Raw genomic sequence first — 55318 nt, 5'->3', positions numbered from 1 at the left:
CACCGCCCCGCCTACAACCGACGCTCCAAGAACCCCCACCACGCCTGGTGGCTGACCCTGACCGACGAACCCTTCCCCCGGTTCTCGCTGGTCCGCACCCCACGCGACGGCGCCTTGGGCCCGTTCCGCACGCGCCAGGCCGCCGAGTCGGTCGCCGACGCCCTCCTCGACGCCGTGCCGCTGCGCTCCTGCACCATCAAGATCCCGGCGACGAACCAACGAGCCTCGCCCTGCGCCCTGGCCGAACTGGACCGCTGCCAGGCCCCCTGCGCCGGCAAGCAGACCGTCGACGAGTACTCCCCCGCCGTCATCGCCGTGCAGGACCTCGTGGTGGGCCGCAACGCGGACCCGCTCCGCACCCTCGTCACCCAGCTCACCGGCCTGGCCTCAGCCGAACGCTTCGAGGAGGCCGCCCGCCGCCGCGACCGCCTGGCGGGCCTGGTCCGTTCCCTCGACCGAGCCCAGCGACTCGCCGCCCTGGCCGCCCTCCCCCAACTGGTGGCCGCCAGACCTGACCGCGAGGGCGGCTGGGAGTTCTCCGTCGTCCGCTACGGCCGCCTCGCCTCCGCGGGGGTGGCGCGCCGGGGCACCCGCCCGATGCCGGTGGTCGACGCCCTCGTCGCCTCCGCCGAGACCGTCGTCCCGACACCCGGCCCGCTCCGGGGAGCCCCGCCGGAAGAAGCCGGCGTCGTCCTGCGCTGGCTCGACCAGCCCGGCACCCGCCTCGTCTACGCGGACGAACCGTGGTCGTCGCCCGCCGGAGCCGCCGCGGCCTGGGTGCCCTGGGCCGAACAAGCCGCCGGTGCCCGCCCCCTGCACGACCGCTGGAACTGAGCTCTGGCAGGCCGCTGCCGTCCTCACGCCCGCGATCAGGCGGTAGGGCAGACTACGGGTGCTCGAGCCACCCAGACCCCGAGGAGGACGCCGTGGTCACCGCCATCGTGCTGATCCAGGCCGCCGCCGAACGCATTCCCGAGGCGGCGCAGGAGATCGCCGACATCGACGGAGTCACGGAGGTGTACTCGTGCGCCGGCGACGTCGACCTGATCGCGCTGGTGCGCGTCAGCAAGCACGAGGACCTCGCCGCGCTCGTCCCCGGCAAGATCAGCAAGGTGCCCGGTGTGCTGAACACCGACACGCACATCGCGTTCCGCAGCTACTCGAAGCGCGACGACGAGGCCGCGTTCGCCATCGGCCTGGACGACCAGTAAGGCCCCAGACGCAAACGAAAGGCCCCCGTGAAGTTCACGGGGGCCTTTCGCGTCACAGCTGAAGGTCAGGCCTTCGGGTCGGAAGGCTTGCCCGCGAGCTCAGCCGACTTCTCCTCGGACGCGTCCGAAGCGGAGTCCAGCGCGTTCGTGTGCTTCGCGTTCTCCAGGGCCACGGTCTCCTCGACCGGGTCCGGCGACCACGTGCTGCCGGCGACCGGGTGACCGGCCGAGCCGAGCTTGTTCATCTTCTTCGGCACCGACGCGCCCTGGTAGGCGAGCGGGATCGGGTGGCCGTGGTCGTCCACCGGGCCGAGCGGCTGGTGGATCTCGATGAACTCGCCGTGCGGCAGGCGCTTGATGATGCCCGTCTCGACGCCGTGCTCCAGCACCTCGCGGTCACCGCGCTGCAGACCGATGCACACGCGGTACGAGATGAAGTACGCGATCGGCGGCAGGACCAGCATGCCGATGCGGCCCATCCACGTCGTCAGGTTCAACGAGATGTCGAACTTGTACGCGAAGATGTCGTTGCCGCCCATGAGCAGCAGGACCATGAAGTACGTGATCGCCATCCAGCCGAGCGAGGTGCGGACCGGAACGTCGCGCGGGCGCTGCAGCAGGTTGTGGTGCGCGTAGTCCTTGGTCATCTTGCGCTCGATCCACGGGTAGACCGCCGCGATGCCGGTCAGCAGCGGCAGACCGAGGATGAACGGCAGGAACGGCGCCGGGATCGTGTAGTTGCCCAGGTAGAACTCCCACGCGGGCCAGATGCGGACCAGGCCGTCGGTCCAGCCCATGTACCAGTCGGGCTGCGAGCCGGCGGAGACCTGCGCGGGGTTGTACGGGCCGAAGTTCCAGATCGGGTTGATCTGGAAGACGCCACCCATGATCGCGATGACACCGACGACGATGGCGAAGAAGCCACCGCCCTTGGCCGCGAACACCGGCATGATGCGGACGCCGACGACGTTGGTCTCCTTGCGGCCCACGCCCGGGAACTGCGTGTGCTTCTGGTACCAGACGAGCGCGAGGTGCGCCGCGATCAGACCCAGGATGATCGCCGGGATGATCAGGATGTGCGCGGTGTAGAGCATCGGGATGATGTCCGTGCCGGGGAACTCCCCGCCGAACATCAGCCAGTTCAGCCAGGTGCCGATGACCGGGAACGAGATCAGCAGCGCCGCCATGACGCGGAGGCCGGTGCCCGAGAGCAGGTCGTCCGGCAGCGAGTAGCCGAGGAAGCCCTCGATCGCGCCGAGCATGAACAGCACGATGCCGATGACCCAGTTGATCTCACGCGGCTTGCGGAACGCGCCGGTGAAGAAGATCCGGAACATGTGCACGACGATCGCGGCCATGAACAGCAGCGCCGCCCAGTGGTGCACCTGGCGGACGAACAGGCCACCGCGCGTCTCGAACGAGATGTCGAGCGTGGACGCGAACGCCCGCGACATCTCGATGCCGCGCAGGTTCTCGAACGCGCCGTTGTAGGTGACCTCGGTCATCGACGGGTCGAAGAACAACGCCAGGTACGTACCCGACAGCAGCAGCACGATGAAGCTGTACAGCGCGATCTCACCGAGCAGGAACGACCAGTGGGTCGGGAAGACCTTGTTGATCTGCTTCCGCAGCCCGGAGGCCGGGTGGTACCGCTCGTCGGCAGCGTTGGCCGCCGCCCCTGCGACGCGCGCGGCCGCGTTGGCCGGCTTCGTCGGCGTGGTGATGGCACTCATGACTTACGCTCCCAGAACGCCGGTCCCACAGCCTCGATGAAGTCACTGCGGGCTACCAAGTATCCCTCTTCGTCCACAGTGATCGGAAGCTGTGGAAGAGGACGGGTCGCCGGGCCGAAGCGCGGCTTCGCGTATTCGAAGACGTCGAACTGCGACTGGTGGCACGGGCACAGCAGCAGACCGGTCTGCTGCTCGAAGAGCGACGTCGGGCAACCCAGGTGCGTGCAGATCTTCGAGTACGCGTACAGGTCACCGTAGTTGAAGTCCTCCTGGCCCGCGCGCTTGGTGATCGCCTGGTTCGGGCGCATGCGGATGAGCATGACCGGGGCGTCGGCGCGCTTGAGGGCCGCGACCAGGGCGTGCTCGTCGTCGCGCTCGGACTCGCGGAACGGGAAGACCGTCTCGAAACCGCCCGGCTCGACGTCCTCGGGACGCACGAGCGAGACCTCGTGGAAGTTGCCGGTGTGGCGACGGAGGTAGACCTTCTCGCCCTTTTCGGCCTTCCAGCCGGTGTGCCACAGCGAGTTCTTGGTCTCGCTGTCCGAGTGCGGGTTCTTGATGAGCGCGCCCAGCGGAACGGCCGCCACGCCCAGGCCCAGCACGCCGGCGCCGAGGCCCGCGGTGCGCTTGATCAGGCTGCGGCGCGCGATGCCGCTGCGGTCGCCCGCGTCGGCGAGCTCCGCGACCAGGGTGGCGCGGTCGACGGCCGACGACGGGCCGTCGTGACGCTGCTGCACCGCGAGCTCCTCGGGGAGGAACTTCTTGGTGTAGAGCAGCGCTCCAACGCCGAGGCCGACGACCGACAGGCCCAGGAACAGGCCGATCAGCGGGTTGTACAGCAGGTGCCAGACGTGGCCGTCGGTGTGCGGGGCCTCGTACTGCCACGGCCAGAACAGGAACACGCCGAGGAAGGCCAGGCCGGACAGCGCGGAGATCAGGAACCACAGCGCGACGGAGCGCTGGGCGCGACGCTCGGCGCGCGTGCCCGGGACCGGGAACTTCTCCTCGTAGTGGACGAGCTCGACGCCGTCCATCTTCGTGCCGAGCCTGACGAGCTCGTCCCGGCTCATCTCCGCGAGTTCTGCCTCGCTGGGCAGCTCGATCGGCTTGTCGCCGCTCATGCCTTGGCTCCGATCCAGAGGGTCACGCCGATGAGCGCGGCGATACCCACGATGAACGCGATCAATCCCTCGGACACCGGCCCGAGCCCACCGAGGGGGGCACCACCGGAGTTGTTGTTGCCGTCGGTGACCGACTTGACGTACGCGATGATGTCTTTCTTCTCTTCCGGCGTGAGCTGGCGCTCGCCGAACTTCGGCATGTTCTGCGGGCCGGTCAGCATCGCCGTGTAGATCTGGTCCTCGGTCACGCCGTCGAGCTCGGGCGCGAACTTGCCGGAGGACAGCGCGCCACCACGACCCGTGAAGTTGTGGCAGCTGGCGCAGTTGAGGCGGAAGAGCTCGCCACCGCGCGCCGGGTTGTCGCCGCGCAGGGCCTCACCGGACTCGGACGGCTTCTTCGGGCCCTCGCCGCCGTTCTCGGTGATGTAGGCCATCAGCGCGTTGATCTCCTCGGGGGAGAGCTTCGCGGGCTTGCGGATGGCCTGCGCCTCCTGGCGTGCCATGGGCATGCGGCCGGAGGAAGTCTGGAAGTAGACCGCGGCGTCGCCGACGCCGATCAGGCTCGGCCCGCGGTCCTTCACACCTTCGAGAGACGTGCCGTGGCAGCTCAGGCAGGTGTTGAGGTAGATCTGCTCGCCCTGGCGGACCAGGGCGTCCTGCTGCTGCGCCTGGGCGGTCTGCGCCTGGGGCGCGAAGGCGGCGAACAGCATGCCGGCGCTCAGCAGGGCGAAGCCCAGTGCGAGCAGTCCGGCCACCCGGCGGCGCAGCTTGGTGCGGGCGCCGCGGGGGCGTTTCGTCGTGGTGGTCATGGTGTGCGGCAACCCTTGCTGTCAGTTCGGGAGCTCGTGGCTTGGCTGCGTGCTGACTAGGTCAGGGCACGATGTAGATGATGGCGAACAGGCCGATCCACACGACGTCGACGAAGTGCCAGTAGTACGACACGACGATGGCGGAGGTGGCCTGAGCCGGCGTGAACTTGCTGAGCTTCGTCCGGATCAACAGGTAGACGAACGCGATCAGACCGCCGATGACGTGCAAGCCGTGGAAGCCGGTCGTCAGGTAGAAGACCGTGCCGTAAGCCGAGGACGGGATCGTGGTGCCGTGCTCGACCAGCTCGATGTACTCGCCTGCCTGGCCGCCTACGAAGATCGCGCCCATGATCAGCGTCACGATGTACCAGCGACGCAGACCGAAGACATCACCCCGCTCCGCCGCGAAGACGCCCCACTGACACGTGAAGGACGACGCGACCAGGATGATCGTGAAGACCGACGCGTACGGGACGTTCAGGTGCGTGGGGGGCGGGGGCCAAGGTCCCTCGTTCTGGGCCTTCACCGTGAAGAACATGGCGAAGAGGCCAGCGAAGAACATGAGCTCGCTGGACAGCCAGACGATCGTGCCGACGCTGACCATGTTCGGGCGGTTCAGCGAGTGCACGCGCTGGCCGATTGAAGGCGCTGCCGTGGTCACGCGCAGCATTATTGCTTGCGGAATTTCCGTCCGCCCATCGGGTCCTGCGCGGATCATGGGCAGGACGGGTCACACAGCGGGTGATCGCTAGGAGATCAACGAATGAGCTTGCTGGGCCGATTGCGGGACAGGCTGCGGCGACAGGAGGAGCCGTCGCTGTCGGTCGACGATCCCGGGCTCGTCGTGGTGGTCGAGGCGTTCGACCACGCGGAGGCCGATTCGGCCGTTCTGGCCCGGTCACCGGGGTGGCGCGCCGACGCCCCGGCCGTCCTCCGCCACCACCTGCGCATCCCCGCTGACCAGGTAGAACGCGCGCGAGAGCTGCTGACTCCGGACGGCTGGACGCTCGTCGCCGGTGATATATCGCATATCAGCAGGGTGCAGAAGCTGGACGCCCTGCACTGCGCCCAGGAGCGCTCGCGGATGGCCTCACTGGCCCAGCGGCTCGGGGGCGAGGCGCTGGGGTGGGACGCCCTGCAACCCGCCCCGGAACCGGCCCGATAGCATCGTGGCGACCTTGGTCACTTTCTTCACAGGACCGCAGTCGGCAGTCGCAGCGGAGGATCCAGATGAGCACGCAGACCACGAAGATCCTGGTGTTCAGCCACCGGCCCGAGGTGCGTGAGACGATCATCACTGCGGTCGGCCGTCGTCCCGCGCCGGACCTCGCGCGCGTCGACTACGTCGAGGCCGGGACGATCGCGGACGTCCTCTACGAGGCGGACAACGGCACGGTCGACCTGCTGATCCTCGATGGCGAGGCGCAGCCGACCGGGGGCATGGGCCTGTCCCGCCAGCTCAAGGACGAGATCACGAACTGCCCGCCGATCGTGGTGGCCGTGCGCCGCAAGGACGACCGGTGGCTCGCGACCTGGTCGCAGGCGGACGCGGTGCTGGTGCACCCGCTCGACCCGCTGGCCGCCGCCGAGACCGTGGCCGAGGTGCTGCGGGGCTCGGCATTGCCCGTCGTCAAGGGCTGATCCGCGATGAGCCAGCGCACCTGGCCCTCGTTGCTCAACCGCCTGCTCGACGGCGTCGACCTCACCGCCGACGACACCGCCTGGGGAATGGACCAGGTGATGTCGGGTGAGGCGACGGCGGCGCAGATCGCGGCGTTCATCGTCGCGTTGCGCGCCAAGGGCGAGACGCCGGAGGAGGTCGACGGCCTCGCCACGATGATGCTCAACCACGCGAACCGGTTCACGGTGGACGTGCGGGCGACCGACATCGTGGGCACCGGTGGCGATCATTCCGGTTCGGTCAACATTTCGACGATGGCCGCGATCATCACGGCCGCCGCGGGCGTGCCCGTGGTCAAGCACGGCAACCGGGCGGCGTCGTCGCAGTGCGGCACGGCGGACGTCCTGGAGGCGCTGGGCGTCGCCATCGACCTGCCGGCCGAGGGCGTGCGGGAGACCGTGCGCGAGCTCGGCATCGGGTTCTGCTTCGCGCCGGTGTTCCACCCCGGCTTCCGGCACGCGGGCCCGGTGCGGCGCGAGATCGGCATCCCGACGTCGTTCAACCTGCTCGGCCCGCTGACGAACCCGGCCCAGCCCACGGTCGGCCTGATCGGCTGCGCGCGGGCGGCGGCGGCACCGCTGATCGCCGGGGTGTTCGCGCGGCGCCGCAACACCGCGCTGGTGGTGCGGGGCGACGACGGCCTCGACGAGATCACCACGACCACGACGACGTCCGCCTGGCTCGCCCAGGACGGCGTGGTGCGCACGGAGACGATCGACCCGGTGGTGCTGGGCGTGAAGCCCGCGCGTGAGGAGGACCTGAAGGGCGGCGACGCGTCCGTCAACGCCCAGGTGGTCCGCGACCTCGTGGCCGGCAGGACCGGGTCGGTGCGGGACGCGGTGCTCGTGAACGCGGCCGGTGCCATCGCGGCGCACTCCGGGTTCTCCGAGGACCTGCACGCGGACCTGACGGCCTCGCTGAGCCGCGCGGCCGACGCCATCGACTCGGGCAAGGCGTCGGCGCTGCTGACCCGCTGGGTGGAGCTCTCGACGTCCCTGAAGGGTCGCTGAAGACTCCGCTGGCGTACTGCGTGGGTTTTACCGGTGTTTCGCTCGGGTTTCGGTCACGCGTCGTCGCCGGCGCGTGACCGTTCTCGCACGGCCGCCGCATCGGTGTAGTCCGAGCGAGTGATGGGCCCGAGATGCGCGCCACGTGGTAACGCCGTGGCAATGGCCACCTGGAATGCTGGAGTCATGGCCCTCCTCTACCCGGTGATGAAGCACGTCGTCGCGCGCACAGCCCGTCTTGTCTACCGCCCGGTGGTGGACGGTCTGGAGAACATCCCCACCGACGGCCCCGTCATCCTGGCGGCCAACCACCTCAGCTTCATCGACAGCGTCGTGATCCCGATGGTCGTGCCGCGCCGCGTGTCGTTCCTCGCGAAGGCCGAGTACTTCACGGGCACCGGTGTGAAGGGCTCGCTGTCGCGCTGGTTCTTCTCGTCACTCGGCCACGTGCCGGTGCACCGCGGCAAGGGCCGGGACGCCCGCGCGGCCCTCGACACGGCCGCCGAGATCCTCGCTCGCGGCGACGCGTTCGCCATCTACCCCGAGGGCACCCGCTCGCTCGACGGCATGCTGCACCGCGGCCGCACGGGCGTGGCCCGCATGGCGCTGGAGTCCGGTGCGCCGGTCATCCCGGTCGGCATCATCGGCACGGACAAGGTGCAGCCCGTCGGCAGCAGGTTCCCCAAGATCGTCCCGGTGACGATCCGCTTCGGCGAGCCGCTCGACTTCAGCCGCTACGACGGCATGCAGGAGTCGCTTCCGGTGCTGCGCAGCGTCACCGACGAGATCATCTACCGCATCCTGGACCTGAGCGGCCAGGAGTACGTCGACGCCTACCAGAAGACCCCGGTGCCGGCGGCGGCGTGATCCGCTCCCCCAGGGCTTGAAACGAAAGGCCCTCCTCGCCATGACGGCGGGGAGGGCCTTTCGCTTGTGGTCACGTCTGGGGGTCGCGCCGAACGTTGCCGCGCCCTGCCCGGGGCAATATCCAATACGCGATATATCGGCCGATTCGCCTCGGAGGCGCGAAGCGATATCCAATATGCGATGTATCACATGCTGGATATCGGGCGCGGAGACGACAGCGGAAACGACGAAGGCCCCCTCCGCGTGCGGAGAGGGCCTCGGCCGAGCGATATCTGATATCCGGTATATCGGATATCAGTCGTGGTTGGGTCCGGTGTGGTACTCGAACACCAGGCCACCGACCATGATCAGCACCATGACGATGGCGATCACGAGCAGCCACACGTGCCAGAACGCCACCGCGACACCGGTGGTCGCCGCCGCCGCGGCGAGGCCGACCGGCCAGTAGGAGCCGGGGCTGAAGAAGCCCAGCTCACCGGCGCCGTCCGACACCTCGGCGTCGGGGTTGTCCTCCGGCCGCACCTCGATGCGGCGGGCGACGAACCGGAAGTAGGTGCCGGTGATCAGGGCCAGGCCACCGGTCAGCGCGAGCGCCACCGTGCCGGTGGGCTCGACGTGACCCGTCGCGAGGTGCGTCCAGTAGCCGTAGACGATGGCCATCAGGAACGAGAAGGCCATGACCAGGTCGAATACGCGAGCTTCGATCTTCATCGCGGGGCGTCCCTACTTCTGGCCCGCGCCGGAGGCCTCGCGGGCCGTCCGGTCGGTGTTGAACGGGGTGGTCGTCGTGGCCAGCGGGGAGCACCACTTGTCGCAGTTCACCTGAGACAGGGCCTCGGCCGTGGTGTACGGCTTGCCCGTCTTCTCGTTGACCTGCTTGCGCAGCTCCATGTACTTGTCGAAGTCGGCCGACTCGAGAGCGCGGACCTCGAAGTTCATCACCGCGTGGTACGAGCCGCAGAGCTCCGCACAACGTCCGACGAACGCACCGGGACGGTCGATCTGGTCGATCTGGAAGACGTTGTCCTGGTTGTTCTTCTCCGGCTGCGGGAAGACGTCCCGCTTGAAGTGGAACTCCGGTACGAAGAACGAGTGGATGACGTCGGTCGAGCGCAGCGTGAACTGGATGCGCTTGCCGGCCGGCAGCACCATGATCGGGACCTCACCCGAGGTACCGACCGTGCTGACGGTCTTGCCCTCCTCGGTCTTGTGGTCCGGGTACTGGAACTCCCAGTTCCACTGGAACGCGATCACGTCGACGTTCACGTCGGGCTTGCCCGACTTGTCGGTGACGTAGTTCTGCGTGATGGCGGTGAAGTAGAACAGCACCGCCACGATCACCGTCGGCACGACGATGAGCACGATCTCCAGCGGGAGGTTGTACGCCGTCTGACGCGGCAGCTCCTCCGACTTCTTGCGGTGGAACACGATCGACCACAGGATCAGGCCCCACACGATGACGCCGACGACGAGCGCGGCGATCACGGACCACGTCCAGAGCTCGCGCATCTTCTCGGCCTGCGGCGTGACGGCCTGCGGCCATCCGAAGCGCAGCACCTCGTCCGTGGAGCAACCGGTGGCCCCGATACCGACCAGGCCTACCAGCCCGGCGGTCTTCACCAGCCGGGATGCCCTGGTGCCCTCCTTCAGGCCCACTGCTCGCCCGCCTCCTCGTTCACAAACATCTGGCCATGCCAACGGATCAAGCGGGAGCGTAGCCCAGCGGGGCAGCGCTCACCCCTCGGGGGCACCGCCGCTGCGGTGCAGTTTCGGTCACACAGAGCGCCTTCGGCATACTGAGGACTTCCCCGTGGTCTTCCCCTTCGTGTTTCTTGAGAGGTGCGAGAGCCTTGTGCGGCCTGGCAGGACTTGTTTGCCCTAGCGAGAACGAGGCCGAGAACGCGCGCCCGGCGGTGGCGGCGGCACTGCGCTGCATGCGGCACCGCGGGCCGGACGAGAGCGGCACCAGGCGGGTCGACGAGGTCGTGTTCGGCTTCAACCGGCTCGCGATCATCGACATCGAGCACTCCCACCAGCCGTTGACCTGGGGTCCGGCGGAGTCGCCGAGCCGGTACACGATCAACTTCAACGGCGAGATCTACAACTACCTGGAGCTGCGGGCCGAGCTCACGGAGAAGCACGGCGCGGTCTTCCACACCGACGGCGACACCGAGACGATCGTCGCCGCCTACCACTACTACGGGCCCGCGGCGATCACGAAGCTGCGCGGCATGTTCGCCTTCATCATCTGGGACTCCGAGCGCGAGCTGCTGTTCGGCGGCCGCGACCCGTTCGGCATCAAGCCGCTGTACTGGGCGCAGGGCCAGAGCGGTGTGGCGTTCTCCAGCGAGAAGAAGATCATCCTGGAGATCGCATCCTCGATCGGCATCGCGCCGAAGATGAACGTCAAGGGCCTCCAGCACTACCTGACCCTGCAGTACGTGCCGGAGCCCGCGTCGCTGCACGACTCGATCCACCGCGTCGAGTCGGGGCACTCGTTCACGCTGGTCCCGGGCGAGTCGCCGCGGTTCGAGCGGTACTTCCCGGCGGAGTTCAAGGTCCGCACGGTCCGCAGCGAGGCCGAGGCGAACGCCCTGTACGACGAGATCACCGCCGCACTGCGCGACTCGGTCGCCAAGCACATGCGCGCGGACGTGACGGTCGGGTCGTTCCTGTCCGGCGGCATCGACTCGACGGTGGTCGCGGCGCTCGCCAAGGAGCACAACCCGGACCTGATCACGTTCACGACGGGCTTCGAGCGGCAGGGGTTCTCCGAGGTCGACGTGGCCGCGGAGTCGGCGGCGCTGATCGGCGTGAAGCACGTGGTCCGCACCGTCAGCGCGCAGGAGATGATGGACGCGCTGCCGCTGATCACCTGGTACCTCGACGACCCGGTGGCGGACCCGGCGCTCGTGCCGTTGTGGTTCATCGCCCGCGAGGCACGTCAGCACGTGAAGGTCGTGCTGTCCGGTGAGGGCGCGGACGAGCTGTTCGGCGGGTACACGATCTACCGCGAGCCGTTGTCGCTGGCGGGCTTCGAGAAGGTGCCGGGCGCGCTGCGCAAGGCGATGGGCAAGGTCTCGACGAAGATCCCGCACGGCGTGCGCGGCAAGGACCTGCTGCGCCGTGGCGCTCTCACTCTCGAGGAGCGCTACTACGGCAACGCGCGCATCTTCCTCGACGACCACTTGCAGCAGGTGCTGAAGACGTACGACCCGGCGGTGTCGCACATGGACGCGACCGCGAAGCCGTACCGCGAGTCGATGGGGTGGGACCCGGTGACGCGCATGCAGCACGTCGACCTGTTCACCTGGCTGCGCGGCGACATCCTGGTCAAGGCCGACAAGATGACCATGGCGAACTCGCTGGAGTTGCGTGTCCCGTTCCTCGACCCCGAGGTCTTCAAGATCGCGTCGCAGATCCCGAGTGAGTTGAAGATCACGAAGGACACGACGAAGTTCGCGCTCCGCAAGGCGATCCGCGACATCGTGCCGGCGCACGTGCTGAACCGCCGCAAGCTCGGCTTCCCGGTGCCGATCCGGCACTGGCTCAAGGACGAGATGCACGAGTGGGCCGTCGACATCGTGCGTTCGTCGCAGACCGACCAGTACCTCGACAAGAACGCGGTGCTGCGCCTGATCGAGGAGCACCGGTCCGGTGTGCTCGACCACAGCCGCCGCATCTGGGCGTTGCTGGTGTTCATGATCTGGCACGGGATCTTCGTCGAGGCCCGCATCCAGCCGGTGGTGCCGGAACCGCACTACCCGGTCAAGCTCTAGCCGGTGGGGCCCCTCTGCGGAGGGGCCCTTTCCGTTATCGGCGGCCTTGTGCGCTGCAGATCGCGTACGAGCTGATGACGGTCTCGGGGGACGCCAGGAGTTCGAGGTAGCGGTCGAACTCGTCGTCGGTGAGCGGGAGCTTCGCGCGCACGAGGCGGGCCGTGGCGGCGAGCAGACGGCAGCCGGCCGACCCGCCTTCCCACTCCTGCACCTCGCGGAAGCCGCTGACGTCGTTCAGGCCGACGTCGAGCAACGCCCTCTCGACGCGCGCGCCCCACGCCAGTTCGGCGCCCGCCTGGTCGAGCAGCGTCAGCAGGGCGTTCTTCACTCGCATGATCAGCTTCGCGTCGTCGGGGGCCGCCTTGAGGACGTCGAGCGGGAGGCAGTCGAACTCTTCGAGCACGAGCCAGCCGCCGGGGCGCAGCGAGTCGCGCAGCTTGCGGAGCACGAGCTCGCGGGCGGGGAGGTAGAAGAGCACCAGGCGGGCGTGGACCAGGTCGAACGCGTTGCCCGGCAATATATTGGATACCACGTCGTGTTCCAGGACGGTGACGTTGTCGCGTTCCTCGAGCCGGGTGACGTCGATGTCGGTGACGGTCACGTGCCCGGACGGGGCGACGACGTCGGCGAGCCAGTTCGCGACCGATCCCCCGCCACCCCCGACCTCGAGGCAGCGCCAGCCGTCCGCGACACCGAGCTGCTCGACGCGGGCGAACGTGCCCGCGTCGAGCAGGGAGCTCAGCGCGTCGAACTTGGGATCGAGCGGTTCTTCGTCGGCGTCGCCGAACAGGTACGTCCCCATTGTCCGATCATGGCAGGACGGGAGCGATCTCCTCAGCGGCTTCCGTACCAAACGCGCCACGAATGCGGGTGAGCGCGGCCTCGCGCTCGATCACCCATTCCTGCGTGCCGACGGTCTCGAGCACCTCGACCGCGATGAACGAGCCGAGCTGAGCAGCGCGTTCGATGCTCAGGCCCGCGGTGATGCCGGCGAGGAAGCCCGCGCGGAAGCCGTCGCCGACGCCCGTCGGGTCGGTCTTCGCGACCTCGGGGACGGCCGGGACGTGCAGCGAGAAACCGTCGCGGTCGACGATCTCGACGCCCTTGGCGCCGAGCGTGGTGACGCGCTTGCCGACGCGGGCGAGGACGTCGGCCTCGGTCCAGCCGGTCTTCTGCAGCAGCAGTTCCCACTCGTAGTCGTTGCTGAAGAGGTACTCGGCGCCGTCGATGAACGCGCGCGCCTGCTCGCCGTCCATGCGGGCCAGCTGCTGCGACGGGTCGACGGCGAACTTGTAGCCGCGCTGACGGCACTCCTCGGCGTGCCGGAGCATCGCCGCGGGGTCGTCGGGGCTGATGACGACGAGCTCGAGGTTCTCGACGCGGCCCGCGATCGGCGCGAGCTCGATGTTGCGCGCCTCGGCCATCGCGCCCGCGTAGAACGAGGCGATCTGGCACATGTCGTCGTCGGTGGTGCACACGAACCGCGCGGTGTGCGCGACCTCGGACACGTACACGCCCGACGTGTCGACGCCGTGCCGTTCGAGCCACGAGCGGTAGTCGTCGAAGTCCTTGCCGACGGCGCCGACGAGCACCGGACGCACCCCGAGCACACCGAGGCCGAACGCGATGTTCGCGCCGATGCCGCCGCGCCGGACGACGAGGTCGTCGACGAGGAAGCTCAGGGACACGCGGTCGAGACGCTCCGCGACCAGCTGGTCCGCGAAACGACCCGGGAAGTGCATCAGATGGTCGGTCGCGATGCTGCCGCACACGGCTAGGGGCACGTCGGCTCCTCTTTTCTTGTTGCGCTACGTGACTACTCACCCGGACGAGTACCGCTGTGAAGACTACTGTTTGGTAGGGCTACCGCAGGTCAGGCCGCCGTCATACGGTCGGGAAGTGACGATCCCAGAGGCGACCACGATGAGTGAACTGATCGAGGACTGCGCGCAGCTCCCCTTCGCTCTCATCCACCCCGAGCACCCCCTTCCCGCCCCGCGCGCGGCCGCGCCCTGGCAGGTCGACGAGCGGTGCGCCCACCAGGTCGAGGGCCTCGCCGAGTACGGCGTCTGACCGCCGCGCCCGGCCTGCCGAGTCTTGCGGGTCCGAATCTTCCAGACCTGATCTTCTCGGTCTGACCGTTCCGGGTCTACCTACCAGTCTGCGCGGTACTGCCTGGTGGATTTCCTGGTGCACACGCGGAGAGGCCGCGTTCCCGTCGATGCGGGAACGCGGCCTCTCGCGTTGGTTCGCCTTAGTGGAACGAGTCGCCGCAGGCGCAGGACCCGCCGGCGTTCGGGTTGTCGATCGTGAAGCCCTGCTTCTCGATCGTGTCCACGAAGTCGATGACAGCGCCTTCGACGTACGGCGCGCTCATGCGGTCAACGGCGACCTTCATGCCGTTGAAGTCGACCATCGCGTCGCCGTCGAGCGCACGCTCGTCGAAGAACAGCTGGTAGCGAAGGCCGGCACAACCACCGGGCTGAACGGCGATGCGCAGGTGCATGTCGTCGCGGCCCTCCTGGTCGAGCAGCGCCTTGGCCTTGACGGCGGCCGCATCGGTCAGCGTCACGCCGTGGCTGGGCGCCTCGGAAGCGGTCGAAGCGGCATCCTGAGCGGTCGTCATGGCTCTCCTAAGAGGTCCTCTGCGGGCGGTTCACCCATCAACAACACGGGCGTTCCCCGCCTTGTTCCACTCCCCATGGTCCCACAACGACAGGCTTCGACGCCCTAGGTGTCGACTGTCACGTAGACCACGCTCAAGCCAACCGATATATCAGCTGGTCCGTCCAACCGGTTGGTCAGCGCGACCACTGCCTGGCGACGTGCTGAGCCGTGGCGACGACGCTGTCGCGCGCCTCCTCGATCGCCTTCTGCACGGAGCCGACGTGTTCGGAGACGGAGTAGGCGTCCTGGACTCCGGCCGCGCCCATCTCGCGGCGGCCGACGCTGACCTGGCCGGCGATGGCGAGGCACGGGATGCCTCGTTCGGCGGCGCCGCCCGCGACGGCGGTGATGAGCTTGCCGCGCAGGGACTGCCAGTCGAAGCTGCCTTCGCCGGTGACGACGACGTCGGCGTCGTCGAGGGCGGCGTCCAGACCGGTCAGGGTGCGGACCAGGTTGGCGCCCGACGTCACCGTCGCGCCCAGCGACAGGAGTGCGGCGCCGAGGCCGCCTGCTGCTCCGGCGCCTGATATATCGGCTACGGGCTTGAGGACGTCCATGGCGGCGAGCTTGGCTTCGAGGCGTTCGACGGCCTCCGGCGACGCGCCCTTCTGCGGGCCGAAGGTGTGGGCGGCGCCGTGCGGGCCGAGCAGTGGGTTCTCGACGTCGGATGCCGCGACCAGCGATATATCAGTCAGGTCGACGCCGGCGTCGGCGAGCGCGGCGAGCATTCCGGCGCCGCCGTCGGTCGTGCCGGAGCCGCCGAGGCCCACGTGGATGACATCGTTGTCAACCGCGGCTGCCGCGACGAGTTCGCCGACGCCTCGCGTCGTGGCCGTCTCGCAGGTCTGCGGTCGGAGGTCGGCGGGGATCAGGTGCAGGCCGCACGCTTCGGCGGACTCGATGTATGCAGTGCGTGTGCCGTTGGTGTGCACGCTCAGCCAGCGCGCTTCTACCGGCGTGCCCAGTGGGCCCGTCACGATGATATATCGGATATCGCCGTCGAGGGCGGCGTGCAGGACGTCGACGAAGCCCGGGCCTCCGTCAGCCAGGGGGCGTTGGACGACGACGTCGTCGGGCTTGGCCTCGCGCCAGCCGGTGGCGATGGCGTCGGCGGCCTCGCGGGCGGTCAGGGTGCCGCCGAAGCAGTCCGGAGCTATGAGTACGCGCACCTCGCGAAAGGTACAGAAAACCCGCTGCCCTACCCTGATGGTGTGAGGTTCTTGCGCCGCAACTCCGACGACACCGCCACCGCCGAGGCACCCGAGTCCGGGGCCGAGCTCGCTGAGCCGCTCGACAGGGGGCGCACGGCGGCCAAGGGCAAGGCGACGCCCAAGCGGCGTGAGGCGCAGGGCCGTCGCTCCGGGCCGGTGCCGCCGCCGCCCAAGACGCAGCGCGAGGCGTTCAAGCGCATGCGCGGCAACAAGGTGAGCAAGGAAGAGCGTCGTGCCGCGGCGACGGAGCGTCGTCAGCGGATGATGGCGGGCGAGGACAAGTACCTGCTGCCGCGTGACCGCGGGCCGGTGAAGGCGTACATCCGCGACCTCGTCGACTCGCGCCGCAACCTCATGGGCCTGTTCATGCCGCTCGCGATCCTGGTGTTCGTGGCGCTGCTGACGCCGTCGCTCGCGGTGCAGCGGTACGCGACGCTGGCGACGACTTTCATGCTGATCGCGATGGTCATCGAGGGCATCGTGCTCGGCCGGCTCGTCACGCGGAAGGTGCGGGCCAAGTTCCCGACCGAGCCGATCAAGGGCCTGTCGATCGGCTGGTACTCGTTCATCCGCGCGAGCCAGATCCGCAAGCTGCGCGTGCCCAAGCCGCGGGTCGGCCCTGGCGACGCGATCAAGTAGTGCGCAGAATTCCTCTCAACCTCCAACTGCCGGAGAAGCTCTGGTGGGACCACAACGCGTGGTACCGCCGGTGGCTGCTCCGGCAGTTGCCGTCCCGGGCCAGGTCGGCGCTCGACGTCGGGTGCGGCCACGGGGTGCTGGCGCGGTCGATCCGGGCGGACGAGGTCACCGCGATCGACGCCAGCGAGCGCATGATCGAGATCGCGAGCGCCACCCCGAGCCGGGTGCGGTGGGTGCGCGGTGACGTGTTCACCGCGGACCTCGGGCGGTACGACGTCGTCACAGCCGAGGCGAGCCTGCACCACCTGCCGTTGCGCGAAGGGCTGGAGCGGCTCCGGGAGTTGACGGCGCCGGGCGGCACGCTGGTCGTCGTCGGGCTCTACGTCATCGCGACCCCGGTGGACTGGGCGGTGGAGGCGGTGACGTTGCCGGCCAACGCGATCGTCGGCGTCGCGAAGGCCGCGACCGGCACGGCGGGCAAGCCGTACGACGTCGACATGCCGGTCGTGATGAGCGCGCCGGCGCTGAACGAGATCCGCGAGGCGGCGGCCGAGATCCTGCCCGGCGCGCGGATCCGCAGGCGTCTGTTCTGGCGGTATTCCATGGTGTGGCACGCTCCCGAAGTTCATTAGCAGTACGAACGAAGTCGGTTTAAGCTCCGATGTATGAAGTTCCGTCGACTCGGCCGCAGCGGCCTGTCCATCAGTGAGATCTCGTACGGCAACTGGCTCACCCACGGTTCGCAGGTGGAAGAGGAGCAGGCCCACGCCTGTGTGAAGGCGGCGCTGGAGTCGGGGATCACGACCTTCGACACAGCCGACGTCTACGCCAACACGGCGGCGGAGTCGGTGCTCGGGCGGGCGCTGCAGGGTCAGCGGCGCGAGTCGCTCGAGATCCTCACCAAGGTCTACTGGCCGACCGGTCCCGGTGGCCCCAACGACCGCGGGCTCGGCCGCAAGCACGTCATGGAGTCGGCCAACGCCTCGCTCAAGCGCCTGCAGACCGACTACGTCGACCTGTACCAGGCGCACCGGTTCGACCACAGCGTCCCGCTCGAGGAGACGATGCTGGCGTTCGCCGACCTCGTCCGCCAGGGCAAGGTCCTCTACGTCGGCGTGTCCGAGTGGACCGCCGAGCAGATCACCCGCGGTGCCGCGCTGGCCCGCGAGCTGAACGTGCCGTTCGTGTCGCACCAGCCGCAGTACTCGATGCTGTGGCGGGTCATCGAGCCGCAGGTCGTGCCGGCGTGCGAGCGCGAGGGCATCAGCCAGATCGTGTTCTCCCCCGTCGCGCAGGGCATCCTGACCGGCAAGTACCTGCCGGGCGCCGACGTGCCGGAGGGTTCGCGCCTGGCCGACGCGCGCGGGTCGCAGATGATCGCGCGCTGGATGCGGGACGACGTGCTCAACGCCGTGCAGCAGCTCAAGCCGATCGCCGCGGACGCGGGCGTCACGCTCGCGCAGCTCGCCGTCGCGTGGGTGCTGAAGAACCCGAACGTCGCGTCGGCGATCATCGGCGCGTCGCGTCCGGAGCAGGTCTTCGAGAACGTCAAGGCGATCGACGTCGAGCTCGACGACGACGTGCTCAAGCAGATCGACAACGTCCTCGAGGGCGTCATCACCGACGACCCGAGGCTCACCGCCCAGGGCTGAGCCGGAACAGGACTGGGTCAGGAACCGGGGTGCAGGCTCATCGGGCCGTACACCTCGATTTCCGACCGCAGCAGCGTGACCTGCTCGACACCGGCTTCGAGCAGGTCACGCCACTCGGCGCTGAACCACTCCTCGGCCTCCGTCTGCTCCGCGAACGTCACATCCGGGCCCGCGACCTCGCGTCCGTGTGCATCCTGATAGCGCCAGCGGAATTCCATGAGACGAAGGCTACTGACTGTTGTCATCGAGAACGCTCGTGCTCGGCGGAGCGCGTTCAGGCAAGTCCGCACACGCGGAAGGCCTGCTCACCGAACCGACGGTGACCTACGTCGCCACCGCGCGCAGATACCCGGACGACCCGGACTGGGACGCGCGCATCGCGTCGCACGTCGCGCGCCGCCCGGCCACCTGGCACACGGTCGAGGCGTCGGCGCCGGCCGACCTGCCCGCCCTGCTCACAGCCACCCAGTACGAGGACCCGCCGATCCTGGTGGACGACCTGTCGACGTGGCTCGTCGGCGTGCTCGACGACGCCGACGCGTGGGAGGGCAACGGCGCTGAAGCGATCGTCCAGAACGTCGACGCGCTGGTCCGCTCGGTCGCCACGTGCCGCACGCGACTCGTGCTCGTGACCGCGGAGGTCGGCCTCGGCGTCATTCCCTCGACGCGCTCTGGCAGGCTCTTCCGCGATCACCTCGGTGCGCTCAACGCGCGCGTCGCCGAGGTGTGCGACGAGGTCACGCTCCTCGTCGCGGGTATCCCGTTGAAGCTGAGATGAGGAGCGCCAGGTGAGCACCGAGTTCCCGCCGGTCGAACCGCCGGACGAGACAGTTCTGCGCGAGGCCGAGGCCCGGCACGCGGTGCTGACGAAGCCGATCGGCTCGCTCGGACGCCTGGAGGAGCTGGGCAACTGGATCGCGGCCTGCCAGGGCGTCGTGCCGCCGAAGCCTTTCACGCGGCCGCGCGTCGTCGTGTTCGCGGGCGACCACGGCATCACGGCGCAGGGCGTGTCGGCGTACCCGAGCGAAGTAACCGGACAGATGGTTGCCAACTTCCTCACCGGTGGCGCCGCCGTCAACGTCCTCGCGCAGGTCGCGGGCGCCACCGTGCGTGTGGTCGACATGGCCGTCGACGCCGACACCCCGGCCGCCGTCAGCCAGCACAAGGTGCGGCGCTCGTCCGGGTCGATCGACCGCGAGGACGCCCTCACCCGTGAGCAGTGCGAACTCGCCATCGCGGCGGGCCGCGCGCTCGCCGACGAGGAGGTCGACGCGGGCGCCGACGTGCTCGTCGCCGGCGACATGGGCATCGGCAACACGACGCCGTCGGCCGTGCTGATCGCGTCGCTGACCGGGTCGGAACCCGTCGCGGTCGTCGGGCGCGGCACCGGCATCGACGACCAGGCGTGGATGCGCAAGACGGCGGCGATCCGGGACGCGCTGCGCCGGGCCCGCCTGGTGATCAGCGACCCGGTGGCGTTGCTCGCCACGGCCGGTGGCGCGGACATCGCGGCGATGGCCGGGTTCCTCGCGCAGGCCGCCGTGCGCAAGACGCCGGTCGTGCTCGACGGCGTCGTCGCCGGGGCGGCCGCGGTCGTCGCCGAGGAGATGGCGCCGGGTGCGCGCGAGTGGTGGGTCGCCGGGCACGAGTCGGCCGAGCCCGCGCACGCGATCGCCCTCGGGCACCTCAACCTCAAGCCGCTGCTCGAGTTCGGCATGCGGCTCGGCGAGGGCTCGGGTGCGGTGGCGGCGCTGCCGTTGCTGATCTCGGCGGTGAAGGTGCTCGCGGAGATGGCGACGTTCGAGAGCGCCGGCATCACCAACCGCGAGGACGCCACCACCGGAGCCTCGGCTCAGGAGGACGCGGTCCCGGACAATCGAACCCTGGAGAACTCGGCTCGCGAGAACTCGGCCCAGCAGGATCCGGCTGAGTGAAGCTCGCGTTCTCCTGGCTGACGGTCCTGCCTTTGCGCGTCGACGACGTCGACCGCAAAGGTGCGGGGCGGGCCATTGCACTGACGCCCGTCGTCGGCGTCGTCATCGGCGCGTTCGTCGTCGGCGTGCTGAAACTGCTGGCGATATCCAATATATCGGCGTTGGTCGCGGGTTTCCTCGTCGTCGGCGTCGTCGCGCTGTTCACCCGAGGCATGCACCTCGACGGGCTTGCCGACGTCGCCGACGGGCTCGGGTGCTACGGGCCGCCGGAGCGTGCGCTCAAGGTCATGAAGGACGGCGGCGCGGGGCCGTTCGGGGTCGTGTCGCTGATCGTCGTGCTGGGGGCGCAGGCCGCGGCGCTCCCCCACGCTCACTGGGGCGTGGTGCTGCTCGCGTTCGCGGCGAGCCGGGCGGCGTTCGGGATCTGTTGCCTGCGTGGCGTGCCCGCCGCACGGCCTGAAGGGCTCGGTGCGCTCGTTGCGGGCACACAGCACCCTGCAACGGTCATCGGTACGTGGGTGGTGCTCGCGGGTGCGGCGGTTCCGCTCGGGTGGCGTGCGGTCGTCGCCGTCGTCGTCGCGTTCGGGCTCGTGTGGGGGCTGGTGAAGCACACCGGAAAGCGTTTCGGCGGCATCACCGGTGATGTGCTCGGTGCTGCCGCCGAAATCGCGCTTCTGGCCGTTCTGGTGATCGCTTAGGCCTTGAGGGTCGTCATCCAGCCGTGGGAGTCGGTGACGTGGCCGTGCTGGAGGCCGGTCAGGCGCTCGCGCAGCTTGGACGTCACGGAGCCGGTGCCGCCGTCGGCGATGTCGAACTCGCCACCGGCGTGCTTGACGTGGCCGACGGGCGTGATGACCGCCGCCGTGCCACAGGCGAAGACCTCGGTGAGCTCACCGGAGGCGTTGGCCTTCTCCCACTCGTCGGTCGAGATGCGGCGCTCCTCCACAGTCAGGCCGAGGTCGGAGGCCAGCTCCAGCAGCGAGCTCCGGGTGATGCCGGGCAGCAGCGTGCCGGTGAGCTCGGGCGTGACGACCTTGTCCCCGAAGACGAAGAACAGGTTCATGCCGCCCATCTCCTCGACCCAGCGGCGTTCCACCGCGTCGAGCCAGACGACCTGGTCGCAGCCCTTCTCGGCGGCCTGCGCCTGCGCCACGAGGGACGCGGCGTAGTTGCCGGCGAACTTGGCCGCGCCGGTGCCACCGGGAGCCGCGCGGACGTACTCGGTCGAGAGCCACACGCTCACCGGCTTCACGCCGCCCGCGAAGTAGGAGCCGGCCGGGGAGGCGATCAGCACGTAGAGGTACTCGGACGAGGGTCGCACGCCGAGTCCCTTCTCCGTGGAGATCATGAACGGCCGCAGGTACAGGGACTCCTCCGGCGCCGAGGGCACCCAGCGGTCGTCGACCGCGAGGATCTGCCGCACGGACTCCAGGAAGAGCTCGTCGGGAAGTTCGGGCATCGCCATCCGGCGGGCCGACGCGCGGAAGCGCTCGGCGTTCGCCTCGGGGCGGAAGGACGCGATCGAACCGTCGGGCTGCCGGTAGGCCTTGAGCCCTTCGAAGATCGCCTGGCCGTAGTGCAGCACCATTGCCGCGGGGTCCAGTGCGAGGGTGGAGTACGGGCCGACCTCGGCGTCGTGCCAGCCCTGCTCGCGGTTCCAGCGGATCGTCACCATGTGGTCGGTGAAGTGCTGCCCGAAGCCCGGCTTGGCAAGTACCTCCGCTACGCGCTCCGGGGTCGCCGGGTGCGGGTGGGGAGTCCGGGTGAAAGGCAACTCGCTCGTCATGTGAGCACGGTAACCCGCAGGTCGGGATACGGAAAATCCACTTCCCAAAACTCGGACGTCCTACTAAGTCAGACTCGATAGAGTCCCCGGCCATGACCGAGCCGGAAAGATCTTCCACGGGTTCCGACGTCCGCACCGTCTTACAGGCCACGCTGCTCGTGCTGGGCACCGGCCTGACGTTCTTCGCCGGCTGGGCGATGTGGGGCGGGGGCGGCATCGTGGCCGCCGTGTTCGCCTCCGCGACCTTCCTGTTCGTCTACTGGGCGATCATCAGGGAGAAGACCGAGATCAGCACCGGCCGGATCATCTGGCTTGCGGTGTGCGTAGGCGTGACGCTGCTCGTTTTCCTCTCAGCGCTGACGTGAGCCCGATGAGCCCGGTGCCGGCGCCCAGCCCCGCGATCGAGATCAGCATGGCGGGCACCGGCAGGCTCATGGCCAGCAGCACCGACAGGCCCAGGCCGAGGCACGCCGTGCGCATCGGCCACGTGCGGTCGTTCTGCAGCAGCACGCGCGCCGACGCGTTGGTGAAGGCGTAGTAGAACAACGTCCCGCAGGCCGCCACGCCGAACGCCGTCGCGAGCGGCATGAGGAACACGGCGAGCGCGGCGGCGGCGACCACGAGCAACGTCAGCGCGCCGGACCTGAGCCGCGTCGGCAGGTCGCCGTCCTCGGTCAGGCCGGTGAGCGTGCGATGCGCGGACGCGAGGACGAAGTGCAGCACAGCCACCCCGGCGACCGCCGCGGCGATCTGCACGAGCGGGACCAGCGCGGCCGAGTCGGCGGCGACGAGCGCGTCCCGCAACGGCGCGGGCGACAACGCGAGGCGCGCGCTGCCGAGCTGACGCAGCACTCCGGCGCCCACGGCGAGGTAGACGACGAACGACAGTCCGACGAGGACCGGAATCGCGATCTTCAGCACGGCCGGCGGGTGCGGGCGCTCACCGCGCAGGGGCGCGGTGATGCGTTCGAACCCGGCGAAGGCCGTGAACATGAGCCCGGCGACGCCGACGAGCTCGTTGACGGTGCCCGCCTCCCCCGCCGACGGCACGGGCTCGATCGCGAAGCTCGACGCGACGACCAGTGCCAGCACGCCGAGCACGACCACCGACACCAGCGCGCTCACGCCGGTGGTGAAGCGGAACCCGGCGGCACCGAGCAACGCCGTCGTGACCACGAGCGCGAGCCCGCCGACCACGGGACGGTCCGGCACGACGTACGCGCCGAACATCAACGCCACCGCCGCGGCCATCGCGAACCGGCCCACCAGGTGGGCGCTCGCTGTCATCCGTGCGGGCCACACACCGAGCTGCGCGCGCACGTATCCGTAACCGCCGCCGACGTCCGGGTAGGCGCGCGACTGGTCTGCCGTGGAGAAGGCGGAGCACAGCGCGGCGAACGCGGACAGGGCCAGCGCGGGGAGCACCCACCAGCCGGCAAGGCCTGCGGCAGGGGCGAATCCGGCGAAAACCCCCGCTCCGAGCACCGCGGGAAGACCGAGCGCGACCGTACCGGCGATCTCGCGAGGCGTGTGGGTCACCGGTACACGTTCTCAGATGCGGCATCCGGCCGTAACCACCCGGTCGACTGATGCGAGAAACGGGCGAATCGCCACACTGAGCAACTGTCAACGTCACGGATTGCGGCGAACGTGGCGGGGCTGGGCATTAGTGGGACAGTCCGACCTTTAGCATGAGTCACGATTCCGAGCCATGCCCGCAACAACCCTGGAGCAGCACGTGACAGCCCCGAAGCTGGCCCTCACCGAGGGTGACCTGAGCACCACCGCCGCGGACGCAGTCGTCGTGGGCACCCTGCAGGGTGCGGACGGCCTGGAGCTCGCGCCCGGTGCCGAAGCGGTCGCCGCCGCGTTCGACGGCGCGCTGCTCGACGTGCTCGGCACGCTGCGCGCGTCCGGCAAGGCCGACGAGCTCGTGAAGGTGCCGACGTTCGGCAAGATCGCCGCCCCGCTCGTCCTGGCCGTGGGCCTCGGCAAGAGCACCGGCGAGGAGCAGGTGCGCCGCGCGTCCGGTGTCGCCGCCCGCGCGCTGGCCGGCAAGAAGCGCGCGATCAACACCCTCGCCGCGCTGCACGTCGGTGCCGCCGCCGAGGGCACGCTGCTCGGCGCCTACGCGTTCACCGAGTACAAGTCCGACAAGGGCGAGGGCCCGGTCGCGAAGGTCGACCTGCACGCCGCCGGTTCCAAGGAGAACAAGGCCGCGCTGAAGGCCGCCGTCGCGATCGCCGAGTCCGTCGCCATCGCGCGTGACTTCATCAACACGCCGCCGAACGACCTCTACCCGGGTTCGTTCGCCGCCCGCGCGGAGAAGCTCGCCACCGCCGCCGGCCTCGACGTCGAGGTGCTCGACGAGAAGGCGCTGAAGAAGCAGGGCTTCGGCGGCATCCTGGGCGTCGGCGGCGGTTCGACCCGTCAGCCGCGTCTCGTGCGCATCTCGTACAAGGGCGCGAAGGCCGTCAAGAAGGTCGCGCTCGTCGGCAAGGGCATCACGTTCGACACCGGCGGCATCTCGATCAAGCCGGCCGCGGGCATGGACGAGATGACCTCGGACATGTCGGGCGCCGCCGCGATCGTCGCCACGATGGTGCTCGCCGCGAAGCTCAAGTACCCGCTGGAGATCATCGCGTCGATCCCGATGGCGGAGAACATGCCGTCCGGTGACGCGTACCGCCCCGGCGACGTGCTGACCATGTACGGCGGCAAGACCGTCGAGGTGCTCAACACCGACGCCGAGGGCCGGCTGATCCTGTCCGACGCCATCGTGCGCGCGTGCGAGGACGGCCCGGACTACCTGATCGAGACCGCGACGCTGACCGGCGCGCAGGTCGTGGCGCTGGGCAAGCGCACCGCGGGCGTCATGGGCTCGGAGGAGTTCCGCGACCGCGTGGCCACCATCGGCACGGCCGTCGGCGAGTCGGCGTGGCCGATGCCGCTGCCCGAGGAGCTGCGCGCGGACCTCGACTCGCGGCTCGCGGACCTCGCGAACGTGACCGGGCACCGCTGGGGCGGCATGCTCGCGGCGGGCCTGTTCCTGCGCGAGTTCGTGGCCGAGGGCGTGCAGTGGGCGCACATCGACATCGCCGGTCCGGCGTACCACACGGGTGGTCCGTACGGGTACACGGCGAAGGGCGGCACCGGTGTCCCGGTGCGGACCATCGCGGCCGTGCTGGCGGACATCGCGGCCAACGGCTGAGGCTTCTCAACGGAACGGGCGGGATCTCTGCGGAGAGCCCGCCCGTTCGGCTATTCGGGCCACGGGAGAACGGTCAGGTCCGGCCACTGCTCTCGCCACCTGGCCGTTTTGGTCTCGTAGACGTGTCTCGGTGCGAGTACCGGGTTCGGCCGGACGACGAGGCCGAACGCGTCCGACAGGCCGTGCGGCGCGTACACCCGCCATCGGCCGTCAGGCTCCGCACGGACACCGATGCAGCACGTCGTGGAGGGGAACGAGTCGATTGCGGCCTCCGTCGACCCGTACGGCGGGCACGGCACGCCGAACTTCTCCTCGTACCAGAGGTGCACGCGGGCCTCGTTGCGGATCTCCACCGCCGTGTCCCCGAAGCGGGCACGGCCTGCGCGGACGACCGCGTCCTCCGATTCCCAGGACAGGTCGGAGGCGTCGAAGTAGAACAGGTCGTAGTCCAGTATCCCCTCCGCCGCGGGCCTGCCGGTGACGACGTTCCAGACGGTCTGGAACACGCAACCCGCCGTCAGGTACCAGCCGGGCAGCCGCAGTTCCGCCGCGCCCGCGAGGACGTCCGTCAGCACCTCGTTGCGGTTCAAGGCTTCCCGCAACGCCCCGACCTGGTCGTCCATCCTTTCAGGACTCAAATCCGGTCCCCCGCTGGTCCGAAGTGGACTGTCTCGGCAGGTCTCCCCCGGAGCCCGCCGAAAAGAGGCTAGGCGCTCGGGCACGGGAAGAGGAGGATTTCCACATGGGGACGCATCAGTACGAGACCGACCTCGTGTGGACCGGCAACACCGGAAGCGGTACCGCCGGCTACAAGGCCTACGAGCGCGCGCACGAGGTCCGGGCCGAGGGCAAGGAGACGATCCTCGGCTCGTCCGACCCGTCGTTCCGGGGCGACCGGAGCCGCTACAACCCCGAGGAGCTCCTGGTCGCCTCGCTGTCGCAGTGCCACATGCTCTGGTACCTGCACCTCGCCTCGACCAACGGCGTCGTCGTGACGGACTACCGCGACCACGCCACCGGCACGATGGCCGAGCACCCGGACGGCTCGGGGCGGTTCACCGAGGTGGTGCTCAACCCCGTCGTGACGGTCGCCGACCCGGCCACGCGGGAGAAGGCGCAGGCGTTGCACGAGAAGGCGCACGCGATGTGCTTCATAGCCGCGAGTGTGAACTTTCCCGTGCGGCACGAACCAACGGTCGAAAGCGCTTGAGTCTCAAGCCGCTTGAGACCCCAGGGTGGTCGTCATGACCGAACAGCTGTACCCCATCGGGGACGTCGCGCGCCGCACCGGACTGAGTGTGAGCGCCATCAGGTTCTACGCGGACGAGAACGTCGTGCCGCCCACCAGCCACACGGACGGCGGGTATCGCCTTTACGACGTCGAGGCCGTCGCACGGCTGGAGCTCGTGCGGACGTTGCGCGATCTCGGCGCGAGTCTGGAGGACGTGCGGCGGTTGCTCGCCGACGAGACCTCGTTGCACGACCTCGCGACCACGCACCTCGTGATCGTGGAACGGCAGTTGCGCCATCTCACGGCGCGGCGGGCCGTGCTGCGGACCATCGTCGGGCAGGGCGGCGGCGCGCGGCAGGCGGCGTTGATGCACGCGCTCGTGTCGATGTCCGACGAGGACCGGGAGCGGTTGCTCGACGACTTCTGGAACGAGGTGACGGACGGGCTCACGGTGCACCCGGCGTTCGTCGACCACCTCCACCGGTTGCGGCCGGTGCTGCCGGAGGAGCCCGAGACCGAGCAGCTCCAGGCGTGGATCGAGCTCGCGGACATGGTGCGGGACACGGGTTTCCGGCGTGAGGTGCGGGAGTTCTTCCACACGAGCTTCGCGTCGCCGAAGGCGCTCACCGTGACGTCGCCGGAGATGATGGCGCGGATCGAGGCGCATCGGCTGATCGAGGTCGAGGCGGTGGAGGCGGAACGGGCCGGGGTCGCGCCGGACTCGGCGCGCGGCAAGGACATCGCCGCGCGGATGCTCGACTCGATCGCCGGCCTCACCGAGGCCGTCACCGGGACGCCCGCCGAGCCGGGCGAGCTGAAGCGCGGCATGATCGAGCCCGACCGGGTCGTCGACGAGACGGCGCGGCTGGCCGTCGCGCGGTTCGGCGCCGTGCTCGACCGGTACTTCACGCTCATGGCGACGATCAGCGGCACGCCCGCTCCCACGGACACGGGTGCGAGCGAACCGTGGGTCGCCGCCGCGATGAGCGCCCTCTAGCCGTTGCCGAGCTTGCGCTGGCGCGCCGTGTAGTCGCGCATGCGCTTCGGGTAGCCGACGATTCCGGCGTCGTAGATCGGCATCCCCAGTTTGCGTGCGAACGACCTCGCGGCGTCCGGCGAGGCGACCCTGCGGCGGGTCCACTCGCCGTCGTGAGCGACCAGCACCACAGTGGTTTCGGTCACCGTGGTCTTCGGCTCCACATAGGCCTCTACGCCGTGGCGGCTCTTCGTCCACTGCTCGAGGTGGCTGGTGTCCTGGTTGGAGGCGGTCCGCAGCACCCCTGGGCGCGGCTTCCTGCGGAAACGGTCGAACAGCCCCATCGAGCACCTCCTGCGTCTCCCTCCACCATGATGCCAGGAAAGGGTGTTATGAGTAGGTGAATGATCAGGACCGGGCGTGGTGTCCTATGCCGGATCACCGCGCTCTGGCAAGTAGTGACAAGATGGCCGCGTACCTCGCGCGCACCCGCGCGTAGTAAGTAATCCCGAGGAGATCCGAAGTGACTTCGCCGGAACTGGAGTCGGCCACCAACGCCGATCTCGTCATCCTCGGCGGTGGTTCAGGTGGCTACGCCTGCGCGTTCCGCGCGGCCGAGCTCGGCCTGTCCGTCGTCCTGGTCGAGAAGGACAAGCTGGGCGGCACCTGCCTGCATCGCGGTTGCATCCCGACCAAGGCGCTGCTGCACGCGGCCGAGGTCGCGGACAACGCCCGCGAAGGCGACCAGTTCGGCGTGAAGTCCTCCCTCGAGGGCATCGACATCGCCGGCGTCAACTCGTACAAGGACGGCGTGATCTCGCGGCTCTACAAGGGCCTGCAGGGACTCGCGAAGGCCAACAAGGTCACCCTCGTCGAGGGCGCGGGCACGTTCGTCGGCCCGAACACCGTCGAGGTGAACGGCCAGCGGTACACCGGTAAGAACGTCGTTCTCGCCACCGGTTCGTACGCCCGCAGCCTGCCCGGTCTGGAGATCGGCGGCCGGGTCATCACGAGTGACCAGGCGCTCAACCTGGACTTCATCCCCGAGAAGGTCGTCGTCCTCGGCGGCGGCGTCATCGGTGTGGAGTTCGCCAGCGTGTGGCGTTCGTTCGGCGCCGAGGTGACCATCGTCGAGGCCCTGCCCCGCCTGGTCCCGGCCGAGGACGAGTACGCGTCCAAGCAACTGGAGCGCGCGTTCCGCAAGCGCGGCATCAAGTTCAAGACCGGCGTGAAGTTCACCGGCGCCACCCAGACCGACTCGAGCGTCTCGGTCACGCTGGAGAACGGCGACGTCCTCGACGCCGACCTGCTGCTCGTCGCGGTCGGCCGCGGCCCCAACAGCGCGGGTCACGGCTACGAGGAGGCCGGCGTCAAGATCGACCGCGGCTTCGTCCTCACCGACGAGCGCCTGCGCACCAACCTCCCGAACGTCTTCGCCGTCGGCGACATCGTGCCCGGCCTGCAGCTCGCGCACCGCGGCTTCCAGCAGGGCATCTTCGTGGCCGAGGAGATCGCGGGCCAGAACCCGAAGGTGATCGACGAGGCGGGCATCCCGCGCGTCACCTACTGCAAGCCCGAGGTCGCGTCCGTCGGTCTGACCGAGGCCGCCGCCAAGGAGAAGTACGGGTCGGCCGAGACGTTCGTCTACGACCTCGCGGGCAACGGCAAGAGCCAGATCCTGAAGACCGCGGGCGGCGTGAAGCTCGTGAAGGCCCCCGACGGCCCCGTCGTCGGCATCACCATGGTCGGCGAGCGCGTCGGCGAACTCATCGGTGAGGCGCAGCTGATCTACAGCTGGGAAGCTTTCCCGGAGGACGTGGCTCCGCTGATCCACGCCCACCCGACCCAGACTGAAGCCCTGGGCGAGGCGTTCCTCGCTCTGGCCGGCAAGCCGCTGCACGTGCACGGCTGACCGTTCCCCACACAAAGTCAGCCACACGACGAGAGCACGAGGAGTCAGCGAACAATGGCCTTCTCCGTCCAGATGCCCGCACTCGGTGAGAGCGTCACCGAGGGCACGGTCACCCGGTGGTTGAAGCAGGAAGGCGACCGGGTGGAGGTGGACGAGCCGTTGCTCGAGGTGTCCACCGACAAGGTCGACACCGAGATCCCGTCTCCGGCGGCCGGTGTCCTGCAGAAGATCGTCGCGCAGGAGGACGACACCGTCGAGGTCGGCGGCGAGCTCGCGGTGATCGGTGACGGCGACGCCGCACCGGCTTCCGCGCCCGCCCCCGCCGCTCCGGCGCAGGAGGCCCCGGCCCCCGCGCAGGAAGAGGCGCCCGCCGCTCCCGCCCCGGCCGCCGAGGCTCCGGCTCCGGCCGCGCCGTCCGGTGGGTCGGCCGAGGGCACCGACGTCACGATGCCCGCGCTCGGCGAGTCCGTCACCGAGGGCACCGTCACCCGCTGGCTGAAGCAGGTCGGCGACAGCGTCGAGGTCGACGAGCCGCTGCTCGAGGTCTCGACCGACAAGGTCGACACCGAGATCCCGTCCCCGGTCGCCGGCACGCTGCTGGAGATCTCCGCGGGCGAGGACGAGACCGTCGAGGTCGGCGGCAAGCTCGCCGTCATCGGTTCGGGCAGCCCGGCTCCGGCCGCCGCTCCCGCCCCGGCCGCACCGGCGCCTGCCCCGGCTCCCGCCGCTGCTCCGGCTCCGGCTGCTCCGGCTCCGGCTGCTCCGGCTCCGGCCCCCGCCGCGCCGGCTCCGCAGGCCGCGCCCGCCGCGTCTTCTTCCGACGACGCCAACGGCACGCCGTACGTCACTCCGCTCGTGCGCAAGCTCGCGTCGGAGAACGGCATCGACCTGGGCTCGCTCAAGGGCACCGGCGTCGGTGGCCGCATCCGCAAGCAGGACGTGCTCGCCGCCGTCGAGGCCAAGAAGGCCCCGGCTCCGGCGCCCGCCGCCGCTCCGGCTGCCGCTGCCCCCGCCGCTCGCACCGCCGCCCCGGCCGCGGTCGACAACTCGGGCAAGCGCGGCACCGTGCAGAAGCTCCCGCGTCTGCGTCAGATCGTCGCGCAGCGCACCCGTGAGTCGCTGCAGCAGTCGGCCCAGCTCACCCAGGTGTTCGAGGTCGACGTGACCAAGATCGCCCGGCTGCGCAACCAGGCCAAGAAGGCGTTCGAGGCTCGTGAGGGCGCCAAGCTCACGTTCCTGCCGTTCTTCGCGAAGGCCGCCATCGAGGCCCTCAAGGCCCACCCGGTGCTCAACGCGTCGATCGACGAGGAGCGCAAGGAGGTCACCTACCACGGTGCCGAGCACCTCGGTCTGGCGATCGACACGGAGCGCGGCCTGCTCAACGCCGTGATCCACAACGCCGGTGACCTGAACCTGTCGGGCATCGCCCACAAGATCGGTGACCTGGCGGCGCGCGCCCGTTCGAACAAGCTCACGCCGGACGAGCTCGCCGGTGGCACGTTCTCGCTGACCAACCTCGGCAGCAACGGCGCCCTCTTCGACACCCCGATCATCCAGCAGCCGCAGGTCGGCATCCTGGGCGTCGGCGTCGTCAAGAAGCGCGCGGTCGTCATGACCGACGAGGACGGCAACGACACCATCGCCATCCGCTCGATGATGTACCTCGCGCTCACCTACGACCACCGCCTGGTCGACGGTGCCGACGCGGGCCGCTTCCTCACGACGGTCAAGAACCGTCTCGAGGAGGGCGCGTTCGAGGCCGACCTCGGTCTCTGAGCGCCGCGCGGTGCGTTCAGGCCCGGCCTGGACGCTCTGAGCAGCACTGATATCCGATATATCGGATATCAGCAGAGTGTGACCTGAAGGCCACCCCGGTTTGCCGGGGTGGCCTTCGGCACATCCTGGGTCCGGTATGTCTCTTGTGGCTGTGCATGCGGTGCTGGAGTGGGGAACGATCTAGGTCATGCGGGTAGTCATCGCGGGATCTTCGGGCTTGATCGGAACGAGCCTGGTGGCGTCGATGCGCGCCGCCGGGCACGAGGTGCTGCGGCTGGTGCGCCGCAAGGCCGCCGCGCCCGACGAACGCGGCTGGGACCCGTACGCCGGACGCATCGACGAAGGCACCTTCGACGGCGTCGACGCCGTCATCAACCTGTGCGGCGCGGGCATCGGCGACAAGCGGTGGGACGACGCGCGCAAGCAGGTCCTGCACGACAGCCGCGTCGTACCGGCCGAGGTGTTGTCGGCGGCGTGCGTCGACCACGGCGTGCCGGCGCTCGTGAACTCGTCGGGTGCCCACTTCTACGGCGACACCGGCTCGCGCCTCGCGGACGAGGACGCGCCCGGCGGCCACAGCTACATGGCACGCCTGACCCAGGACTGGGAGGCGGCGACGGCGGCGGCGCAGGAAGGCGGCGTGCGGGTCGTGCTGATGCGCACCGCTGTCGTCATCGCTCCGTCGGGCGGGGTGTTCGGCCGGCTGAAGCCCGTGTTCCAGTTCTTCCTGGGCGGCAAACTCGGAACGGGCGAGCAGTTCTTCCCGTGGGTGTCGCTCGACGACGTCGTGTCCGCCTACCGGTTCGTCGTCGAGCACGACGACGTCCGCGGGCCGGTGAACGTGGTGGGCCCGACACCGGCGACGAACGCCGAGTTCACCAAGGCGGCCGGCGCGGCACTCGGCCGGCCGACGCCGTGGACGGTGCCCGCGTTCGCGCTGAAGACGCTGCTCGGCGCCGAGATGGCGCAGGAGCTGCTGCTCAGCGGTCCCGGCCTGACGCCGAAGGTGCTGGAGAGCAAGGGCTTCCACTTCCTGCACCCGGCGCTGCCGTCCGCACTGACCGCGGCGGTCGCATGACTCGTGCGCTCGCGGCGGTGCTGGTGATCTCGTGGGTCCTGCTGGGACTGCCCGAGACGACCTCGCTCGACGTGTGGGTGCACGACGTGGTGCCGCGACCCGAGTGGTTGCAGGCGACGGCGTTCGCGATCGGCCTCGTGCTGGGGCCGACGATCGGGTGGGCGTTCGCGGCGGTGTTGTTCGTGCTGGCGTGGAAGCGGCGCGACCCGCGCCTGTGGAAGGCGCTCGCGTTGCACGGGATCTGCTGCGCGACGCTGCTGACGCGGTTCCTGTTCGACCGCGTCCGGCCCGTCGAGTACCACCTGCCGAGCTACCCGAGCGGGCACACGGTGGCCATCGCGTCGGTCGGGTTCACGCTGGTCGTGCTGCTGCGGCGAGGCGTGCTGTGGGCGGCGCTCGCGGTGCTCGTCGGCGGGTTCGCGAGGGTCGTGCTGGAGATGCACTGGGTCACCGACGTCATCGGCGCGGTGCTGGGTGTGACGGGCGTCGGGCTTTTGGCAGCCATGGCTTTGGGGTTGGTAACGTCGGGTCGTGAACTCGTGTCGCACCTCGACAGACCCCGTCGTCATCCGTGAGCTGGGGCTCATCGACTACATGGCGGCGTGGGACCTCCAGAAGGAGATCGCGGAGGCACGCGCCCCCGGCGCTGACAGCACTGTCGCCGCCGGTCCCGACACCCTCCTGCTGCTCGAGCACCCGCCCGTCTACACCTGCGGCCGGCGCACCCTCGACGAGGAACGCCCGCGCGGCGGCAGCACCCCGGTCATCGACGTCGACCGCGGCGGCAAGATCACCTGGCACGGACCCGGCCAACTGGTTGGTTACCCCATCGTCAAGCTGTCGGACCCGATCGACGTCGTCGACTACGTCCGCCGCGTCGAGCAGGGCCTGATCGACGTGTGCGACCAGCTCGGCGTGCACACCGGCCGCGTCGAGGGCCGCAGCGGCGTGTGGCTGCCCGCCGACGACCGCGGCCCCGAACGCAAGGTCGCCGCCATCGGCATCCGTGTGCAGCGCGGCGTGACCATGCACGGCTTCGAGATCAACTGCAACGCGAGCCTCGATGCGTTCGGCGACATCATCCCGTGCGGCATCAAGGACGCGGGCGTCGCTTCGCTCTCGCACGAGCTCGGCCGCGACGTCACCGTCGCCGAGGTCCTGCCGCTCGCCCGTGACTCTGTGCTCGCGGCGCTCGACGGAACGCTCCCCCTGACGGACCGCACTTTGGCCCGCACTGGCCCCGTCGCGCCGGGGATCACCTTCGCTAGCATTCCGTAGCCCTGCGGCGGGGAGCGGCGGAGTTCTCCTCAGGGCATTCCGGAGGAGGGTGCGTCGTGAGGTTGTCCCGACGCCAGTTGTTCGCGGCTGCCGGTGTCACGGCATTGGCGGGTGGAATCACGTCGAGTGGTTCGGTCGTGGCCGTCGCGGCCGCGCAGGACGAGAAGCCGGTGCGGACGTGGTCCGGTGAGATCCAGGTCGCCGAGTGGGAGCAGTACTACCTCGGGCTCGACGGTGGCGCGCGCCAAAAGGCGCTGAGCGCGTTGGGGATCGCCTATCGCGACGGCGTGCGCGCGGACGAGCAGTACCTGATGGTGCCGGTGGAATCGGTGCGCCGGGCCGCCTTGGAGTTCGGCGACCACGCGGCCGCCGACGTGCTGCGCGCCCGGTTCGGCCTCGACTCGCCGTCGATGCTCGGGCGCGGGTTGAAGCTGGTCCTCGGGCGGGACGGCCTGGAGCAGCGCTACCTCGACGACCCCGCGCTCCAGCTGCGATACATCGGATATCGGCGGAGGTTCGCGGGCCTCGTCCTGCCGATGCCGGCGGCGGTGCGGCGGGCGCTCGCCTGATATCCCGTATCCGATATCCGGTACGCGATATATCGCATGACGGATATCGACCACCCCACCTAGTACATCGGATATGGGATATCGGCGGGCGGGGCGAGGCCGCCGGACGCTGATATATCGGATACGGGATATCAGCAGGTCAGCAGCCCCATATATCGGATATCGGGTAGTGGATACGGGCCGCCGCCGGCGTCCACCACCCGATATATCGGATATCAGGCCAGCTGCGGGGCCACGTCCGAGGCGACGTCGGTGATGTGGTCGAGGTCGGCCAGGTCCAGGACCTGGAGGTAGACGCGCTGGATGCCCGTCGCCTCGCGCCACGCGCCGATGCGGTCGACGACCTCGGCCGGGGTGCCGGCGAGGCCGTTCTGCTTGAGTTCGTCGACCTCGCGGCCGATGGCGGCGGCGCGGCGGGCGACGTCGGCGTCGGTGCGGCCCACACACGCGACCAGGGCGACCGAGCGGGTGATGTCCGACGGAGCGCGGCCGATAGCCTCGCAGGCGGCGTCGACGCGGGCGAACTGCTCGACGGCGGCGTCGATGCCGACGAACGGCAGGTTGAACTCGGTGGCGTAGGAGGCGGCCAGTGCCGGGGTGCGCCGCGCGCCCTTGCCGCCGATCAGCAGCGGGATGCGGTCCTGCGCGGGCTTGGGCAGGGCGGGCGAGTCGGTCAGCGTGTAGTGCTTGCCCTCGAACGAGAAGGTGCCGCCGGCCGGGGTCTGCCACAGGCCGGTGATGATGGCGACCTGTTCCTCGTAGCGTTCGAACCGCTCCCCCAGCGCCGGGAACGGGATGCCGTACGCGGTGTGCTCGGCCTCGTACCAGCCGGCGCCGATGCCGAACTCCACGCGACCGCCGGACATCTGGTCGACCTGGGCGACGCTGATGGCGAGCGGTCCGGGGTGGCGGAAGGTCGCCGCGGTCATCAGCGTGCCCAGGCGGATCGTCGACGTGTCGCGGGCGAGGCCGGCGAAGGTGATCCACGGGTCGGTCGGGCCGGGCAGGCCGTCGGCCGAACCCATCTTCAGGTAGTGGTCGGAGCGGAAGAAGGCGCCGTAGCCGGCGTCCTCGGCCGTCTTCGCGACGCGGAGCAGGTCGTCGTAGCTCGCCCCTTGCTGGGGCTCGGTGAAGATGCGCAGTTCCACGACCAACAACTTAGCGAAGGCAAGTTTCAGTCGGGACGAGCTTCCGGGGAGAAGCGCGGGGCGGGGACGGCGGCGCCGTCGGCGGTGAAGACTCCGCGCGCCACCAGGTGCGGGTAGGACGCGGCCTCCTCCAAGGTCAGCACCGGGGTCACACAGGCATCCGTGGACGCGAACACCGAGGACCACTCGTCGCGGGTCCTGGTCAGGAACGCCTCGGCGAACGTCTTGCGCAGCAACGGCCACGAGTCGCGGTCCATCTGCGCGGGAAGATCATCCCGGGACAGCCCCAGACCGGCCAGCAGCAGCGCGTAGAACTGCGGTTCCAGCGAGCCGACGGCGACGGAACGGCCGTCCGCGCACTCGTACAGGGCGTAGAACGGGCAGCCGCCGTCCAGCAGGTTCGAGTCGGGCGCGTCCTCCCACACCTCCTGCGCCTTCATCGACCAGATCATCTGCGCGAGCGACGCCACACCGTCCACGATGGCCGCGTCGACGACCTGGCCGCGGCCGGTGCGCTGGCGTTCCCACAACGCCGCCAGCACGCCGAGCACCAGGTACAACGACCCGCCGCCGAAGTCGCCGACGAGGTTCAGCGGCGGCTTGCCGATCGCGTGCAGCAGACCGGTGACCGACAGGTAGTTGATGTCGTGGCCGGCGCGGTCGGCCAGCGGACCGGACTGGCCCCATCCGGTCATGCGGGCGTAGATCAGGCCGGGGTTCACCGCGAGGCAGTCGGACGGCCCGAGCCCGAGCCGTTCCAGCACGCCCGGCCGGAAGCCCTCGATCACGACGTCGGCGTCGGCGATCAGCGACAGCACCAGCGCACGGCCCTCGGACGACTTCAGGTCCGCGGACACCGAACGCCTGCCGCGCAACAGGAAGTCGCGGGAGGCGTCCGGCACCACGGACAGGCCGCCGGACGGACGTTCGACGCGGGTGACCTCCGCGCCGAGGTCCGCCAGCAGCATCGCGCCGTGCGGGCCGGGACCGATGCCGCCGAACTCGACGACCTTCAGTCCGGACAGGGGAGACATCAGGCAGAGGCCTCGAACGACAGGCGCGGGTTGAAGATCGCGCCGGACGACTCGGCCAGGCCGCGCATCGCCTTGGCGTGGTTGCCGAAGTCGGGGTGGGCCAGCGCGGCGCGCAGGGCGTCGGCGCTCTCCCACAGCGCGATGTTGATGTAGGAGGCCGGGTCGTCGAGCTGGCGCGAGAGCGTGTACTGGATCAGGCCCGGCTGCTCGCGCAGGAACGCCGCCGTCTCGTCGAAGGCCTTCTCGAACTCCTCGGGGTCACCGGTGAGCGTGAAGCGGTTCAGGAAGGTGATCATGAGAGAGCTCCTCTAAAACGGTGTCAGACCACGGAAAACTCTGCACACCGCGTCTTGAGACGTGCTCAAGGAACGCCCGCCAAGCTCAGCACCATGCGCATCATCGATCTGTCTTCCCACATTGACGCATCCGCGTACGAAGCGGACCCGGTGACGCACGAGGTGCTCACGGCCGCCCAGGGCGCGGAACACATGGCCGAGCAGCTCAAGGCGCGGCTCGGCATCGAGTTCGACGTCTCCGTGCTGCGGGACTCCGAGTTCCTCACGCTGGACCGGATCAGCCTGACCTCCCACACCGGCACGCACGTCGACGCCCCGAGCCACTACGGGTCGAAGACCACGTACGGCAACGGGATCCCGCGCCACATCGACGAGATGCCGCTGGAGTGGTTCCACAACCCCGGCGTGAAGCTCGACGTGCGCGGCCACGGCACCGGCGTCATCGGCGTGGAGGTGCTGGAGAAGGAGTTCGCCCGCATCGGTTACACGCCGAAGCCGATGGACGTCGTCATCCTCGACACCGGCGCCGCCGAGCACGCGGGCACCCAGACCTACTTCACCGACTACACCGGACTCGACGGCCCCGCCACGAACCTCCTGCTGGACCTCGGGGTCAAGGTGATCGGGACGGACGCGTTCAGCCTCGACGCGCCGTTCCCGGACATCGTCAAGCGCTACCTGCAGACCAAGGACGAGAGCGTGCTGTGGCCCGCGCACTTCGCCGGTCGCGACCGCGAGTACTGCCAGATCGAACGGCTCGCGAACCTGGACGCGTTGCCGGACTTCGGGTTCACCGTCGTCGCGTTCCCGGTCAAGATCAAGGGCGCCGGCGCGGGCTGGACCCGTGCGGTCGCCCTGTTGGACGACTGAAACCGGACAACCGTTCTTCAAGTGAGAGCTGAATCACCGTACCTACCCTCGTAGGTATGGAAAACAGCGATTCATGGCCACCAGAGAACGAAGACCACATCATCCGAGGCATCGACTAGCAGGCACTAAAGGGCCGCCCTCCAGGAGAGGGCGGCCCTTTTATATTGCGGCTAAACCAAACGGGCGCGAGCGGTCTCCACGGAGTCGTGCGCGTCCAGCAACGGCAACACCTGCGACGCACCCGACCGCACGGCCTTCGTGCGGCGCGCGAACGACGTCAGCGTCTGCCCGGGACCCGCTTCCACCAGCAGCACGTCGTACATCGCCACCAGCTCGTTCAACGCCGGTCCGAAGTAGACGGCGTCGGTCAGCTGCCGGGTCCAGAACCGCGCCGACAACGCGTCCTCGGAGGTCATCAGCTTGCCCGTGTACCCCGAGTACAACGGCATCGACGGCGCGACGGGCGAGGCACTCCACGACGCCAGCGCCTCGTCCACGGCCGGCTGCATCGCCGGGCTGTGGAACGGCGTCGACGCGGGCACCGTCACCACGATGTACTCGTCGGCCTCCAGACGGGCCCGCACCCGTGCCAGCGGCTCGTCGGACCCGGCCAGCATGGTCTGCCGCGCCGAGTTCACCGCGGCGATCGCGACATCGCCTTCCAGGTACGGCAGCAGATCCGCCTCCGAAGCGGCGACGGCCAGCATCCCACCGGACGGAATCGGCACCGCCGACAACACCCGGTCCCGCACCAGGGAAACCGCTTCCTCCAACGAGAACACCCCGGCCAGCGTGGCCGCGACGACCTCACCCGCGGAGTGCCCGATCAACGCCACGGGCTCGACACCCCACGACAACACGGTGCGCCCCAACGCGTAGTCCACCGCGAACAGCAACGGCTGCGCGCGCGACACGTGGTCGATGTCGGCGCCGGCCAGCCAGTCCTCGCAGGCCACCGACCCGACGTCCCCGAACAGCTCGAACACCTCGTCGATCACCGAGGTGAACACCGCGTCCGTGCCGTACAGGGACGCCGCCATCCGCGGGTACTGCGATCCCTGGCCCGGAAACATAAGTGCTACGTCCACAACACGCCTCCAGAAACGGCTCAAGGGCCGCGAGAGAGGAAAACACCCTCGCGGCCCTTGAGGCATGACATCACCTGTACTCGCGAACCACCATGGCGGAGTTGAAGCCGCCCTTGCCGCGGCCGAGCACCAGAGCGGCCTTGATCTTGCCGTGCCGCGCCTCGTTCATCACGAGGTCGAGCTCGTACTCCGGCACCACGTTCTCGACGTTGACGGTCGGCGGGATCGCGCTCCAGTAGATGGAGAGGATCGCCGACGCCACGTCCAGCGAGCCACCACCGGCGAAAAGCCTGCCGGTCATGGTCTTCGGGGCCGTCACCGGCACGCCGTACGGCCCGAAGATGCCCTTGATCGCCTCGGCCTCGGCCTTGTCGAGCTCCGGGATGCCCGCCGCGTCGGCGAACACCACGTCGATCTCCGAGGCGTCCATGCCGGCGTCGCGCAGGGCCAGCTCGGCCGCGCGCTTCAGGCCCGGCTCCCGCGACGGCATCCGCGAGTCGAACGTCGAGGCGTACCCGACGATCTCGCCGTAGATGCGCGTCCCCGGCCGTCCCGCCGCCGACTCCGGCGTCTCGACGACCATGATCGCGCCGCCCTCACCCGCGACGTACCCGGAGGCGTCGCGGTCGAACGGCAGGTAGGCGCGCTTCGGGTTGTTGTTGCGGGACAGGCAACCCGACGCCTGGTGGGCGACCCACGCCCACGGGCACAGCGAGGAGTCCATGCCGCCCGTCAGCGCGAGCTGCACGCCCTTGCGCAGCTGCCGGCGGGCGTGGCCGATGGAGTCGATGCCACCGGCCTGCTCGGACACCACGACCGCGCCGGGACCGCGCGTGCCGTGCCGGATGGAGATCTGGCCCGTGTTGACCGCGTAGAACCACGCGAACGACTGGTACGCCGAGACGTACTCCGGACCCTGGTGCCACAGCTTCTGCAGTTCGCGCTGACCGAACTCGTAGCCACCGGCGGTCGCCGCGGTGATCACCGCGATGTCCGTGTCGGGGATGTCGTTCGGCTGCACACCCGCACCACGCAACGCCCAGTCCGTGCCGACGAGTGTCAGCCGCGTCATGTGGTCCGTCTGCGGCAGCAGGCGACCCTGCAGGTGCCGCCCTGCCTCGAAGCCAGGCACCTCACCGGCGATCTTCGCCCAGTAGTTCGCGCTGTCGAACCGGGTGATCGGCCTGATCGCCGCCTCACCGTGCAGGGTCGCCCGCCAGTACGCGGTCGGCCCCAATCCGTTCGGCGACGCGATGCCGATTCCCGTCACCACCGCCCGAGTCACCGACCTGCCCCTTCCACCTTCTTGAGCACCATGGCGCTCTGGAATCCACCGAAACCACTGCCCACGGTCAGGACCGTGTTGACCTTCTTCTCGCGCGCGACCAGCGGCGTGTAGTCGAGGTCGCACTCGGGGTCCGGCTCGTGGAGGTTCGCCGTCGGCGGGATGAGGTCCTGCTCGAACGCCAGCAGCGAGCCGACGATCTCCAGGGACCCGATCGCGCCCAGCGAGTGCCCGATCATCGACTTGAAGCCGGAGACCGGGGTCTTGTAGGCGTGCGCACCGAGCGAGCGCTTGAAGGCGGCCGTCTCGTGCAGGTCGTTCTGCTTGGTGCCCGACCCGTGCGCGTTGATGTAGCCGACGTCCGTGGCGTCCGCCCGCGCCTGCTTCAGCGCGATGTTGATGGCGTCGGACATCTCGATGCCCTCGGGGTGCAGGCCCGTCATGTGGTAGGCGTTGCACCGCGAGGCGAAGCCGCCGATCTCACCGTAGATGTGGGCGCCGCGGGCACGGGCGTGCTCCAGCTCCTCCAGCACGATGATCGCGCACCCCTCGCCCAGCACCAGGCCGTCGCGGGTCTTGTCGAACGGCCGGCAGGCCGTTGTCGGGTCGTCGTTGCGGGTGCTCGACGCGCGGATCACGTCGAAGCAGACCACGGTGATCGGGGAGAGCGGGGCCTCGGTGCCGCCGGTGACGACGACGTCCGCGGAGCCCTCCATGATCAGCTCGGCCGCGTAACCGACCGAGTCGAGACCGGACGTGCAGCCCGTGGAGACCACGGAGACCGGTCCTTCCGCGCCGACCGTCCACGCCAGCTCCGTCGCCATCGAGGATGGCGTGAAGTAGTCGTAGAGGTGCGGGACCGCGTAGGACTGGTCGACCTCCCAGTACTTGCCCCGGTCGGAGCCGACGATGAACTCGCGCTCCAGCGAGGTCGTGCAGCCGACCGCGGTGCCGAGCGAGACACCGATGCGGCCGGGGTCGAGCTGGTCGAACTCGATGCCGGAGTCGGACATCGCCTCACGACCCGCGACCACGGCGAACTGCGCGGCCCGGTCGAGCCGGCGGATCTCCTGCGGTGTCAGGCCTTCGCGCACTGGATCGAAATCTGCTTCCCCCGCCATGCGGGAGCGGTACGGAGACGCGTCGAAGTGCGTGATGTTGCGAGTCGCCGTACGCCCTTCGGACAGCAGTTTCCAATACGCCTTCGTTCCGATGCCACCAGGTGCGACCACGCCCACCCCGGTGATGACGGCGCGACGACTCATCGGACACCTCCAATCGCCTTCTGTGCGGACACGGTCTGCTCCAATCTCGGACAGGGCACGGGAGCGATACCTGTTTCTGCCGAATGAACCGATGGTGAAACGGCCCGATCGAGGCCACCTCGAACGACGGCGTAGGACCCCTGTACGAGGCTTGCCCCCGCATCCGCGGCGAACAGCTGCTTCGCCTGCGAACCGCCTTCGTCGTGACAACCAAATCCCAGGGGCACACCGGTTTCCGCGACCGAGGAGACGATCTCGCCGATCTGGTCCGGCCACAGCTTGCCCGCTGTGTCGTGCAACAACACGGTTTCCGCCCCAGCCTCCGCGGCGGTCAGCACGACCTCCAAAGCGTGTTCGGGGTCGATCAGCCAGCCGTCGAAGAAGTCCCGCGCTTCGACGATCACTCGTCGTTCCACGCGCACGAGTTGACGCACGGCGTTCCGAACCATCGAAATGCCGTGCCCCTGGACGATTACTGCCACCGCGGGCGTTTCCGCGGCTGTCAGTGCGGCGATGTCCTCAGGACCGCCTGATGCGATGAGGGTGGACGACCGCAACCGGAGCTCGATCGCCGCCCGGTGGTAGAACGACCGGGCGGGCCTGCCTCCGTCGACGAACGCGACCCCGAGCGCGTCGAGGCGCCGCGCCGCGACCAGTCTGTCCGAAATGGACAGGCTGGTGCGGCGCAGCGAGATGTCGTAGAGCTTCATCTAGAACCCCGACAGCAGCACTCGGGAGGCCTCGATCTCGTAAGCGCAATGCCCGACTTCCGAAGGACATCCCTTGCGCTGATGCTCGACCGCGGCCTTCTCCAGGTACATGGAGACCACGTAGAGTCCGTTGCGGCTCGCAGCGCGTGCGGCGGCTGTCAGCAAGTCCGCGCCACCCAACCCCATCGCTTCACCTCATCCTCATCCGTTCTCGGCGAATTCCTTCGCGTGCCGGAGCGTCGTGAGGCTGTTGGTGCCCAGCGCGTGACGGATGAGCTCGCGAGCGCGCTCGATCGTCCCGTCGGCACCCAGCACCTCGGGGATGACCTCGGGCCGGATGACGACGGTGTGGTGCGACGTCGCCTCGATGCCGGCCTCGATGCCGTCGCCGATGTCCTTGAACGTCCACCGGCCGACGTGTGCCGCCATGATCGGCGGGGTGTGCGTCTGCTTGTAGACGATGCCGTCGTACGGGGTGCAGACCCGCACCGAGTGCGTGGTGTGGATCGACCCGTCCGGGCTGCGCGTGTCCATCTCCATGGACTGCACCCCGGTGACGGCCTCCGTGAGGTCCAGCCGTGCCACGTGCGGCAGGCGCTCCGGCCACAGGTCGGACCGGTAGAGGAACTCGTAGACGTCCTTGCGGCTCGCGTGGATCGTGATGCTGTCCGAGAACGACAGCACCAGCTTGTCGTAGTCGTCGCCGTACTCGGCCGCCCGCTTCAGGGCGGCGAGCTCGGCGTCGCTGTTGTTGTTGACCGCGTTCAGGATGAGGTCGACCGCCTCCGGCTGCGCCGCGGTGAAGTGGTGGAGCAGATCGACCCGAGTCGCCGAGTCGGCGATCGGGACGATCCGCCACTCCCCACCCATCGTCTTCACCGGTGCCGCCGAACGTTCCTGCTCGAACTTGATGTGCAGGTTCGCCGGGTCGAGCTCGCGCCGGGACGTCCACGTGCGCACGTCACCGTTGGCGAACGCGTGCAACCGCAACCGCTCCGTCGAGCCGTCCCGTTCGAACACCTCGGCCTGCACCGTGGGTCCGAAGATGTACGGCCAGGTCGTCACGTCCGCGACCAGGTCGTACACCACCTTGGCGGGAGCCCCGATCATGACCGTGTGCGTGGTGGTGTGCGTCATGTCCGTCTCCGTATCCCGAGTCGCCGGCGTCAGGCCGCGATCTGTCCGTTGACCTTGTCCAGCAACTGACGCGGCGTCTCGAGGTACGCCATCTCGTCGTCGGCGATGGAGACCCCGTGCTTGCGCTTGATCAGCGCGACCGTCTCCAGCAGGGCGAGGGAGTCGAAGCCCAGCTCGAGGAACGGGAGGTCGAGAATGTCCTGGCCGGGCTTGAACGAGTCGTCGTCGCCCGCGGCCTCGTTGAGGATCTCCTTGAGACCCTCGATGGTCAGTGCGCTCACGGCTAGCTTCCTTTCCTCCAGCGGGCGGATTCCCGCGCGCCCACGTCTGAGGTTGCCAGCGCACACCTGTAGCTCAGTGGAGAGATTCTCGAAGAAACTGTTGTCTGACAAGCAAAAACGGCCCCCGCCACAGTGTGGCGAGGGCCGCTGGAGCCAGACTTCAGGCGAGAAGTCGTTGCAGCTGACGGGTTTCCGCGCTGTCGAGGCGCGGGTCGGACGTCAGGATGGCGTGCTGCAACGTCTGCAGGCGCGACGACGGTTCGACGCCGAGCTCCTCGATCAGGGTGTTGCGCAACGCCTTGAACGCGTCGAGCGCCTGCCACTGCCGGCCGGCGCGGAACAGCGAGATCATGTACTGCGCGCACAGGTTCTCGTTCATCGGGTTCTGCACGGTCAGCACCGAGAGCTCGGAGAGCAACGCCTTGTGCTTGCCCATCCGCAGCTCGGCGTCGATGCGCGCTTCGAGCACGCCGAGCCGCGCCTCCTCCAGGCGCACGATCTCGATGCCGAGCGGCATGCCGGGCCGCACGTCGACGACCGCGGCGCCGCGCCACATGTCGAGCGCCTGGCGCAGCAGCCGGGAGGCCGACGCGAAGTCCTCGACGTCGTAGGCCTGCTGGCCGGCGCGCGAGAGGCGTTCGAACTCGTGCACGTCGACGGCGTCCTCGGGCACGTCGAGCAGGTAGCCGCCGTACCGGGTGACCAGCACCTCCTTGGCCGCGCCCTCGCCGGACGTCGCCAGGGCGTCGCCGATGAGCTTGCGCAGCTGGAGGATGTAGGTCTGCAGGGTGGTGCGGGCGCTGCGCGGCGGGCGGTCGCCCCACAGCTCCTCGATCAGCGTGGGGACGGACACGACCTGCCCGGAGTGCAGCGCGAGCAGCGCCAGGATCTGACGTGGCTTGGCCGCGGTGGGCGTCACCGAGCGACCGTTCACCTTGGCCTCGACGGGCCCCAGGACCTTGATCTGCATCGCGACCCCTCCTTCGGTTCCGAGCACGGGATTAGTCTGCTCGGCCCAACGGGCGCGCGTTAGTGCACAGGCCATCGATGTCAGGTGAGTTCTGCCCGTGCCGGGTATGAAAACTTCATACGAGGGCGCATTAGCCGGTAACTACCGATCCATTACCGCTGGTCCGCATGATTACCCACATCAAATGACACGCAAACATCGGAGATGCACATGTACCCCACCGTCACCGTGGAGCACTTGTCTTCCGTCACCACCGCCAGCGACGACTCCGACGACATGAAGATCTACCAGTTCGACCGTGAAGCCTCGATGGACTACTACATCTTCACCTACGGCAGCTGCAGCGGAGGCAACTGCATCATCGGCAGCGGCTACACGAGCTACGACGAGGTCCTCGCAGCATGAGACCCGAACTGGCCGACCCCGACGAGCGGCGGATCGGGTTCAAGCTCCACCTCCGGCCGCAGATCGTGCAGGGTGAGGCCGTGTACCTCATCGGCGAGTCCGGGGTCACCGCGATCCAGGGCACGCACGTCGAGGCGCTGGCACCACTGCTCGACGGCACCAGGGACCTCACCGCGGTGCTGCGGGACCTTCCCGCCGGTCTGTCCGCCGACCTGGTGGAACGCATGCTCACGAGGCTCGCCGCGGCGGGTCTGGTCGGCAGGCGCTGCGCTGACGGCGGTCCGGCCACGACAGAGGCATCACTCGCGTACTGGGACGCGGCCGGGCTCGACCCGGCGGACGCGGTGGCGGCGACGACGACGTCGACCGTCTCCGTCGTCGCGGTCGGCGACGCCGATCGCGACGGGCTCGTGGAAGCCTTGCGCCACAACGGACTGACGGTCACCTCGGGGAGTGGTGACCTCACGATCGTGGTGTGCGCGGACTACCTGGCCCCCGAACTGCGCGACGTCGACGCCGCGCACCGCGCCTCCGGCACGCCCTGGATGCTGGTCAAACCGGTCGGCGCGCAGGTGAGCGTCGGTCCCTTCTTCACCCCCGGCGACGGCCCCTGCTGGCGTTGCCTCGCCACCCGCCTCTCGGCGAACCGCAAGGCGGAGGCGCACGTACGGGCACGGTGCGGACAACGAGGTCCGGCACCGCGTCCCGCCATCGGACTTCCGTCGCTGCGAGCGACGGCACTGGAGATCGCGTCGGTCGAGGCCGCCAAGTGGTTCGCGGGCGTCCGCCACGGGGCGCAGCGGTCGATCTGGAACTACGACAGCCTCACCATGAGGGTCACGCAGCACGAGGTGCGGCACCGCCCGCAGTGCTCGGGCTGCGGTGACCCCGGAGTTCTCGCGCGCAGGACGTTCGAGCCGGTCGAACTCGTCAGTCGCGTGAAGACCTCCTGCGACGGCGGCGGCCACCGGTCGTCGTCGCCGCAGGAGGTGCTCGACACCTACCGGCACCTGATCGGCCCGGTCACCGGCATCGTGCGGGAGATCCACCGCAACGACCGCGGGCCTTCGTTCTTCAACTCCTACCAGTCCGGGGCGAACATCGCGGCGTCCGGCGAAGGGCTCGAAGGCCTGCGCTCGGCGTTGCGCGCGGACAGCGGGGGCAAGGGCGTGACGCCACTCGACGCCGAGGTCGGCGCGCTGTGCGAGGCCGTGGAACGGCGCAGCGGCGCGTTCGCCGGCGACGAGGCACGCGTGAGCGGCAGCTACACCTCGCTCGGCGACCAGGCGATCCACCCGGACTCCGTGCAGCTCTACCACCCGCGTCAGTTCGGGGGCCGGGACGGCTGGAACGCCGAGCACTCGGCCTTCCAGCAGGTCACCGCGCCGTTCGACGACGACCAGGTGATGGACTGGACCCCGCTCTGGTCGCTGACCGAGCAACGGCACAGGTTCCTGCCCACCGGCATGCTCTACTTCGGCGCCCCCTGTCCGCCGAGCGTCACCTCGAACTCCAACGGTTGCGCCGCCGGCAGCAGCCTGGAGGACGCGGTCCTGCAAGGGCTTCTGGAACTCGTCGAACGCGACGCGGTCGCGATCTGGTGGTACAACCGCACTTCCGCGCCGGGCATGGACCTCGACGCCTTCCACGACCCGTGGATCGACGAGCTCCGCGCCGTGCACGCGGGCCTCGGCCGCGAAGTGTGGCTGCTCGACGTCACCTCGGACCTGGGCGTGCCGGCGATGGTCGCGGTGTCCCGCCGCACCGGCGGGGCGCGCGACGACATCATGTTCGGCTGCGGCGCGCACCTCGACCCGAGGATCGCCGCCCGGCGCGCGCTCACCGAGCTGAACCAGTGCATGCCGATGGTCTGCGAACCGATGGACCTGGGCGCGTTCGACGTCGACATGCGGCGCTGGTTCGAGAACACCCGGCTCGCCGAGCACCCCTGGCTGGAGCCCGACCCCGCAGTGCCGGCACGTCCGCCGTCGCACCACGTCTACACGCACCGCCGTGACCTCGTGGACGACATCAGGGCGATCCAGGACACCCTGGAGTCACTGGGGATGGAGCTCCTGGTGCTCGACCAGACACGTCCAGACGTGGGGCTTCCCGTGGTGCGGGTGGTGGTGCCGGGACTGCGGCACTTCTGGTCGAGGTTCGCTCAAGGGCGCCTCTACGACGTGCCCGTACAACTGGGTCGGCTGGCACGACCGCGCCGGTACGAGGAGCTCAACCCGATCCCGTTGTTCATGTGATGACCATCGCCCAGAGCGGAGGCGCCGTGGTGACCACGACCACGCAGTCACACGTCCCGGCAGGCAGGCCCCTGTGGTCCCTGATGGAGGACGTGTTCGTGGACGAGGGCTCCGAGCACCTCACGGTCCACGGCAGGTGGGGCGCCATCGAGATCGCCGACACCAGTCCGCTCGTGCGCGAGGCGTTGCACAGGATGAGCCTCGGCCCCGTCGCTCTCGAGAACATCTCGGCGCTGCACGAGAACTTCGTGCGGTGGAAGGCGGGCGCCGGGCCGTGCCTCGTGTGGCGCAAGCTGAAGAACACGCTCGACCAGCTGGGTGGGTGCCTGGTGCCGTCGCTCGGCCTGAACGACGGCGCGGGTCCCATCCTCTCGCTGGTGGCCGTCACCCGTGAGGCCGTGTTCGCCCTGCCCAGCATCGGGGACGACCAGATCGTCTCCATGCGGCCCCACACCGAGATCGAACGGCTCAACGGCGACCAGGCACTCAACTGCCCGGGGCGGGCCTACCAGGTGATCCTGCACAGCGCGCCCGCGACCGAGATCGCGAAGTCGTTGCTGCACACCGAGAGCACGATCAACCAGCTCGCGGAGTCGTTGCAGGTGGACAAGACCCTGGTCGCCGACGTGGTGGCCTATCTCGCGGGAGCCGACCTAGTCGCTGTGCAGAGGTGTTGAGCCGCCGCCATGTTGCTCCGAACGAGGACCGCAAAACGCGAGATTTCCCAGGAAGCGCCCGTATCATGGCCGCGTCCCGAACCTCGCGTGGGAGCCACTGTGACGCAACGACAGGAACGCTCGTCCGTGTCCCGTCGTTTGGCGTACTTCGTCATCAGCGTGGTGTTCGCCAACTACCTCCTCGACAACTTCCTCGACGTGGTGAAGGTCAGCGTCACGCCCGCCAGGGTCGTGGGCTCCCTCGCCTGTCTGCTCGCGATCGGGTACCTCCAGCTCGGGGTGTTCAGCAGGCCGGGCGCGGAGCTGCGGTCCCGCGCGGCGTACCTGGCGCTGGGCGCGATGGCGGCCCTCGTCTACGTCCCGCTGCTGTTCTTCCCGACCGAGTGGACCGGGATGCACGGCTTCCTCGCGGGCAGCGCGCTGCTCGTGCTGCCGGGCAGGATCCGCTGGCTGGTGTACGGCGCGGTGGCGGTGAGCAACGGGCTGATCCAGGCCTGGAGCGTTCCCGACCTCTCCACCCAGGTCTACTACATGATCTCCTCGCTGGTCGCGGGACTGGTCGTGTACGGCCTGTCCCGGTTGCCGTCGCAGGTGAAGCAACTGGAGGAGGCGCGTTCCGAGCTCGCCGCGCTGGCGGTGTCGCAGGAACGGCTGCGGTTCGCGCGCGACCTGCACGACCTGCTGGGGTTCAGCCTGTCCGCCGTCACGCTGAAGGTGGAGCTGGCCCGCAAGCTGCTCGGCGCGCACACCGAACGCGCGATGCGGGAGCTGGCCGAGATCCTCGGCATCGCCCGCGAGGCCCTGACGGACGTTCGTGCGGTGGCGTCGAGCTACCGCGAACTCTCGCTGGCGGACGAGATCGAGTCGGCGCGGTCCGTGCTGGCCGCGGCCGGTGTCGCGACGACGATCGACGCGGACCACCGCGAGCTCTCGCCGCGGTCGAGGACCGTGCTCGCGACGGTGCTGCGCGAGGGCGTGACGAACCTGTTGCGGCACAGCGAGGCCACCCGGTGCACCATCACGATCTCCAGCAGGGGCGACACGGCGACGATCGACATCGTCAACGACGGCGCTCCCGCTCAGGTCGACGCCGAGCGCGGCAGCGGCCTCACCAACCTCGCCACGCGCGCCACGGCCATCGACGGCTCCCTGCTCGCCCAGGTCTCGCCCGGCGGCACCTACCGGCTGCACGCCGAGGTACCGGCCGAGCCGGTGTCCGAGGAGCAGGCGGACGGCCCGCGACCGGCCGGCCAGTCGATGGCGACCCGGTTCGCCCAGGTGCTGTTCACCACCGTGGTGATCGGCTACGGCCTCATGTCGCTGTCGCAGGTCGCCTACGACTACCCCCACATGGGGCTGACCGGGATGGCGGTCGCGCTGCTCGCCACCGCGGTCCAGCTCGGCCTGGTGCTGGGCCTCGTCAGCCGCACCCGCGTCCGCCTCGGCCTGGCGGGCAGGCTCGCGGTGCTCGCCGTGATGGCCGTCTGCGTGTACGTGCCGGTGTGGATCTACGGCAACCCGCTCATCGCGGTGCCAGGCTTCCTCGCCGGGTCCGCCGCGCTGCTGCTGCCGCGCCTGTACGGGTGGGCGGCGTTCCTCGTGATCGCCGCGGGTCAGTACTTCATGTGGACCGCGACCGGCTTCACCGGCTCCTGGGTCGTGTACGGCCTCGTCGCCGTGACGAACCACGGGCTCGTGCTGTACGGGCTGACCCGGCTGCGGGTGATGGTGAGCGAGCTGCACGAGGCCCGCGAGGAACTGGCGACGGCGGCGGTGGCCCAGGAACGGCTGCGGTTCGCGCGCGACCTGCACGACCTGCTCGGCTACAGCCTCTCCGCGATCACGCTGAAGAGCGAGCTCACGCACCGGCTGGCCACGATCGACCCCGGCCGGGCCCGCCAGGAGCTGACCGAGGTCCTGGAGATCTCCCGGCAGGCCCTCGCGGACGTGCGGTCGGTGGCGCTGAGCTACCGGGAGCTGTCGTTCGACGAGGAGACCCAGTCGGCGCAGGCGCTGCTGTCGGCGGCCGACATCGAGGTCACCGTGCAGATCGACGCGTGCGACCAGCTGCCGACCGAGGTGAAGGTGACGCTCGCGACGGTGCTGCGCGAGGGCGTCACGAACCTGCTGCGGCACAGCAAGGCCGAGCACTGCGAGATCGTGCTCTCCAGCTCGCAGCACCTGGTCACGATGGACATCGTCAACGACGGCATCCCCTCGACGGAGCGCCGGTCGCCCGACGGCAGCGGGATCGGCAACCTGACGACGCGGGTGCGGGCGCTGGGCGGCGACCTGCAGGCCGGTCTCACGCCCGAGCACACCTACCGGCTGCGCGCCGAGATCCCGCTGCCGCTCAACTGAGGTCCTGATCAGCCGGTCCGGGTGCCATCATGCCTGCCCATGACGGCCGATCTCCCGAGACCGGGGCACGCATCCGTGTCCCGGCGGCTCGCGTTCGCCGTGATCAGCGTTGTGTTCGCCGGCTACCTGCTCAACGCGTTCCTCTACGTGCTCGACGCGGGCGCGACACCGGGCCGGGTCGCCGGGTCGCTCGCCTGCCTGGTGACGATCGGGTACCTCCAGCTCGGGGTGTTCTCGCGGCCCGGCACCGACCTGGGATCGGCGGGGGCACGCCTCGCGCTGGGGGCGTTGGCGGTCCTCGCGTTCGCACCGGTGGCGTTCTTCCCGACGGCGTGGGCGGGCATGCCGGGGTTCCTCGCCGGCAGCGCGCTGCTGGTGCTGCGCGGGCGGGCGCGGTGGGTGGTGTTCGTCCTGGTCGCGGCGGCCAACCCGCTGTCGAAGACCTGGTTCGGCGCGCCCGCGGGAGTGCTCGCGTACTGGTTCGCGTCCACGCTGACCGCGGGTCTCGCCGTCTACGGGCTGTCGCGGTTGCCGACGCTGGTCGACCGGCTGGAGACCGCCCGGTCGGAGCTGGCCGACCTCGCGGTGGCGCGCGCACGGCTGGCGTTCGCCCGCGACCTGGAGGACCTGCTCGGGCAGGGCCTGACCACGATCATGCGCGAGGCCCGGGTCGTCGGCGAGTCCGGGATCGCGCGGATCATCGGCATCGCCCGCGAGGCGCTGACGGACGTGCGCGCGGTCGCGTCGAGCTACCGCGAGCCGCCCTCCCCGACGGCACCGATCCCGGCTCTGTGGCCGCGGGCGCTGCTCACGGCGGTGGTGATCGGGTACTGCGTGATGGCGACGTTGCTCGCGTCGTTCGACCTCCGCGTGATGGCGGTCTGCGCGGTGAGCGGCGCGGTGATCGCGACCCTCCTGCTCGCCGTCCTGCCCCGCCGGCCCCGCCTGGCGCTCGCCGGGATCGCCGTGTGCGTGTTCGGCCCGCAGCTCGTGACGGGGAACCCGTTCGCGGGCGGCGTCCCCGGTTTCGCCGCGGGGGCCGCCCTGCTGGTGCTGCCGCGGCGGGCCGGCTGGGCGGGGTTCGGTGCCGTCGTCGCGAGCCAGGGCGTCGTGCACGTGGTGGCCGGCAACCCGCTCACGGACGTCGTGTGGGGCATGATCGCGGCCACCAACCACGGGCTGGTGCTGTACGCGCTGTCGCGGTTGTGGTCGATGGTGACCGAGCTGCAGCAGGCCCGCGAGGAACTGGCGACGGCGGCCGTCCTCCGCGAACGGCTGCGGTTCGGGCGCGACCTGCACGACCTGCTCGGGTACAGCCTGTCCGCGATCACGCTGAAGACCGAGCTGGCCCACCGGCTGCCGCCGGACCAGGCCCGCCGGGAGCTCGCCGAGGTGCGCGACATCGCCCGGCAGGCGCTCGCCGACGTGCGGTCGGTGGCGTCGAGCTACCGCGAGCTGTCGTTCGGCGAGGAGCTCGGGTCGGCCCGCGCGCTGCTGGCGGTGGCGGGCGTCGACGTCCGGGTCGACGCGGATGAGGTGCCCGCCGAGGTGGAGGTGACGCTCGCGACCGTGCTGCGCGAGGGCGTCACGAACCTGCTGCGGCACAGCAAGGCCGAGCACTGCGAGATCGCCTTTTCCACGTCGGGGCGACTCGTGGTGCTGGAGATCGTCAACGACGGGGTGCCAGCGGTTCGGCGGGAGTCCGGTGACGGCACCGGGATCGGCAACCTCACCGCACGGGTGCGGGCGCTCGGCGGCGCACTGCACGCCGGCCTCACGCCCGGGCACACCTATCGGCTGCGCGCCGAAATCCCGTTGCCGCGTCAGAGCATCTCGATGACCGCGCAGCCCCAGCTGTAGCCGGCGCCGACGCCGAACATCACGATCCGCTGGCCGGACTTCGCCTTGCCGGACTGCACCAGGTGGTCGAAGCTCGCGAACTGGTCGCCGGCGCCGAGGTGCCCGACCGTGCGGCTCCACGCCCACGTCGTGCGCTCCGGATCGAGGTCGTACGGCCGCAGGTAGTTCACGTCCAGCCGGCGGCGCCCGAAGTGCGGCAGGATCACCCAGTCCGCGTCACCGATCTTCATGTCGGCGTCGGACAGCGCCTGCTCGACGGCGAGCGCCTGGCCCGCGTTGGCCTTGTTGATGCCGTAGGAGAGCCCGAACTCGCGGCTGAACGTGTGCTTGGCCTCCTCGAAGTCCACCGGGATGCGGTGCGAGAAGGGCGCGAGCCCGAACGGCACGTCACCGCGGTGCAGCGGTTCGAGATCGCTGTCCGCATTGATCGCCAACGAAAGCAGCTTCGCGTAACCGCCCCGAGTGGACAGCACCAGAGCCGACGCACCGTCGCCGTAGGGCGTTCCGGGGTCGGTCCTCCAGCGGTCGATTCCGGGCAGGCAGAAGCGATCTGAGGACGTCAGGAGGGCATCCCTGCCGGGACGGGCGACCAGGTAGGAGACGGCGAGGTCCATCGCGGCCAGGCCACCGTTGGACATCTGCCGGATCTCCAGCGCCAGACAGGAGTTCCTGACCGTCTCGCGCTGGATGTAGGACCCGACCGGCCACAGGTCCTGGCCCTGGTGGTAGGTGGTGGCGTGCAGGATCAGGTCGACATCGCCGGGCTCCGACTTCGCCCGTGCCAACGCGACCCTGGCCGCCTCGACCGCCATCTCGGCCGCGGACTCGTGCGGGGACACGGAGACGGACTCGACGTCCGTGCGCGCGACGAGCTTCGGCTCGCACTCCCCCGACGCGATCGCGTCCGCGACGTTCAGCGTCGAGGGCAGGCGCACCCCGCTGCCGTTGACGAAGACATCCTTGACTCGCACCGCGGTCAGACCTCCTTCAGCGCGCGTGCCACGCGCACCACGCGTTCTGCCTGGACCTGGGCCGCCTGCAACGCGATCTCGTCGACCGGCAGGTTGTCCGCGCCCAGAACGTGAGAGGTGCCGTAGGGATTCAGGTTTCCACCCGGCGGCACGATGATCCCGCCGAAGTGGCAGACCATGTTGTAGATCGACACCAGCGTCGTCTCCATGCCCCCGTGCAGGCTGCCGCCGGAGGTGAAGGCGCTGTAGACCTTGTCCGCCAGCAGGCCGCTGAACCACGCCGGCCCCAGCGTGTCGATGAACTGCTTGAGCTGCGAGGACACGTTGCCGAAGCGGGTCGGCGTGCCGAAGACGACGGCGTCGGCCCACAGCACGTCGTCGACCGCGGCGATGGGGACGTCCTTCGTCTCCTCCAGGTGCTCGGCCCACGAGGGCCGTGACCGCCAGACGGCCTCGGGAGCGAGCTCCGCGGCGCGCACCAGCCGCACCTCGGCGCCGTTCTTCTCGGCCGTCTCGGCGATCTCCGAGGCGAGCCGGTGAATCGTTCCCGTCGAGGAGTAGTAGACGACCGTCAGGTTGACGCCGCGTTCCATGACGCATCCCTTCGCGAGGTTGCTCGGTTCACCCTTGCCGGGGCGCCTTGATGTGGCGTGGAGCGCGACCTGAACGTTGGGAGATATGGTGTCGCGCGGAGGGGCGCGATGATCAGGGTTCTGCTCGCGGAGGACATGCACATGGTGCGCGGTGCTCTCATCGCGCTGCTCAACCTCGAACCGGACATCGAGGTCGTGGCCGAGGTGAGCTCGGGCGACAAGATCGTGCCGGCCGCGCGCCAGCACGGTCCGGACGTCTGCGTCATCGACATCGACCTGCCGATCCTCGACGGGCTGAGTGCCGCGACGACGATCCGCGAGACGATGCCGCAGGTCAGGACGTTGATGCTGACGTCGCTCGGCCGTCCGGGGACGCTGCGCAGGGCGTTGGCCGCCCGCGTGGACGGCTTTCTGCTCAAGGACGCGCCGCCGACGGAGCTCGCGGACGCGATCCGCCGCGTCGCCGCCGGGGAACGCGTCGTCGACAGCCAGCTGGCCCTGGCCGCGTGGGACCGCGGCGAGTGCCCGCTGACCGACCGCGAGCTGGAGGTCCTGCGGCTCGCGGCCGCCGGCGCCGACTCGCCTGACATCGCTGTCGCGCTGTCGTTGTCGGTCGGCACCGTGCGCAACTACATGACCACGATCATGACCAAGCTGAACGGGCGCAACCGGGTGGACGCCATCCGCATCGCCGAGGAAGCCGGCTGGTTGTAGCGCGGACGGCGTGCCCACTCAGGCCGCTTTCTGCTGGCTCGCCCGCAGGTCGAAGCCCGGCTGGGCGACGATCTCCGGTGTGAGCGCGTTGCCGTTCTCGAGGATCCTCCTGCCCATCAGGAAATCGATGGGGCGGTTGTACGCCTCGATCCCGATGAGCCTGCCCTGCTTGAAGCAGAACACCGAGAACTTGCCCTCGGCCGGGTCGCCGACGGTGACCGTGCGGTCGTGGCCGTTGGTGAGGCCCGCGGTCTGCAGCTTCACGTCGTACTGGTCGCTCCAGAACCACGGCAGGGCGGTGTAGGGCTCCGCGCTGCCGAGGATGGCCGCCGCGACCGTGGTGCCCTGGTCGGTGGCGTTCTGCACTGATTCCAACCGGATGAGCCCACCGGCGTGCGTGCTCGCGAAGCTCGCGCAGTCGCCGAGCGCGTGGACGCGCGGGTCGACGGTGCGCAGGTGGGCGTCCACGACGATGCCGTTGTCGACGGCGAGGCCGGCGCGCTGGGCGATCTCCGTGTTGGGGATGACGCCGATGCCCGCGACGACGAGGTCGGCGACGAGCACCGTGCCGTCCGTCAGCTCGACGAGGCCTTCCTTGACGGCGGCGACGCCCGTGCCGGTGAGGATCTGGACGCCTTCGCTGCGGTGGCGGTTGACGAGCTGCTCCGCGGTCGCCGCGGACACGGCCCGTTGCATCACCTGCGGCTGCGCCTCGACGACGGTCACCTCGTGCCGGAGTTTCCGCACCACGGCGGCGAATTCCAGGCCGATGAACCCACCGCCGATGACGACGACGTCGAGCCCGATCTGGCCGTCGAGGCGTTCCTTGATGGCGTCCGCGTCGGCGATCGAGCGGAGGTTGAGCACGTGTTCGGCGCCGGGGATCGGCAACGGCCGCGGCCGCGCCCCCGTCGCGAACACCAGGTGGTCGTAGCTGACGGTGCGGGCACAGCCCAGCACCGCGACCCGTGCCTGCCGGTCGACCCCGATCACCCGTTCGTTCCGGATGAGCTTGATGCCGTGGTCGTCGTAGTACGAGTCCTGCCTCAGCACCAGCCCGGCGAGGTCGGTCTCCCCCGCCAGGTAGGCCTTCGTGAGCGGCGGCCGCTGGTACGGCGGCGCGCTCTCGTCACCGATGAGCGTGATGGGGCCGCGGTGTCCCTGCTCGCGCGGCGGCAGTGGCCCGAGACGCAGAGCCGGCGCCGCCCCCCCCACGGCCTCAAACAACCCCCGCTGCGCGCCTCGTTTGTACCAGACCACCCGCGAC

The 55318-nt window shown here is 69.5% G+C and carries 59 protein-coding genes (1 of these 59 only partly in view); 31 read left to right on the top strand and 28 right to left on the bottom strand.

Going from position 1 to position 55318, the window contains the following annotated elements:
• Both ACFWNN_RS11135 and ACFWNN_RS11130 read left to right on the top strand, forming a co-directional pair.
• On the top strand, positions 1-834 hold the 3' portion of the coding sequence (locus ACFWNN_RS11135) for a DEDD exonuclease domain-containing protein (RefSeq protein ID WP_382439731.1). It extends 867 nt beyond the left edge of the window; 834 of the gene's 1701 nt are visible here — the last part of the coding sequence; the start codon falls outside the window, past its left edge; the stop codon is at positions 832-834.
• A 92-nt stretch (positions 835-926) separates the two neighbouring features.
• On the top strand, positions 927-1211 hold the full coding sequence (locus tag ACFWNN_RS11130) for an Lrp/AsnC family transcriptional regulator (RefSeq protein ID WP_382439730.1): 285 nt from the start codon (positions 927-929) through the stop codon (positions 1209-1211).
• Positions 1212-1276: 65 nt separating this feature from the next.
• On the opposite strand, the gene ACFWNN_RS11125 is transcribed toward ACFWNN_RS11130, so the two are convergent.
• The 4 genes from ACFWNN_RS11125 to ACFWNN_RS11110 form a co-directional block, all read right to left on the bottom strand.
• Positions 1277-2944, bottom strand: coding sequence for a cytochrome bc complex cytochrome b subunit (locus ACFWNN_RS11125; RefSeq protein WP_382439729.1), 1668 nt, complete (start codon positions 2942-2944; stop codon positions 1277-1279).
• On the bottom strand, positions 2941-4065 hold the full coding sequence (locus tag ACFWNN_RS11120) for a ubiquinol-cytochrome c reductase iron-sulfur subunit (protein ID WP_382439728.1): 1125 nt from the start codon (positions 4063-4065) through the stop codon (positions 2941-2943). The genes ACFWNN_RS11125 and ACFWNN_RS11120 overlap by 4 nt, the downstream gene beginning before the upstream one ends.
• Positions 4062-4874 carry a c-type cytochrome gene (locus tag ACFWNN_RS11115; RefSeq protein WP_382439727.1) on the bottom strand — a complete coding sequence of 271 codons (813 nt, stop codon included), beginning with the start codon at positions 4872-4874 and terminating at the stop codon, positions 4062-4064. The genes ACFWNN_RS11120 and ACFWNN_RS11115 overlap by 4 nt, the downstream gene beginning before the upstream one ends.
• Positions 4875-4935: 61 nt before the next feature.
• Positions 4936-5544, bottom strand: coding sequence for a heme-copper oxidase subunit III (locus ACFWNN_RS11110; RefSeq protein WP_382439726.1), 609 nt, complete (start codon positions 5542-5544; stop codon positions 4936-4938).
• A gap of 93 nt (positions 5545-5637) precedes the next feature.
• Between ACFWNN_RS11110 and ACFWNN_RS11105 the strand changes: the two genes are divergently transcribed.
• The 4 genes from ACFWNN_RS11105 (at position 5638) to ACFWNN_RS11090 (ending at position 8429) form a co-directional block, all read left to right on the top strand.
• Positions 5638-6039 carry a hypothetical protein gene (locus ACFWNN_RS11105; protein WP_382439725.1) on the top strand — a complete coding sequence of 134 codons (402 nt, stop codon included), beginning with the start codon at positions 5638-5640 and terminating at the stop codon, positions 6037-6039.
• Between the two features lie 65 nt (positions 6040-6104).
• Positions 6105-6515: a hypothetical protein gene (locus ACFWNN_RS11100; protein ID WP_382439724.1), complete on the top strand. Its 411-nt coding sequence runs from the start codon at positions 6105-6107 to the stop codon at positions 6513-6515.
• Positions 6516-6521: 6 nt separating this feature from the next.
• Positions 6522-7565 carry an anthranilate phosphoribosyltransferase gene (gene trpD, locus ACFWNN_RS11095; protein WP_382439723.1) on the top strand — a complete coding sequence of 348 codons (1044 nt, stop codon included), beginning with the start codon at positions 6522-6524 and terminating at the stop codon, positions 7563-7565.
• Positions 7566-7748: 183 nt separating this feature from the next.
• Positions 7749-8429 carry a lysophospholipid acyltransferase family protein gene (locus ACFWNN_RS11090; RefSeq protein WP_382439722.1) on the top strand — a complete coding sequence of 227 codons (681 nt, stop codon included), beginning with the start codon at positions 7749-7751 and terminating at the stop codon, positions 8427-8429.
• 294 nt (positions 8430-8723) lie between these two features.
• Here ACFWNN_RS11090 and ACFWNN_RS11085 read toward each other — a convergent pair whose 3' ends face one another.
• Positions 8724-9140 (bottom strand): cytochrome c oxidase subunit 4, encoded by a 417-nt coding sequence (locus tag ACFWNN_RS11085; protein ID WP_382439721.1) that lies wholly within the window; start codon positions 9138-9140, stop codon positions 8724-8726.
• A 12-nt stretch (positions 9141-9152) separates the two neighbouring features.
• Complete coding sequence (coxB, locus tag ACFWNN_RS11080; protein ID WP_382439720.1) at positions 9153-10085, bottom strand: cytochrome c oxidase subunit II; 933 nt, start codon at positions 10083-10085, stop codon at positions 9153-9155.
• Positions 10086-10279: 194 nt separating this feature from the next.
• On the opposite strand from coxB, the gene asnB reads away from it, so the two are divergent.
• Positions 10280-12208: an asparagine synthase (glutamine-hydrolyzing) gene (gene asnB / locus ACFWNN_RS11075; RefSeq protein WP_382439719.1), complete on the top strand. Its 1929-nt coding sequence runs from the start codon at positions 10280-10282 to the stop codon at positions 12206-12208.
• 34 nt (positions 12209-12242) lie between these two features.
• On the opposite strand, the gene ACFWNN_RS11070 is transcribed toward asnB, so the two are convergent.
• Positions 12243-13010, bottom strand: coding sequence for a class I SAM-dependent methyltransferase (locus tag ACFWNN_RS11070; RefSeq protein ID WP_382439718.1), 768 nt, complete (start codon positions 13008-13010; stop codon positions 12243-12245).
• 7 nt (positions 13011-13017) lie between these two features.
• Entirely contained in the window at positions 13018-13950 is a 933-nt protein-coding gene (locus ACFWNN_RS11065) for a carbohydrate kinase family protein (protein WP_382439820.1), read from the bottom strand.
• A 157-nt stretch (positions 13951-14107) separates the two neighbouring features.
• On the opposite strand from ACFWNN_RS11065, the gene ACFWNN_RS11060 reads away from it, so the two are divergent.
• Positions 14108-14281 (top strand): hypothetical protein, encoded by a 174-nt coding sequence (locus ACFWNN_RS11060; RefSeq protein WP_382439717.1) that lies wholly within the window; start codon positions 14108-14110, stop codon positions 14279-14281.
• Positions 14282-14462: 181 nt separating this feature from the next.
• Here ACFWNN_RS11060 and ACFWNN_RS11055 read toward each other — a convergent pair whose 3' ends face one another.
• Together ACFWNN_RS11055 and ACFWNN_RS11050 are read right to left on the bottom strand one after the other, a co-directional pair.
• Positions 14463-14834, bottom strand: a complete 372-nt coding sequence (locus ACFWNN_RS11055; RefSeq protein WP_089922497.1) for an iron-sulfur cluster assembly accessory protein — start codon at positions 14832-14834, stop codon at positions 14463-14465.
• A 175-nt stretch (positions 14835-15009) separates the two neighbouring features.
• Positions 15010-16044, bottom strand: a complete 1035-nt coding sequence (locus tag ACFWNN_RS11050; protein ID WP_382439716.1) for a glycerate kinase — start codon at positions 16042-16044, stop codon at positions 15010-15012.
• Between the two features lie 42 nt (positions 16045-16086).
• On the opposite strand from ACFWNN_RS11050, the gene ACFWNN_RS11045 reads away from it, so the two are divergent.
• Genes ACFWNN_RS11045 through ACFWNN_RS11035 form a run of 3 tightly spaced genes read left to right on the top strand, consistent with a single transcriptional unit; the run spans position 16087 to position 18377 of the window.
• Positions 16087-16725: a DUF3043 domain-containing protein gene (locus ACFWNN_RS11045; RefSeq protein WP_382439715.1), complete on the top strand. Its 639-nt coding sequence runs from the start codon at positions 16087-16089 to the stop codon at positions 16723-16725.
• Positions 16725-17357, top strand: a complete 633-nt coding sequence (locus ACFWNN_RS11040) for a class I SAM-dependent methyltransferase (RefSeq protein WP_382439714.1) — start codon at positions 16725-16727, stop codon at positions 17355-17357. The genes ACFWNN_RS11045 and ACFWNN_RS11040 overlap by 1 nt, the downstream gene beginning before the upstream one ends.
• A 33-nt stretch (positions 17358-17390) precedes the next feature.
• Positions 17391-18377 (top strand): aldo/keto reductase family protein, encoded by a 987-nt coding sequence (locus tag ACFWNN_RS11035; protein WP_382439713.1) that lies wholly within the window; start codon positions 17391-17393, stop codon positions 18375-18377.
• A 17-nt stretch (positions 18378-18394) separates the two neighbouring features.
• On the opposite strand, the gene ACFWNN_RS11030 is transcribed toward ACFWNN_RS11035, so the two are convergent.
• Entirely contained in the window at positions 18395-18595 is a 201-nt protein-coding gene (locus ACFWNN_RS11030) for a hypothetical protein (RefSeq protein WP_382439712.1), read from the bottom strand.
• A 20-nt stretch (positions 18596-18615) separates the two neighbouring features.
• Between ACFWNN_RS11030 and cobU the strand changes: the two genes are divergently transcribed.
• From cobU to cobS, 3 genes are read left to right on the top strand one after another with little or no spacing between them, the layout of a single operon-like run.
• The gene (cobU, locus tag ACFWNN_RS11025) at positions 18616-19155 is read left to right on the top strand and encodes a bifunctional adenosylcobinamide kinase/adenosylcobinamide-phosphate guanylyltransferase (RefSeq protein WP_382439711.1); all 540 of its coding nucleotides are present in this window, start codon (positions 18616-18618) and stop codon (positions 19153-19155) included.
• A gap of 10 nt (positions 19156-19165) precedes the next feature.
• On the top strand, positions 19166-20311 hold the full coding sequence (gene cobT, locus ACFWNN_RS11020) for a nicotinate-nucleotide--dimethylbenzimidazole phosphoribosyltransferase (RefSeq protein WP_382439710.1): 1146 nt from the start codon (positions 19166-19168) through the stop codon (positions 20309-20311).
• Positions 20308-21009 carry an adenosylcobinamide-GDP ribazoletransferase gene (gene cobS / locus ACFWNN_RS11015; protein WP_382439709.1) on the top strand — a complete coding sequence of 234 codons (702 nt, stop codon included), beginning with the start codon at positions 20308-20310 and terminating at the stop codon, positions 21007-21009. The genes cobT and cobS overlap by 4 nt, the downstream gene beginning before the upstream one ends.
• Here the strand turns inward: cobS and ACFWNN_RS11010 are convergent.
• Positions 21006-22097: a branched-chain amino acid aminotransferase gene (locus ACFWNN_RS11010; RefSeq protein ID WP_382439708.1), complete on the bottom strand. Its 1092-nt coding sequence runs from the start codon at positions 22095-22097 to the stop codon at positions 21006-21008. The two genes, cobS and ACFWNN_RS11010, sit on opposite strands and share 4 nt — an antisense overlap.
• 92 nt (positions 22098-22189) lie before the next feature.
• On the opposite strand from ACFWNN_RS11010, the gene ACFWNN_RS11005 reads away from it, so the two are divergent.
• A complete protein-coding gene (locus ACFWNN_RS11005) occupies positions 22190-22462 on the top strand; it encodes a hypothetical protein (protein WP_382439707.1) in 273 nt (90 codons plus the stop codon).
• Here ACFWNN_RS11005 and ACFWNN_RS11000 read toward each other — a convergent pair.
• On the bottom strand, positions 22401-23636 hold the full coding sequence (locus tag ACFWNN_RS11000) for an amino acid permease (protein WP_382439706.1): 1236 nt from the start codon (positions 23634-23636) through the stop codon (positions 22401-22403). The two genes, ACFWNN_RS11005 and ACFWNN_RS11000, sit on opposite strands and share 62 nt — an antisense overlap.
• Before the next feature lie 199 nt (positions 23637-23835).
• On the opposite strand from ACFWNN_RS11000, the gene ACFWNN_RS10995 reads away from it, so the two are divergent.
• Positions 23836-25308 (top strand): leucyl aminopeptidase, encoded by a 1473-nt coding sequence (locus tag ACFWNN_RS10995; protein WP_382439819.1) that lies wholly within the window; start codon positions 23836-23838, stop codon positions 25306-25308.
• 50 nt (positions 25309-25358) lie between these two features.
• Here ACFWNN_RS10995 and ACFWNN_RS10990 read toward each other — a convergent pair whose 3' ends face one another.
• Entirely contained in the window at positions 25359-25931 is a 573-nt protein-coding gene (locus ACFWNN_RS10990) for a nucleotidyltransferase family protein (protein WP_382439705.1), read from the bottom strand.
• A gap of 119 nt (positions 25932-26050) precedes the next feature.
• Between ACFWNN_RS10990 and ACFWNN_RS10985 the strand changes: the two genes are divergently transcribed.
• Positions 26051-26518: an OsmC family protein gene (locus ACFWNN_RS10985; RefSeq protein ID WP_382439704.1), complete on the top strand. Its 468-nt coding sequence runs from the start codon at positions 26051-26053 to the stop codon at positions 26516-26518.
• Between the two features lie 34 nt (positions 26519-26552).
• Positions 26553-27536 carry a MerR family transcriptional regulator gene (locus tag ACFWNN_RS10980; RefSeq protein WP_382439703.1) on the top strand — a complete coding sequence of 328 codons (984 nt, stop codon included), beginning with the start codon at positions 26553-26555 and terminating at the stop codon, positions 27534-27536.
• On the opposite strand, the gene ACFWNN_RS10975 is transcribed toward ACFWNN_RS10980, so the two are convergent.
• On the bottom strand, positions 27533-27859 hold the full coding sequence (locus ACFWNN_RS10975; RefSeq protein WP_382439702.1) for an oxidoreductase: 327 nt from the start codon (positions 27857-27859) through the stop codon (positions 27533-27535). The two genes, ACFWNN_RS10980 and ACFWNN_RS10975, sit on opposite strands and share 4 nt — an antisense overlap.
• 179 nt (positions 27860-28038) lie before the next feature.
• On the opposite strand from ACFWNN_RS10975, the gene lpdA reads away from it, so the two are divergent.
• The 6 genes from lpdA to ACFWNN_RS10945 all read left to right on the top strand — a co-directional run bounded on the left by lpdA (position 28039) and on the right by ACFWNN_RS10945 (position 34128).
• Positions 28039-29427, top strand: a complete 1389-nt coding sequence (gene lpdA / locus ACFWNN_RS10970) for a dihydrolipoyl dehydrogenase (protein ID WP_382439701.1) — start codon at positions 28039-28041, stop codon at positions 29425-29427.
• A 54-nt stretch (positions 29428-29481) separates the two neighbouring features.
• Positions 29482-31203: a 2-oxoglutarate dehydrogenase, E2 component, dihydrolipoamide succinyltransferase gene (gene sucB / locus ACFWNN_RS10965; RefSeq protein WP_382439700.1), complete on the top strand. Its 1722-nt coding sequence runs from the start codon at positions 29482-29484 to the stop codon at positions 31201-31203.
• Positions 31204-31390: 187 nt separating this feature from the next.
• On the top strand, positions 31391-32281 hold the full coding sequence (locus ACFWNN_RS10960) for a TIGR01777 family oxidoreductase (protein ID WP_382439699.1): 891 nt from the start codon (positions 31391-31393) through the stop codon (positions 32279-32281).
• The gene (locus ACFWNN_RS10955) at positions 32278-32856 is read left to right on the top strand and encodes a phosphatase PAP2 family protein (RefSeq protein ID WP_382439698.1); all 579 of its coding nucleotides are present in this window, start codon (positions 32278-32280) and stop codon (positions 32854-32856) included. Before ACFWNN_RS10960 ends, ACFWNN_RS10955 begins: the two co-directional genes overlap by 4 nt.
• Complete coding sequence (lipB, locus tag ACFWNN_RS10950; RefSeq protein WP_382439697.1) at positions 32813-33559, top strand: lipoyl(octanoyl) transferase LipB; 747 nt, start codon at positions 32813-32815, stop codon at positions 33557-33559. Before ACFWNN_RS10955 ends, lipB begins: the two co-directional genes overlap by 44 nt.
• A 56-nt stretch (positions 33560-33615) precedes the next feature.
• Positions 33616-34128 (top strand): hypothetical protein, encoded by a 513-nt coding sequence (locus ACFWNN_RS10945; protein ID WP_382439696.1) that lies wholly within the window; start codon positions 33616-33618, stop codon positions 34126-34128.
• Positions 34129-34343: 215 nt separating this feature from the next.
• Here the strand turns inward: ACFWNN_RS10945 and ACFWNN_RS10940 are convergent, their stop codons facing one another.
• Genes ACFWNN_RS10940 through ACFWNN_RS10930 form a run of 3 tightly spaced genes read right to left on the bottom strand, consistent with a single transcriptional unit; the run spans position 34344 to position 36606 of the window.
• Positions 34344-35276, bottom strand: coding sequence for an LLM class F420-dependent oxidoreductase (locus ACFWNN_RS10940; protein ID WP_382439695.1), 933 nt, complete (start codon positions 35274-35276; stop codon positions 34344-34346).
• Positions 35277-35302: 26 nt separating this feature from the next.
• Positions 35303-36313, bottom strand: a complete 1011-nt coding sequence (locus ACFWNN_RS10935) for a CaiB/BaiF CoA transferase family protein (RefSeq protein ID WP_382439818.1) — start codon at positions 36311-36313, stop codon at positions 35303-35305.
• Positions 36310-36606, bottom strand: a complete 297-nt coding sequence (locus tag ACFWNN_RS10930; protein WP_382439694.1) for an antibiotic biosynthesis monooxygenase family protein — start codon at positions 36604-36606, stop codon at positions 36310-36312. Before ACFWNN_RS10930 ends, ACFWNN_RS10935 begins: the two co-directional genes overlap by 4 nt.
• 93 nt (positions 36607-36699) lie before the next feature.
• Here ACFWNN_RS10930 and ACFWNN_RS10925 point away from each other — a divergent pair, with 93 nt between their 5' ends.
• Positions 36700-37476: a cyclase family protein gene (locus ACFWNN_RS10925; RefSeq protein WP_382439693.1), complete on the top strand. Its 777-nt coding sequence runs from the start codon at positions 36700-36702 to the stop codon at positions 37474-37476.
• A gap of 170 nt (positions 37477-37646) precedes the next feature.
• Here the strand turns inward: ACFWNN_RS10925 and ACFWNN_RS10920 are convergent, their stop codons facing one another.
• The 7 genes from ACFWNN_RS10920 to ACFWNN_RS10890 all read right to left on the bottom strand — a co-directional run bounded on the left by ACFWNN_RS10920 (position 37647) and on the right by ACFWNN_RS10890 (position 44212).
• Positions 37647-38549 (bottom strand): acyltransferase domain-containing protein, encoded by a 903-nt coding sequence (locus ACFWNN_RS10920; RefSeq protein WP_382439817.1) that lies wholly within the window; start codon positions 38547-38549, stop codon positions 37647-37649.
• An 85-nt stretch (positions 38550-38634) separates the two neighbouring features.
• Entirely contained in the window at positions 38635-39849 is a 1215-nt protein-coding gene (locus tag ACFWNN_RS10915; RefSeq protein ID WP_382439692.1) for a ketosynthase chain-length factor, read from the bottom strand.
• Positions 39846-41114, bottom strand: a complete 1269-nt coding sequence (locus ACFWNN_RS10910; protein WP_090059926.1) for a beta-ketoacyl synthase — start codon at positions 41112-41114, stop codon at positions 39846-39848. Before ACFWNN_RS10910 ends, ACFWNN_RS10915 begins: the two co-directional genes overlap by 4 nt.
• The gene (locus ACFWNN_RS10905) at positions 41111-41824 is read right to left on the bottom strand and encodes a hypothetical protein (RefSeq protein ID WP_382439691.1); all 714 of its coding nucleotides are present in this window, start codon (positions 41822-41824) and stop codon (positions 41111-41113) included. Before ACFWNN_RS10905 ends, ACFWNN_RS10910 begins: the two co-directional genes overlap by 4 nt.
• Before the next feature lie 201 nt (positions 41825-42025).
• Complete coding sequence (locus tag ACFWNN_RS10900; RefSeq protein WP_382439690.1) at positions 42026-42961, bottom strand: aromatase/cyclase; 936 nt, start codon at positions 42959-42961, stop codon at positions 42026-42028.
• A 29-nt stretch (positions 42962-42990) separates the two neighbouring features.
• Complete coding sequence (locus ACFWNN_RS10895; RefSeq protein WP_285647185.1) at positions 42991-43242, bottom strand: acyl carrier protein; 252 nt, start codon at positions 43240-43242, stop codon at positions 42991-42993.
• 160 nt (positions 43243-43402) lie between these two features.
• Positions 43403-44212: a BTAD domain-containing putative transcriptional regulator gene (locus tag ACFWNN_RS10890; protein WP_382439689.1), complete on the bottom strand. Its 810-nt coding sequence runs from the start codon at positions 44210-44212 to the stop codon at positions 43403-43405.
• A 210-nt stretch (positions 44213-44422) separates the two neighbouring features.
• Here ACFWNN_RS10890 and ACFWNN_RS10885 point away from each other — a divergent pair, with 210 nt between their 5' ends.
• The 5 genes from ACFWNN_RS10885 to ACFWNN_RS10865 all read left to right on the top strand — a co-directional run bounded on the left by ACFWNN_RS10885 (position 44423) and on the right by ACFWNN_RS10865 (position 51773).
• Positions 44423-44617: a hypothetical protein gene (locus tag ACFWNN_RS10885; protein WP_382439688.1), complete on the top strand. Its 195-nt coding sequence runs from the start codon at positions 44423-44425 to the stop codon at positions 44615-44617.
• On the top strand, positions 44614-46875 hold the full coding sequence (locus ACFWNN_RS10880) for a TOMM precursor leader peptide-binding protein (RefSeq protein WP_382439687.1): 2262 nt from the start codon (positions 44614-44616) through the stop codon (positions 46873-46875). The genes ACFWNN_RS10885 and ACFWNN_RS10880 overlap by 4 nt, the downstream gene beginning before the upstream one ends.
• A complete protein-coding gene (locus ACFWNN_RS10875; RefSeq protein WP_382439686.1) occupies positions 46875-47552 on the top strand; it encodes a hypothetical protein in 678 nt (225 codons plus the stop codon). The genes ACFWNN_RS10880 and ACFWNN_RS10875 overlap by 1 nt, the downstream gene beginning before the upstream one ends.
• Before the next feature lie 99 nt (positions 47553-47651).
• Positions 47652-49913, top strand: a complete 2262-nt coding sequence (locus ACFWNN_RS10870) for a sensor histidine kinase (RefSeq protein ID WP_382439685.1) — start codon at positions 47652-47654, stop codon at positions 49911-49913.
• Positions 49914-49952: 39 nt separating this feature from the next.
• Entirely contained in the window at positions 49953-51773 is a 1821-nt protein-coding gene (locus ACFWNN_RS10865) for a histidine kinase (protein ID WP_382439684.1), read from the top strand.
• Here the strand turns inward: ACFWNN_RS10865 and ACFWNN_RS10860 are convergent.
• Positions 51737-52744 carry a ketoacyl-ACP synthase III family protein gene (locus ACFWNN_RS10860; protein WP_382439683.1) on the bottom strand — a complete coding sequence of 336 codons (1008 nt, stop codon included), beginning with the start codon at positions 52742-52744 and terminating at the stop codon, positions 51737-51739. The two genes, ACFWNN_RS10865 and ACFWNN_RS10860, sit on opposite strands and share 37 nt — an antisense overlap.
• A 5-nt stretch (positions 52745-52749) precedes the next feature.
• On the bottom strand, positions 52750-53337 hold the full coding sequence (locus ACFWNN_RS10855; protein ID WP_382439682.1) for a flavodoxin family protein: 588 nt from the start codon (positions 53335-53337) through the stop codon (positions 52750-52752).
• A gap of 108 nt (positions 53338-53445) precedes the next feature.
• On the opposite strand from ACFWNN_RS10855, the gene ACFWNN_RS10850 reads away from it, so the two are divergent.
• On the top strand, positions 53446-54051 hold the full coding sequence (locus ACFWNN_RS10850; protein ID WP_382439681.1) for a DNA-binding response regulator: 606 nt from the start codon (positions 53446-53448) through the stop codon (positions 54049-54051).
• An 18-nt stretch (positions 54052-54069) separates the two neighbouring features.
• Here ACFWNN_RS10850 and ACFWNN_RS10845 read toward each other — a convergent pair.
• Positions 54070-55318: NAD(P)/FAD-dependent oxidoreductase (locus ACFWNN_RS10845; protein WP_382439680.1), on the bottom strand; the 1249-nt coding region annotated here is incomplete at its 5' end.

This window comes from Lentzea sp. NPDC058450 (assembly GCF_042721395.1).
Lineage (GTDB): Bacteria > Actinomycetota > Actinomycetes > Mycobacteriales > Pseudonocardiaceae > Lentzea.
The sequence above is the reverse complement of the archived record's forward strand: the minus strand, read 5'-3'. Positions and strand labels throughout refer to the sequence as shown.

Coding starts and splice junctions, on each gene's coding strand:
- ACFWNN_RS11125 (WP_382439729.1), bottom strand. CDS start 2,944: ATGAGTGCCATCACCACGCCGACGAAGCCGGCCAACGCGGCCGCGCGC.
- ACFWNN_RS11120 (WP_382439728.1), bottom strand. CDS start 4,065: ATGAGCGGCGACAAGCCGATCGAGCTGCCCAGCGAGGCAGAACTCGCG.
- ACFWNN_RS11115 (WP_382439727.1), bottom strand. CDS start 4,874: ATGACCACCACGACGAAACGCCCCCGCGGCGCCCGCACCAAGCTGCGC.
- ACFWNN_RS11110 (WP_382439726.1), bottom strand. CDS start 5,544: ATGCTGCGCGTGACCACGGCAGCGCCTTCAATCGGCCAGCGCGTGCAC.
- ACFWNN_RS11105 (WP_382439725.1), top strand. CDS start 5,638: ATGAGCTTGCTGGGCCGATTGCGGGACAGGCTGCGGCGACAGGAGGAG.
- ACFWNN_RS11100 (WP_382439724.1), top strand. CDS start 6,105: ATGAGCACGCAGACCACGAAGATCCTGGTGTTCAGCCACCGGCCCGAG.
- trpD (WP_382439723.1), top strand. CDS start 6,522: ATGAGCCAGCGCACCTGGCCCTCGTTGCTCAACCGCCTGCTCGACGGC.
- ACFWNN_RS11090 (WP_382439722.1), top strand. CDS start 7,749: ATGGCCCTCCTCTACCCGGTGATGAAGCACGTCGTCGCGCGCACAGCC.
- ACFWNN_RS11085 (WP_382439721.1), bottom strand. CDS start 9,140: ATGAAGATCGAAGCTCGCGTATTCGACCTGGTCATGGCCTTCTCGTTC.
- ACFWNN_RS11070 (WP_382439718.1), bottom strand. CDS start 13,010: ATGGGGACGTACCTGTTCGGCGACGCCGACGAAGAACCGCTCGATCCC.
- ACFWNN_RS11065 (WP_382439820.1), bottom strand. CDS start 13,950: ATGCACTTCCCGGGTCGTTTCGCGGACCAGCTGGTCGCGGAGCGTCTC.
- ACFWNN_RS11055 (WP_089922497.1), bottom strand. CDS start 14,834: ATGACGACCGCTCAGGATGCCGCTTCGACCGCTTCCGAGGCGCCCAGC.
- ACFWNN_RS11035 (WP_382439713.1), top strand. CDS start 17,391: ATGAAGTTCCGTCGACTCGGCCGCAGCGGCCTGTCCATCAGTGAGATC.
- ACFWNN_RS11030 (WP_382439712.1), bottom strand. CDS start 18,595: ATGGAATTCCGCTGGCGCTATCAGGATGCACACGGACGCGAGGTCGCG.
- ACFWNN_RS11010 (WP_382439708.1), bottom strand. CDS start 22,097: ATGACGAGCGAGTTGCCTTTCACCCGGACTCCCCACCCGCACCCGGCG.
- ACFWNN_RS11005 (WP_382439707.1), top strand. CDS start 22,190: ATGACCGAGCCGGAAAGATCTTCCACGGGTTCCGACGTCCGCACCGTC.
- ACFWNN_RS10990 (WP_382439705.1), bottom strand. CDS start 25,931: ATGGACGACCAGGTCGGGGCGTTGCGGGAAGCCTTGAACCGCAACGAG.
- ACFWNN_RS10985 (WP_382439704.1), top strand. CDS start 26,051: ATGGGGACGCATCAGTACGAGACCGACCTCGTGTGGACCGGCAACACC.
- ACFWNN_RS10980 (WP_382439703.1), top strand. CDS start 26,553: ATGACCGAACAGCTGTACCCCATCGGGGACGTCGCGCGCCGCACCGGA.
- ACFWNN_RS10975 (WP_382439702.1), bottom strand. CDS start 27,859: ATGGGGCTGTTCGACCGTTTCCGCAGGAAGCCGCGCCCAGGGGTGCTG.
- sucB (WP_382439700.1), top strand. CDS start 29,482: ATGGCCTTCTCCGTCCAGATGCCCGCACTCGGTGAGAGCGTCACCGAG.
- ACFWNN_RS10960 (WP_382439699.1), top strand. CDS start 31,391: ATGCGGGTAGTCATCGCGGGATCTTCGGGCTTGATCGGAACGAGCCTG.
- ACFWNN_RS10955 (WP_382439698.1), top strand. CDS start 32,278: ATGACTCGTGCGCTCGCGGCGGTGCTGGTGATCTCGTGGGTCCTGCTG.
- ACFWNN_RS10930 (WP_382439694.1), bottom strand. CDS start 36,606: ATGATCACCTTCCTGAACCGCTTCACGCTCACCGGTGACCCCGAGGAG.
- ACFWNN_RS10925 (WP_382439693.1), top strand. CDS start 36,700: ATGCGCATCATCGATCTGTCTTCCCACATTGACGCATCCGCGTACGAA.
- ACFWNN_RS10920 (WP_382439817.1), bottom strand. CDS start 38,549: ATGTTTCCGGGCCAGGGATCGCAGTACCCGCGGATGGCGGCGTCCCTG.
- ACFWNN_RS10910 (WP_090059926.1), bottom strand. CDS start 41,114: ATGAGTCGTCGCGCCGTCATCACCGGGGTGGGCGTGGTCGCACCTGGT.
- ACFWNN_RS10905 (WP_382439691.1), bottom strand. CDS start 41,824: ATGAAGCTCTACGACATCTCGCTGCGCCGCACCAGCCTGTCCATTTCG.
- ACFWNN_RS10900 (WP_382439690.1), bottom strand. CDS start 42,961: ATGACGCACACCACCACGCACACGGTCATGATCGGGGCTCCCGCCAAG.
- ACFWNN_RS10890 (WP_382439689.1), bottom strand. CDS start 44,212: ATGCAGATCAAGGTCCTGGGGCCCGTCGAGGCCAAGGTGAACGGTCGC.
- ACFWNN_RS10885 (WP_382439688.1), top strand. CDS start 44,423: ATGTACCCCACCGTCACCGTGGAGCACTTGTCTTCCGTCACCACCGCC.
- ACFWNN_RS10880 (WP_382439687.1), top strand. CDS start 44,614: ATGAGACCCGAACTGGCCGACCCCGACGAGCGGCGGATCGGGTTCAAG.
- ACFWNN_RS10875 (WP_382439686.1), top strand. CDS start 46,875: ATGACCATCGCCCAGAGCGGAGGCGCCGTGGTGACCACGACCACGCAG.
- ACFWNN_RS10865 (WP_382439684.1), top strand. CDS start 49,953: ATGACGGCCGATCTCCCGAGACCGGGGCACGCATCCGTGTCCCGGCGG.
- ACFWNN_RS10855 (WP_382439682.1), bottom strand. CDS start 53,337: ATGGAACGCGGCGTCAACCTGACGGTCGTCTACTACTCCTCGACGGGA.
- ACFWNN_RS10850 (WP_382439681.1), top strand. CDS start 53,446: ATGATCAGGGTTCTGCTCGCGGAGGACATGCACATGGTGCGCGGTGCT.